This window comes from Amycolatopsis azurea DSM 43854 (genome assembly GCF_001995215.1).
Taxonomy (GTDB): Bacteria; Actinomycetota; Actinomycetes; order Mycobacteriales; family Pseudonocardiaceae; genus Amycolatopsis; species Amycolatopsis azurea.
Window position 1 is genome coordinate 1 of sequence record NZ_MUXN01000005.1, and the last position, 55,191, is coordinate 55,191.

61 protein-coding genes and 2 pseudogenes (1 of these 63 only partly in view) are annotated in these 55,191 nt (G+C 69.5%); 28 read left to right on the top strand and 35 right to left on the bottom strand.

Annotation, left to right across the window (positions count from 1 at the left end; translation table 11 throughout):
• The 4 genes and pseudogenes from B0293_RS07815 to B0293_RS07830 form a co-directional block, all read right to left on the bottom strand.
• A pseudogene (locus B0293_RS07815) lies at positions 1–830 on the bottom strand (hypothetical protein); the annotation flags it as partial.
• A gap of 105 nt (positions 831–935) precedes the next feature.
• On the bottom strand, positions 936–1,925 hold the full coding sequence (locus tag B0293_RS07820) for a Ppx/GppA phosphatase family protein (protein ID WP_005167070.1): 990 nt from the start codon (positions 1,923–1,925) through the stop codon (positions 936–938).
• Between the two features lie 81 nt (positions 1,926–2,006).
• Positions 2,007–2,696 carry a response regulator transcription factor gene (locus B0293_RS07825; protein WP_005167072.1) on the bottom strand — a complete coding sequence of 230 codons (690 nt, stop codon included), beginning with the start codon at positions 2,694–2,696 and terminating at the stop codon, positions 2,007–2,009.
• Positions 2,693–3,925: a sensor histidine kinase gene (locus tag B0293_RS07830; protein WP_005167074.1), complete on the bottom strand. Its 1,233-nt coding sequence runs from the start codon at positions 3,923–3,925 to the stop codon at positions 2,693–2,695. Before B0293_RS07830 ends, B0293_RS07825 begins: the two co-directional genes overlap by 4 nt.
• A gap of 293 nt (positions 3,926–4,218) precedes the next feature.
• On the opposite strand from B0293_RS07830, the gene B0293_RS07835 reads away from it, so the two are divergent.
• Positions 4,219–4,866: a hypothetical protein gene (locus tag B0293_RS07835; protein ID WP_005167076.1), complete on the top strand. Its 648-nt coding sequence runs from the start codon at positions 4,219–4,221 to the stop codon at positions 4,864–4,866.
• The gene (locus B0293_RS07840) at positions 4,863–5,780 is read left to right on the top strand and encodes a hypothetical protein (RefSeq protein WP_005167077.1); all 918 of its coding nucleotides are present in this window, start codon (positions 4,863–4,865) and stop codon (positions 5,778–5,780) included. Before B0293_RS07835 ends, B0293_RS07840 begins: the two co-directional genes overlap by 4 nt.
• Before the next feature lie 86 nt (positions 5,781–5,866).
• On the opposite strand, the gene B0293_RS07845 is transcribed toward B0293_RS07840, so the two are convergent.
• From B0293_RS07845 to B0293_RS07875, 7 genes are all read right to left on the bottom strand, one after another.
• The gene (locus B0293_RS07845; RefSeq protein WP_039919756.1) at positions 5,867–6,616 is read right to left on the bottom strand and encodes a phosphoglyceromutase; all 750 of its coding nucleotides are present in this window, start codon (positions 6,614–6,616) and stop codon (positions 5,867–5,869) included.
• Positions 6,617–7,052: 436 nt separating this feature from the next.
• Entirely contained in the window at positions 7,053–7,982 is a 930-nt protein-coding gene (locus B0293_RS07850) for a DUF4349 domain-containing protein (RefSeq protein ID WP_039919757.1), read from the bottom strand.
• 68 nt (positions 7,983–8,050) lie between these two features.
• Entirely contained in the window at positions 8,051–8,566 is a 516-nt protein-coding gene (locus tag B0293_RS07855; protein ID WP_005167082.1) for a type III secretion system chaperone family protein, read from the bottom strand.
• Positions 8,563–9,867 (bottom strand): D-inositol-3-phosphate glycosyltransferase, encoded by a 1,305-nt coding sequence (gene mshA, locus B0293_RS07860; protein ID WP_077241268.1) that lies wholly within the window; start codon positions 9,865–9,867, stop codon positions 8,563–8,565. Before mshA ends, B0293_RS07855 begins: the two co-directional genes overlap by 4 nt.
• Positions 9,868–9,888: 21 nt before the next feature.
• Positions 9,889–10,701 carry an alpha/beta fold hydrolase gene (locus B0293_RS07865; protein WP_005167085.1) on the bottom strand — a complete coding sequence of 271 codons (813 nt, stop codon included), beginning with the start codon at positions 10,699–10,701 and terminating at the stop codon, positions 9,889–9,891.
• 297 nt (positions 10,702–10,998) lie between these two features.
• Positions 10,999–12,177: a L,D-transpeptidase gene (locus tag B0293_RS07870; protein ID WP_005167087.1), complete on the bottom strand. Its 1,179-nt coding sequence runs from the start codon at positions 12,175–12,177 to the stop codon at positions 10,999–11,001.
• 214 nt (positions 12,178–12,391) lie between these two features.
• Positions 12,392–13,456, bottom strand: coding sequence for a UDP-N-acetylmuramate dehydrogenase (locus tag B0293_RS07875; RefSeq protein WP_005163609.1), 1,065 nt, complete (start codon positions 13,454–13,456; stop codon positions 12,392–12,394).
• Between the two features lie 26 nt (positions 13,457–13,482).
• Between B0293_RS07875 and B0293_RS07880 the strand changes: the two genes are divergently transcribed.
• The 5 genes from B0293_RS07880 to B0293_RS07900 all read left to right on the top strand — a co-directional run bounded on the left by B0293_RS07880 (position 13,483) and on the right by B0293_RS07900 (position 17,010).
• Positions 13,483–13,980 carry a DUF2505 domain-containing protein gene (locus B0293_RS07880; protein WP_005163596.1) on the top strand — a complete coding sequence of 166 codons (498 nt, stop codon included), beginning with the start codon at positions 13,483–13,485 and terminating at the stop codon, positions 13,978–13,980.
• Entirely contained in the window at positions 13,962–14,777 is an 816-nt protein-coding gene (locus tag B0293_RS07885; RefSeq protein WP_005163593.1) for a hypothetical protein, read from the top strand. The genes B0293_RS07880 and B0293_RS07885 overlap by 19 nt, the downstream gene beginning before the upstream one ends.
• 66 nt (positions 14,778–14,843) lie before the next feature.
• Positions 14,844–15,503: a DedA family protein gene (locus tag B0293_RS07890; protein WP_005163591.1), complete on the top strand. Its 660-nt coding sequence runs from the start codon at positions 14,844–14,846 to the stop codon at positions 15,501–15,503.
• Positions 15,481–16,365 carry a formyltetrahydrofolate deformylase gene (gene purU, locus B0293_RS07895; protein WP_209437331.1) on the top strand — a complete coding sequence of 295 codons (885 nt, stop codon included), beginning with the start codon at positions 15,481–15,483 and terminating at the stop codon, positions 16,363–16,365. The genes B0293_RS07890 and purU overlap by 23 nt, the downstream gene beginning before the upstream one ends.
• 15 nt (positions 16,366–16,380) lie before the next feature.
• Positions 16,381–17,010 carry a pyridoxamine 5'-phosphate oxidase family protein gene (locus B0293_RS07900; RefSeq protein ID WP_005163586.1) on the top strand — a complete coding sequence of 210 codons (630 nt, stop codon included), beginning with the start codon at positions 16,381–16,383 and terminating at the stop codon, positions 17,008–17,010.
• Between the two features lie 86 nt (positions 17,011–17,096).
• Here the strand turns inward: B0293_RS07900 and B0293_RS07905 are convergent, their stop codons facing one another.
• The 3 genes from B0293_RS07905 to B0293_RS07915 all read right to left on the bottom strand — a co-directional run bounded on the left by B0293_RS07905 (position 17,097) and on the right by B0293_RS07915 (position 19,743).
• Positions 17,097–18,095, bottom strand: coding sequence for an NADP-dependent oxidoreductase (locus B0293_RS07905; protein WP_005163584.1), 999 nt, complete (start codon positions 18,093–18,095; stop codon positions 17,097–17,099).
• Between the two features lie 100 nt (positions 18,096–18,195).
• The gene (locus tag B0293_RS07910; RefSeq protein ID WP_005163574.1) at positions 18,196–18,630 is read right to left on the bottom strand and encodes an SRPBCC family protein; all 435 of its coding nucleotides are present in this window, start codon (positions 18,628–18,630) and stop codon (positions 18,196–18,198) included.
• A 216-nt stretch (positions 18,631–18,846) separates the two neighbouring features.
• Positions 18,847–19,743, bottom strand: coding sequence for an ABC transporter substrate-binding protein (locus B0293_RS07915; protein WP_005163572.1), 897 nt, complete (start codon positions 19,741–19,743; stop codon positions 18,847–18,849).
• A gap of 173 nt (positions 19,744–19,916) precedes the next feature.
• Here B0293_RS07915 and B0293_RS07920 point away from each other — a divergent pair, with 173 nt between their 5' ends.
• On the top strand, positions 19,917–20,603 hold the full coding sequence (locus tag B0293_RS07920) for an ABC transporter permease (RefSeq protein WP_052014542.1): 687 nt from the start codon (positions 19,917–19,919) through the stop codon (positions 20,601–20,603).
• On the top strand, positions 20,600–21,316 hold the full coding sequence (locus B0293_RS07925; RefSeq protein ID WP_005163568.1) for an ABC transporter permease: 717 nt from the start codon (positions 20,600–20,602) through the stop codon (positions 21,314–21,316). The genes B0293_RS07920 and B0293_RS07925 overlap by 4 nt, the downstream gene beginning before the upstream one ends.
• Positions 21,317–21,325: 9 nt before the next feature.
• On the opposite strand, the gene B0293_RS07930 is transcribed toward B0293_RS07925, so the two are convergent.
• The 6 genes from B0293_RS07930 to B0293_RS07955 form a co-directional block, all read right to left on the bottom strand.
• Positions 21,326–22,519 carry a transporter gene (locus tag B0293_RS07930; protein ID WP_245192028.1) on the bottom strand — a complete coding sequence of 398 codons (1,194 nt, stop codon included), beginning with the start codon at positions 22,517–22,519 and terminating at the stop codon, positions 21,326–21,328.
• A gap of 100 nt (positions 22,520–22,619) precedes the next feature.
• On the bottom strand, positions 22,620–24,041 hold the full coding sequence (locus B0293_RS07935) for an aromatic amino acid lyase (RefSeq protein ID WP_005163563.1): 1,422 nt from the start codon (positions 24,039–24,041) through the stop codon (positions 22,620–22,622).
• Positions 24,038–24,592, bottom strand: a complete 555-nt coding sequence (locus tag B0293_RS07940) for a YbaK/EbsC family protein (protein ID WP_005163561.1) — start codon at positions 24,590–24,592, stop codon at positions 24,038–24,040. Before B0293_RS07940 ends, B0293_RS07935 begins: the two co-directional genes overlap by 4 nt.
• A 14-nt stretch (positions 24,593–24,606) precedes the next feature.
• Positions 24,607–24,900, bottom strand: coding sequence for a DUF2516 family protein (locus tag B0293_RS07945; RefSeq protein ID WP_005163559.1), 294 nt, complete (start codon positions 24,898–24,900; stop codon positions 24,607–24,609).
• An 84-nt stretch (positions 24,901–24,984) separates the two neighbouring features.
• Positions 24,985–25,668: a hypothetical protein gene (locus tag B0293_RS07950; protein WP_005163557.1), complete on the bottom strand. Its 684-nt coding sequence runs from the start codon at positions 25,666–25,668 to the stop codon at positions 24,985–24,987.
• On the bottom strand, positions 25,665–26,078 hold the full coding sequence (locus B0293_RS07955) for a helix-turn-helix domain-containing protein (protein ID WP_085939717.1): 414 nt from the start codon (positions 26,076–26,078) through the stop codon (positions 25,665–25,667). Before B0293_RS07955 ends, B0293_RS07950 begins: the two co-directional genes overlap by 4 nt.
• A gap of 151 nt (positions 26,079–26,229) precedes the next feature.
• Between B0293_RS07955 and B0293_RS07960 the strand changes: the two genes are divergently transcribed.
• Positions 26,230–27,360 carry a methyltransferase domain-containing protein gene (locus B0293_RS07960; protein WP_005163555.1) on the top strand — a complete coding sequence of 377 codons (1,131 nt, stop codon included), beginning with the start codon at positions 26,230–26,232 and terminating at the stop codon, positions 27,358–27,360.
• Here B0293_RS07960 and B0293_RS07965 read toward each other — a convergent pair.
• Genes B0293_RS07965 through B0293_RS07975 form a run of 3 tightly spaced genes read right to left on the bottom strand, consistent with a single transcriptional unit; the run spans position 27,325 to position 28,763 of the window.
• Complete coding sequence (locus B0293_RS07965; RefSeq protein WP_005163554.1) at positions 27,325–27,981, bottom strand: AAA family ATPase; 657 nt, start codon at positions 27,979–27,981, stop codon at positions 27,325–27,327. The two genes, B0293_RS07960 and B0293_RS07965, sit on opposite strands and share 36 nt — an antisense overlap.
• A gap of 2 nt (positions 27,982–27,983) precedes the next feature.
• On the bottom strand, positions 27,984–28,361 hold the full coding sequence (locus tag B0293_RS07970; RefSeq protein ID WP_077241269.1) for a TFIIB-type zinc ribbon-containing protein: 378 nt from the start codon (positions 28,359–28,361) through the stop codon (positions 27,984–27,986).
• A 33-nt stretch (positions 28,362–28,394) separates the two neighbouring features.
• Positions 28,395–28,763 (bottom strand): VOC family protein, encoded by a 369-nt coding sequence (locus tag B0293_RS07975; protein WP_005163549.1) that lies wholly within the window; start codon positions 28,761–28,763, stop codon positions 28,395–28,397.
• Positions 28,764–28,856: 93 nt separating this feature from the next.
• On the opposite strand from B0293_RS07975, the gene B0293_RS07980 reads away from it, so the two are divergent.
• The gene (locus B0293_RS07980) at positions 28,857–29,324 is read left to right on the top strand and encodes a CGNR zinc finger domain-containing protein (protein WP_005163545.1); all 468 of its coding nucleotides are present in this window, start codon (positions 28,857–28,859) and stop codon (positions 29,322–29,324) included.
• A gap of 267 nt (positions 29,325–29,591) precedes the next feature.
• Here the strand turns inward: B0293_RS07980 and B0293_RS07985 are convergent, their stop codons facing one another.
• Positions 29,592–30,890: a DUF445 domain-containing protein gene (locus B0293_RS07985; RefSeq protein ID WP_005163543.1), complete on the bottom strand. Its 1,299-nt coding sequence runs from the start codon at positions 30,888–30,890 to the stop codon at positions 29,592–29,594.
• A 29-nt stretch (positions 30,891–30,919) separates the two neighbouring features.
• Here B0293_RS07985 and B0293_RS07990 point away from each other — a divergent pair, with 29 nt between their 5' ends.
• Positions 30,920–32,083, top strand: coding sequence for a pyridoxal phosphate-dependent aminotransferase (locus B0293_RS07990; RefSeq protein WP_005163542.1), 1,164 nt, complete (start codon positions 30,920–30,922; stop codon positions 32,081–32,083).
• Positions 32,084–32,098: 15 nt separating this feature from the next.
• Here B0293_RS07990 and B0293_RS07995 read toward each other — a convergent pair whose 3' ends face one another.
• Entirely contained in the window at positions 32,099–32,590 is a 492-nt protein-coding gene (locus B0293_RS07995) for an RNA polymerase sigma factor (RefSeq protein WP_005163540.1), read from the bottom strand.
• Between the two features lie 383 nt (positions 32,591–32,973).
• On the opposite strand from B0293_RS07995, the gene B0293_RS08000 reads away from it, so the two are divergent.
• A complete protein-coding gene (locus B0293_RS08000) occupies positions 32,974–34,086 on the top strand; it encodes a hypothetical protein (RefSeq protein ID WP_005163538.1) in 1,113 nt (370 codons plus the stop codon).
• 444 nt (positions 34,087–34,530) lie between these two features.
• Here the strand turns inward: B0293_RS08000 and yczR are convergent, their stop codons facing one another.
• Complete coding sequence (yczR, locus tag B0293_RS08005) at positions 34,531–35,985, bottom strand: MocR-like transcription factor YczR (protein WP_005163535.1); 1,455 nt, start codon at positions 35,983–35,985, stop codon at positions 34,531–34,533.
• Positions 35,986–36,046: 61 nt separating this feature from the next.
• Here yczR and yczE point away from each other — a divergent pair, with 61 nt between their 5' ends.
• Positions 36,047–36,673, top strand: coding sequence for a membrane protein YczE (gene yczE / locus B0293_RS08010; protein ID WP_005163532.1), 627 nt, complete (start codon positions 36,047–36,049; stop codon positions 36,671–36,673).
• Positions 36,674–37,013: 340 nt separating this feature from the next.
• On the opposite strand, the gene B0293_RS08015 is transcribed toward yczE, so the two are convergent.
• Together B0293_RS08015 and B0293_RS08020 are read right to left on the bottom strand one after the other, a co-directional pair.
• Complete coding sequence (locus B0293_RS08015; RefSeq protein ID WP_005163528.1) at positions 37,014–37,538, bottom strand: Clp protease N-terminal domain-containing protein; 525 nt, start codon at positions 37,536–37,538, stop codon at positions 37,014–37,016.
• Positions 37,538–37,747 carry a sigma factor-like helix-turn-helix DNA-binding protein gene (locus B0293_RS08020; protein WP_004559389.1) on the bottom strand — a complete coding sequence of 70 codons (210 nt, stop codon included), beginning with the start codon at positions 37,745–37,747 and terminating at the stop codon, positions 37,538–37,540. The genes B0293_RS08015 and B0293_RS08020 overlap by 1 nt, the downstream gene beginning before the upstream one ends.
• A 61-nt stretch (positions 37,748–37,808) precedes the next feature.
• Here B0293_RS08020 and B0293_RS08025 point away from each other — a divergent pair, with 61 nt between their 5' ends.
• Positions 37,809–38,582 carry a protein phosphatase 2C domain-containing protein gene (locus B0293_RS08025; RefSeq protein ID WP_005163516.1) on the top strand — a complete coding sequence of 258 codons (774 nt, stop codon included), beginning with the start codon at positions 37,809–37,811 and terminating at the stop codon, positions 38,580–38,582.
• A gap of 134 nt (positions 38,583–38,716) precedes the next feature.
• Positions 38,717–39,187 (top strand): annotated as a pseudogene (locus B0293_RS08030) (DUF998 domain-containing protein); the annotation flags it as partial.
• 78 nt (positions 39,188–39,265) lie between these two features.
• Here B0293_RS08030 and B0293_RS08035 read toward each other — a convergent pair.
• Positions 39,266–40,270: a D-cysteine desulfhydrase family protein gene (locus B0293_RS08035; protein ID WP_005163512.1), complete on the bottom strand. Its 1,005-nt coding sequence runs from the start codon at positions 40,268–40,270 to the stop codon at positions 39,266–39,268.
• Between the two features lie 88 nt (positions 40,271–40,358).
• On the opposite strand from B0293_RS08035, the gene B0293_RS08040 reads away from it, so the two are divergent.
• The 7 genes from B0293_RS08040 to B0293_RS08070 all read left to right on the top strand — a co-directional run bounded on the left by B0293_RS08040 (position 40,359) and on the right by B0293_RS08070 (position 46,866).
• Positions 40,359–41,741, top strand: coding sequence for an amidase (locus B0293_RS08040; protein ID WP_005163509.1), 1,383 nt, complete (start codon positions 40,359–40,361; stop codon positions 41,739–41,741).
• A complete protein-coding gene (locus tag B0293_RS08045; RefSeq protein ID WP_005163507.1) occupies positions 41,738–42,286 on the top strand; it encodes a TetR/AcrR family transcriptional regulator in 549 nt (182 codons plus the stop codon). Before B0293_RS08040 ends, B0293_RS08045 begins: the two co-directional genes overlap by 4 nt.
• A complete protein-coding gene (locus B0293_RS08050) occupies positions 42,283–43,137 on the top strand; it encodes an oxygenase MpaB family protein (RefSeq protein ID WP_005163506.1) in 855 nt (284 codons plus the stop codon). Before B0293_RS08045 ends, B0293_RS08050 begins: the two co-directional genes overlap by 4 nt.
• A 173-nt stretch (positions 43,138–43,310) precedes the next feature.
• Positions 43,311–44,759 carry a hypothetical protein gene (locus B0293_RS08055; protein WP_052014541.1) on the top strand — a complete coding sequence of 483 codons (1,449 nt, stop codon included), beginning with the start codon at positions 43,311–43,313 and terminating at the stop codon, positions 44,757–44,759.
• Positions 44,756–45,172, top strand: coding sequence for a FixH family protein (locus tag B0293_RS08060; RefSeq protein ID WP_005163493.1), 417 nt, complete (start codon positions 44,756–44,758; stop codon positions 45,170–45,172). The genes B0293_RS08055 and B0293_RS08060 overlap by 4 nt, the downstream gene beginning before the upstream one ends.
• Before the next feature lie 19 nt (positions 45,173–45,191).
• The gene (locus tag B0293_RS08065) at positions 45,192–46,325 is read left to right on the top strand and encodes a hypothetical protein (RefSeq protein WP_005163477.1); all 1,134 of its coding nucleotides are present in this window, start codon (positions 45,192–45,194) and stop codon (positions 46,323–46,325) included.
• Positions 46,318–46,866 carry a hypothetical protein gene (locus tag B0293_RS08070; RefSeq protein ID WP_005163470.1) on the top strand — a complete coding sequence of 183 codons (549 nt, stop codon included), beginning with the start codon at positions 46,318–46,320 and terminating at the stop codon, positions 46,864–46,866. Before B0293_RS08065 ends, B0293_RS08070 begins: the two co-directional genes overlap by 8 nt.
• A 59-nt stretch (positions 46,867–46,925) precedes the next feature.
• Here the strand turns inward: B0293_RS08070 and B0293_RS08075 are convergent, their stop codons facing one another.
• Positions 46,926–47,180 carry a DUF397 domain-containing protein gene (locus B0293_RS08075; protein WP_005163467.1) on the bottom strand — a complete coding sequence of 85 codons (255 nt, stop codon included), beginning with the start codon at positions 47,178–47,180 and terminating at the stop codon, positions 46,926–46,928.
• Positions 47,181–47,530: 350 nt separating this feature from the next.
• Between B0293_RS08075 and B0293_RS08080 the strand changes: the two genes are divergently transcribed.
• Both B0293_RS08080 and B0293_RS08085 read left to right on the top strand, forming a co-directional pair.
• Positions 47,531–47,803: a hypothetical protein gene (locus B0293_RS08080; RefSeq protein ID WP_005163464.1), complete on the top strand. Its 273-nt coding sequence runs from the start codon at positions 47,531–47,533 to the stop codon at positions 47,801–47,803.
• 5 nt (positions 47,804–47,808) lie between these two features.
• On the top strand, positions 47,809–48,075 hold the full coding sequence (locus B0293_RS08085) for a hypothetical protein (RefSeq protein ID WP_005163461.1): 267 nt from the start codon (positions 47,809–47,811) through the stop codon (positions 48,073–48,075).
• 4 nt (positions 48,076–48,079) lie between these two features.
• Here B0293_RS08085 and B0293_RS08090 read toward each other — a convergent pair whose 3' ends face one another.
• The 3 genes from B0293_RS08090 to B0293_RS08100 are packed head-to-tail and all read right to left on the bottom strand — an operon-like array spanning position 48,080 to position 50,658.
• A complete protein-coding gene (locus tag B0293_RS08090) occupies positions 48,080–48,937 on the bottom strand; it encodes an SAM-dependent methyltransferase (RefSeq protein WP_005163458.1) in 858 nt (285 codons plus the stop codon).
• Between the two features lie 4 nt (positions 48,938–48,941).
• Entirely contained in the window at positions 48,942–49,772 is an 831-nt protein-coding gene (locus B0293_RS08095) for an SAM-dependent methyltransferase (protein ID WP_005163456.1), read from the bottom strand.
• 28 nt (positions 49,773–49,800) lie between these two features.
• Complete coding sequence (locus B0293_RS08100) at positions 49,801–50,658, bottom strand: helix-turn-helix domain-containing protein (RefSeq protein ID WP_005163455.1); 858 nt, start codon at positions 50,656–50,658, stop codon at positions 49,801–49,803.
• Positions 50,659–50,878: 220 nt separating this feature from the next.
• Here B0293_RS08100 and B0293_RS08105 point away from each other — a divergent pair, with 220 nt between their 5' ends.
• Complete coding sequence (locus B0293_RS08105) at positions 50,879–51,787, top strand: MBL fold metallo-hydrolase (protein WP_245192026.1); 909 nt, start codon at positions 50,879–50,881, stop codon at positions 51,785–51,787.
• Positions 51,788–51,815: 28 nt separating this feature from the next.
• On the opposite strand, the gene B0293_RS08110 is transcribed toward B0293_RS08105, so the two are convergent.
• Positions 51,816–52,742, bottom strand: a complete 927-nt coding sequence (locus B0293_RS08110) for an NADP-dependent oxidoreductase (RefSeq protein ID WP_005163451.1) — start codon at positions 52,740–52,742, stop codon at positions 51,816–51,818.
• 48 nt (positions 52,743–52,790) lie between these two features.
• Between B0293_RS08110 and B0293_RS08115 the strand changes: the two genes are divergently transcribed.
• Entirely contained in the window at positions 52,791–53,165 is a 375-nt protein-coding gene (locus B0293_RS08115) for a winged helix-turn-helix transcriptional regulator (protein ID WP_005163448.1), read from the top strand.
• Between the two features lie 237 nt (positions 53,166–53,402).
• Positions 53,403–54,842 carry an NADP-dependent phosphogluconate dehydrogenase gene (gene gndA, locus B0293_RS08120; RefSeq protein WP_005163446.1) on the top strand — a complete coding sequence of 480 codons (1,440 nt, stop codon included), beginning with the start codon at positions 53,403–53,405 and terminating at the stop codon, positions 54,840–54,842.
• 79 nt (positions 54,843–54,921) lie between these two features.
• On the opposite strand, the gene B0293_RS08125 is transcribed toward gndA, so the two are convergent.
• Positions 54,922–55,191, bottom strand: partial view of a hypothetical protein gene (locus tag B0293_RS08125; RefSeq protein ID WP_143254532.1) — the final stretch only. Its footprint extends 690 nt past the window's final position; only the last 270 of its 960 coding nucleotides appear in the window; its start codon lies beyond the right edge, outside the window; it ends in the stop codon at positions 54,922–54,924.

Here is a 55,191-nt window from a genome sequence, read left to right on the forward strand (position 1 = left end):
GCCGCCGGACGACGGCGGCGCGCCGGCTGCGCGGGCGGGGTCTGGAACGCGCCGCTGGCCATCGGGCCGGGCTGGTCCTGGACGTCGTCCGGCTCGGCGTCGAGGCCGTCGAGCCTCGCCGACAGTCCCGCGGACGGCGGTCCGGCGGGCGGTTCGGGGCGACGGCGGACAGGCGGTACCGCGCCGCGGGTCTCTTCCGGGCCCGCGGGCCGCGGACGGCCACGAGGTGGCAAGCCCTCGGAATCCGGCGGGCGCTGCTGATAGCCGGACTGCTCCTGTGGCGGCGTCGGCCGCACGAACTGACCGGACTGCTGAGGCGGCTGCGGCGGACGCTGCTGGTAACCGCTCTGCTCCTGCGGCGGAGCAGGCCGGGCGAACTGACCGGACTGTTGAGGCGGCTGCGGCGGACGCTGCTGATAGCCGCTCTGCTCCTGCGGCGGGGCGGGCGGGCGCACCGGCGGCGTCTGCCGGGTCGGGGTCGCGGCGTTCGGCGGCACCGGCATGGGCGCGGAGTCCTGCGGCGGCGGGACCGGGCGAGCGCCGGTGTCCTGCGGCGGAAGCGGACGCGCGCCGGAGTCCTGGGGGCGCGAACGGCGCGGAGGACGGTTGGGCGGCGGCGGGGTGTCGCCGGACACCCGGTCGATGATCGCCTGCGGCGCGGTGTCGCTCACCGACGGCGCGCGACGGCCACGGGTGGGCTCGGGAGCCTCGTCCTCGTCGTCGGCTGCGCGGCGTCGCCTGCGGCGCCCGCCTTCGGGCTGGGCTCCGTGCTGCGCGAGCAGCTCCGCCACGGTCTTCTGTGGCTGGCCGCTCTCTGTCTCGTCCGTCATACCGTGCTGTCCAATGCGCGCTCCAGCCGTTGCGAACCGGCACGCGACGGGGCATCGGCGGCGTCGCGCGCGCTATCCACCGTCATCCGCATTTCCGTCACCTCTTCACCGTGCCCGTTCTCTGTCGACTAAGTCCAGTCGGGCGCTGCCGCCCACAGTCTCGTCCGCACCGTTCGAATGGTCCAGCCGTCGAAGGATGACACCTTCTCGCAGCGCCCACGGACAGATCTCCAGTTCTTCCAGGGAAAGCGCCCGCATGGTGGCTTGTGCGACGAGCGCGCCGGCCACCAGCTGATGCGACCTGCTCGCGCTGACCCCCTCGAGTTGTGCCAGGTCCTGGGCGGTCATCCGGGAGATGAACGCGATGAGCTGGCGCAACGCGGTGTCGGTCAGGGTACGGCGCACATGCGGCCCGCTGGCCGACGGCGCCGCTCCGGTCAACCGGGCGAGTGACCGGAAGGTCTTCGACGTCGCCACGACACGATCGGGTTCACCCATATTGGCGACCTTCTTCGCGAGCGGGGCGAGTTGCTCTTCGAGCCACGCCGAAGTGGCGATGAGCTCAGAGCGGGTCGGCGGGTCGTGGTGGAACCGCGTCCGGGTGGTCCGGCCCGCCCCGAGGGGGAGAGACTCGGCCAGATCCGGCTCCTCGTCGCGGCCCATCGCGACCTCCAGCGAGCCGCCACCGATGTCGAGCACGAGCAGTTTTCCCGCCGACCAGCCGAACCAGCGGCGGACGGCGAGGAAGGTGAGCCGGGACTCGTCGATCCCGGAAAGCACCTTCAGTTCGACGCCGGTCTGCTCGTGGACCTTCGCCAGCACCTTCGGGGCGTTCTTGGCTTCGCGGACCGCGGAGGTGGCGAACGCCATGACCTCTTCGCAGCCGAGCCTGGCCGCCGCCGCTTTGGCCGATTCGACCGCGCGCACGAGGCTGTCCGCGCCCGCGCGGCTCAGGTCACCGGTGCGGGTGATCTGCTCCGCTAGCCGGAGGACGGCCTTTTCGGAATGCATCGGGGTCGGGTGGGCGCCACGGTGGGCGTCGACCACGAGCAGGTGGACGGTGTTGGAACCGACGTCGAGTACCCCTAGGCGCACGAGCGTCTACGGTACCCGCCCCTGCGTCAGGTCACGAAACCGTAACCGTGATCTGTATCGCAGGGGCGGGTACCGGACCTGTCACGTCTCGAACTTGTAGCCCAGCCCACGCACGGTGACCAGGTGCCGCGGCGATCCCGGATCCGGTTCGATCTTCGACCGCAGGCGCTTCACGTGGACGTCCAGCGTCTTGGTGTCGCCGACGTAGTCCGCGCCCCACACCCGGTCGATGAGCTGCCCGCGGGTGAGCACGCGGCCCACGTTGCGCAGCAGGTACTCGAGCAGGTCGAACTCCTTCAGCGGCAAGGAGACCTCCTGGCCGTCGACGGTCACCACGTGCCGCTCGACGTCCATCCGCACCGGCCCGGCGGTCAGCACCAGGGGCGCCAGATCGCCTTCGGAGCCCGGCTCGCCGCCGCGGCGCAGCACCGCCCGCACGCGCGCGATGAGCTCGCGGGCGGAGTACGGCTTGGTGACGTAGTCGTCGGCGCCGAGTTCCAGTCCGACGACCTTGTCGATCTCGCTGTCGCGCGCGGTCACCATGATCACCGGCACCGCGGAACGCTGCCGGAGCTGCTTGCAGACGTCGGTGCCGCTCATGCCGGGGAGCATGAGGTCGAGCAGGACGATGTCGGCGCCGTTGCGGTCGAACTCCTCGAGCGCCTGCTGCCCCGTCACGGCGACGGCGGCGGTGAAGCCCTCTTTGCGGAGCAAGAACGCGAGCGGGTCGGCGAACGACTCTTCGTCCTCGACGATGAGAACCCTCGTCACAGGTTTCCTCCATGGTCGGGGCTTTCTTGCCCTGTTGCCACGAGACGGGGTGTCCGCTCGGGGGTCTTCTCCGGCCGGGATACCGGCGGAGCCTGTTTCACGGTCGCGGCCGGCTCGGCACCGATGTGCGCGGGGATCCGCAGCGTGAACGTCGATCCGGTGCCCGGACGGCTCCAGAGGCCGACCGAACCACCGTGGTTGGCGGCCACGTGCTTGACGATCGCCAGCCCCAGGCCGGTGCCGCCGGTCGCCCGCGACCGCGCCTTGTCCGAGCGGAAGAACCGCTCGAAGACGCGCTGCTGCTCGTCCTCGGCGATGCCGATGCCGCGGTCGGTCACCGCGATCTCGACCTTGCCGTCCACCAGCCGCCTGCTGATCGACACCGGGCTGCCCGCCGGCGAGTACGCGACGGCGTTCTCCAGCAGGTTCGACAGCGCGGTGACCATCAGCGTCCGGTCGCCCTCGATGAGCAGCCCGCTGGCCGCGTCGGTGGTGATGGTGATCTCGGCGGATTCCGCCGACAGCGTCGTCCGGCCGAGCGCCTCGCGGACGACGGCGTCGACCTCGACGACGTTCAGGTCCGGCAGCCGCTCGGCGCCCTGCAGCCGCGACAGCGCGATCAGCTCGGTGACGAGCTGGCCGAGCCGGGTCGATTCGCGGAGGATCTTGCCGCCGAACCGGCGGACCTCCTCGACGTCCTCCGCGGCGTCGAGGACGGCCTCGGTGAGCAGCGCGATCGCGCCCACCGGCGTCTTCAGTTCGTGGCTGACGTTCGCGACGAAGTCCCGCCGGACGGCTTCGAGGCGGATCGCCTCGGAGTGGTCGACGGCCTCGACCACGGTGAACCCGTCGCCGAGCGGCCGCACCTCGCCGAGGACGGCTTCGGGCTGACGGCCTCGCGCCTCCAGCGGGGAGAGGTCGATCTCCATCGGTTCGTCGGTCTCGACCACCTGCTCGGCGGCCTTGCGGGCTCGCGGATCGGCCTGGTTGACCTTCACCAGCCCCAGCTCGTAGGCGCGGGGGTTGTGCAGGACCATGTCACCGAACTTGTTGAGGACGACGACCCCGTTGTTGCTGGATCGCACGAGACGTTCGAGCAGTTCGGCGACGGTCGGGCCGGTCGGGCGCCGCTCCTCGCGGCGGGCGCGGCCCCTCGCGATCAGGAAGCCGACGACCACACCGACGATCAGTCCGCCGATGGCCAGGGCGAGTGCAACAGGCGTGGTCACAGGGGAATCGTAAGCGCGTGGGTAGCCTTTTGGCCTAGTCCCGGCCGCGTACTCGTGATGCCTATGACACCTGGGAGCGGGCTGTTCGCCTACCGGCCAGGCGCCGTTCACACGACCGATCCCTGGCCGAGATCTCCTGGGTGAGGCGGGTCACCCGGAATGGGGACCTCCGGCGACGGCTCGTGCCCGGATCGCGACTTTCGTCGTGACTATCCGGGCAGTGATCGTCCCACTCACGGGCGAATAGCGACGTTCCCGTCACGGCTTCCGGGGAATGTTGGAAGACTGTCGCCGTGGAACTCGCCAGTGACATCTCCCTGATTCGCGGAGAAGCAGAGCTGTTCGACCGGACGGCTCATCTGTTCGTCGCGGCGACCGACATCGCGTGCGCGGCCGACGACCTCTACACCTGGGCGCTTTCCCGGCCGTCGCTGACGCGGCAGGGCGAACGGCTGATCGACGACAAGCGGATCCGCAAGCTCTACCGCCCCGGCGTCCTGCTCGACGAGCGGACCGCGCAGCATCTGCACCGCCTTTCCGGCCTCGGCGCGCAGATCCGGATCGGCACCGAGGAGATCAACGAGACGATCCTGCTCGACGAGCGGGTCGCGATCATGGCGGGTGACGAGGGCAAGGAGGTGCGCTCGTACAGCGTCATCTCGCGCCCGGAGCTGGTGCAGGGCATCCTGTCGCTGTTCGAAACCGCCTGGCTGGCGGCCACCACCCTGGAGACGTTCGACGCGCGCTTCGCCGACATCCGGCAGGAGACACCGCAGATGCTCGAGTTCCTCACCACCGGCTGCAAGGACGACAAGGCCGCGAAGAGCCTCGGCATGGGTGTGCGCACCTATCAGCGGCGGGTCTCGGAACTGCTGGTCGCGCTCGGTGTGACGTCGCGGCTCCAGGTCGACGCGCGGGCCAGGGAGCTCGGCCTCCTGTGAAGCGCTGGGCGGGATTCGTGGTGCTGCTCGCGCTCGCGGGCTGCACCGCCACGGTCTCCGGCACCGCCCGGCCCGAACCGGAAACCCCGCCCTCGAACCTCGCACTGGTGAATCCCGCGCGGACCGCGTCGGTCCTGACCGCGGTGAAGACGGCCACCGAAGCGGTGTTCTCCTACGACAGCACCGCCGCGCCCGCCTACGACAAGGCACTCGCCGACAACGTGTCACCAGCGGCGCGCGAGGAACTGACGAAGCTGTTCGCCGAGATCCGGAACTCGCCGGAACCGATCAAATTGGTCACCCGGGTGATCGTGTCGGCCGCCGTCGAGCAGACGGCGGACAAGGCACAGGTGCTGACCGTGCTCGACCAGAGCAGCACCAGGGCGGGCGCCACCACCAAGGGCATGGCGTCGGTGCTGCTCACGACGGCGCGCGAGGGCGAACGCTGGCGGATCGGCGAGATCAAGGTGAACCCGGCCGGAGCCGGGGTCCCGGCGGAGAAACCGGGCGCGGGAGACCGGGTGATCGCGCGGGTGCGGGACTCCGCCCGAGACGGTGCTCTACGCGCCGCTGAGGCCCTGCTGAACGTGAACCCGGCCGACCCCGAAGGTACTTACGCCCGCTACGAGTCCGTGTCGACCGGACAACTGCTGACCCAGTTCCAGCAGGACAAGGCGGCGCGGCTGGACCGGATCCGGACCGGGGGCGCGAAATCGGCGCTGGCGCCGAACCCCGCCGCCGCGGTGATGGAGATCGTGGACGACAAGGCGAGTGTGCTGCTGTACGCGGCGACGGACGTCACGGACGCGGCCGGGCAGGCGTCGAAGAAGTATCTGCCGCTCGTCCTGCGTCTCCAGCGCCTGCCCGAGGGCTGGAAGGCGGCCGGCATCGAGTCGGTCCAGCCCCTGCCGTAATTCTGTCGCGCGCTGACGCAATTCGTCCTCTGAACGCGGTGGTTCGAGGGCGAACTACCGCATCCAGAGGACGAAACGCGTGAGGTCTAGCGGCCCTGGTTGGCGACGGCGGCCGCGGCTTCCTTGGCGGCCTCCGGGTCCAGGTAGGTCCCGCCGGCGGTGACCGGCTTGAGGTCTTCGGTGAGGTCGTAGCGCAGCGGGATGCCGGTCGGGATGTTGAGCCCGGCGATGGCGTCGTCGGAGATGCCGTCGAGGTGCTTCACCAGCGCCCGCAGCGAGTTGCCGTGCGCGGCGACCAGCACGGTCTTGCCCGCGCGCAGGTCCGGCACGATCTCGGTCTCCCAGTACGGCAGCAGCCGTGCGACGACGTCCTTGAGGCATTCGGTCAGCGGGGCGGCGTCGCCGAGGTCGGCGTAGCGCGCGTCGCCGGACTGGCTGAACTCGTCGGCCGGGTCGATCGGGGGCGGAGGGGTGTCGTAGGAGCGGCGCCAGAGCATGAACTGCTCCTCGCCGAACTCGTCCAGGGTCTGCTTCTTGTTCTTGCCCTGGAGCGCGCCGTAGTGCCGCTCGTTGAGGCGCCAGTCGCGCTTCACCGGGATCCAGTGCCGGTCGGCGGCGTCGAGCGCCAGGTTGGCGGTCGAGATCGCGCGACGCATCAGCGACGTGTGGACGACGTCCGGCAGCAGACCGGACTCCGCGAGCAACTGCCCGCCCTTGCGCGCCTCCTGCTCGCCCTGGTCGGACAGCGGCACGTCCACCCAGCCGGTGAACAGGTTTTCGGCGTTCCAGGTGCTCTGCCCGTGACGCAGCAGCACCAGAGTCCCAAGCTCAGCCATGTGCTTCAGCCTGCCAGAGTGGACGGAAGCGCCGGTCAGAGGGCCGAGATTGCCCCGTCTTCTACGGAGAGTGCGTTACCCATGGGTAACACCTTCACCCGTCCAGAAGACAGGGTGTCAACAACTGCGAATCCCCGGAAAACAGGCTGCACTCCGTTATCCCGGTTTTCAAAGTTCACTCGAACAGAGTAACCGGTAGTCTTGTGATTACAGGTGGAGATCTGACAGGTTGGCTTAGTCCCGCGCGGCCGGATTCCACGCACTCCCCGGCTCGACGCGGGTGACGACCGCGACTCGTCTCCCCCCTGCCGAGTCGCGGCGCCCGCCGGCCCCGTTGGCATCCCCCTCGTCACCGGGTCCACCTTGGCGGGAACTTCAGCGGGGCGGCTCGAGATCGCGACTCCCCCCTCCCTCGAGCCGTCCCGCCTGTTCATCTTCAGTCCAGCGGAGGCGCGGACGGCAGTTCAGAGGCGGTCGCCATCGCCGGTTCCGCCGGACGGCGCCGCTTGCGCAGCCACCAGATCACCGCGGCCGCGGGAACGCCGAAGACCAGCAGGAAGGGCGCCATCGCGCCGATCACGGTCAGCAGGCCGCCACCGAAGGTCAGGAACGCGTCCCAGCCATTGGCCAGGCCACCGAAGAACCCGTTGCGGGATTCCTCCTCCGCCACGACCGTCTCCGCCTTCACCTGCAAGGAGATCGTCGACATGGCGACACTTCCGGCCAGGCTTTCCCGCCGCTTCTGCAGCGACTCGAGTTCGGCCTCTCGGCTCGTCAGCTCGCTCTCCACGGAGGCGATCTCCGAAACCGACGTCGCCCTCGCGAGCAGGGCGCGGATGCGCTCGACGCTCGCCCGCTGGGTGGCCAGTCGCGAGTCGATGTCGACCATCTGCTCGGTCACGTCCGTCGCGGTGACCTCGCGCCGGACCTGCTTCCCGAGCTTCCCCAGCTGGTCCAGCACGCCGTCGAGGCGTTCGGAGGGCACGACGACGTTGACCGACGCCCGCTTCTCCTGGGTGCTCTCCTGCCCGGTGTAGCCCGCGGCGCCCTGTGTGATGACGCGGACCTGCGAGATCACGTCGGCGACGTTCGGCGCGGTGAGTTCCAGGCTCGCCGTGCGGACCAGCTTGCGGTCGGTGATCCCCGGCTGCCCGGCAGGCGCCGGCGCCTTGTCCGAGCCCGTCCGGCCCGCGCTGTCGCCGCTCTCCGCGCTTCCCTTGTTCGGCGCGCCCTGATTCGGCGCGGCCTGTTTTCCATCGGCCGTCATCGGCATCGCGGCCGATTCGCCGCCGGACTCGCTCGCCGAGCAGCCCGCCAGTGCCAGCGCGACACCGACGACGGCCACCCATCTCAATCGCTTGAACATCGAAACCTTCTCCCTCCAGTGCTGCGGAGAGAGACGGAGGCGCGCTCAGCGCGGTTGCACCATCCGGGTCACGAGTCGGTCAAGGCTCCGGGTTCGTGCCCGTTCGAAGGCTCGACGAGATGTTTGAACGCCGCCAGGTTCGCCAGCGACTCTCCACGCGAGACCCGCCAGTCCCATTCGCGTTTGATCGACTCGGCGAACCCGAGTTCCAGGAGCGTGTTGAAATCGCCGTCGGCGGCTTCCAGCACCTGCCCGAGGATCTTGTCCAATTCGGCTTCGGTCACCGTGTCCAGGCCGAATTTTCCGACCAGGTAGATGTCGCCCATCGCGTCCACCGTGTAGTGCACGCCGTACAGCTTCGCGTTACGGCGCAACAGAAATCGGTAAACGTCCTCATGGGACTCATCGGGACGGCGGCAGACGAACGCTTCGACGGCGAAGGCGTGATCCCCGGCGACCAGCCAGCAATTGGTCTGGAGTTTCTTGGTACCGGGCAACGTGACGAAGTACTTTCCCTCGCCGCGCCTGTCATACTCCAGACCTGCACTGTCCAAAGAGGACCGCAGGGTCTCGTCGAGCGTCAAACCGCCACCTCCGCGCGCTGTTCGAGGGCGCGCCGGAACGCGCCGGTCGCCTGAGCGTACGTGTCCAGCAAGCGATCCGTCGTCCGGCGCCAAGAGAAGCGTCGCGCGTGGACGACGGCGTTGGCCGAGAGCTCGGCGCGCCAACCGGGCCGCAACGAGACGTTCGCGAGCGCGCCCGCCCAGTCCTTCGGATCGTGCGAAGGCACCAGCAGCCCGGAAACACCGTGCGGGACGGCGACCGGCAGCCCGCCGACCTCGGCTGCGATCACCGGCGTCCCGCAGGCCTGCGCTTCGAGCGCCACCAGCCCGAACGACTCGTTGTAACTCGGCACGGCGACGACGTCGGCGGCGCGGTAGACGTTGACCAGCGAACGGCCCGGCTGGGGCGGCATGAACCGGGTCTGCTCCTCGATCCCGAGGGAGACGGCCAGCTCGCGCAGGGCCTGCGGCTGCTCCAGCCCGGTCCCGGACGGGCCGCCGACGATCAGCACGACCAGCCGCGACGCCAGTTCCGGCCGCTCGCGCAGCATCTCGGCCGCGGCCAGCAGGAGGACGTCCGGCGCCTTCAACGGCTGGATCCGGCCCGCGAAGGCCAGCACGATCGCGTCCCGCGGCAGGCCCAGCGCCCTGCGCGCGTCCGAGCGCGAGCCCGGAGTGAAGCGGTCGAGGTCGACCCCGGGCGGGATGGCGTGCACGGCGTGCGGATCGGCGTCGTACAGCTCGATCAGCTCACGGGCCTCGACGCGGGTGTTCGCGACCAGGCAGTCCGCCTCGTCGACGACCTGCTGCTCGCCGATCACGCGGGTGCGCGGCTCGGGGGTGTCACCCTCGGCCAGCGCGGCGTTCTTGACCTTGGCCAGGGTGTGCGCGGTGTGCACCAGCGGCACGCCCCAGCGGTCGCGGGCGAGCCAGCCCGCCTGCCCGGAGAGCCAGTAGTGCGAATGGATGAGGTCGTAGTAGCCCGGCTCGTGGAACGCCTCGGCCCGCAGCACCCCGGCGGTGAACGCGCACAGCTGCGCCGGCAGCTCGTCGCGTCCCAGCGGCTCGAACGGCCCGGCCGGGATGTGCCGGACGAGCACTCCGGGCGCCAGTTCGGCGACCGGGGGCTGGTCCGAGGACGTCGCCCGCGTGAACACCTCGACCTCGACGCCCCGGCGGGCCATCTCGGTGGCCGTTTGGCTCACGTAGACGTTCATCCCGCCGGCGTCGCCGGTACCCGGCTGTTCCAGCGGAGAGGTGTGCAAGGACAGCACTGCGACGCGCCTGGGCGCGGCATCGAACCCGTGCAGAGGGATCGTCACCTGGTCAACACTCCCGAAGTCCTACTGATCGGCGAATCCGCGCAGCAGATCACCGAACTCATCCGCTGCTTCGGCGAACGGCAGATGCCCCACCTCAGGTAGCCAACGCAGAACGGCACCCGGAATCTTCCCGGCCGCGTATTCCGCCGACGTCGGATCGATCACAGCGTCCGCGAGACCATGGACGATCAGCGCCGGTTTGTCCAGATCGCGAAGAACGTCCTCGCTCCCGACGTCGCGGCGGAACAACGCGGAGCGCACCGCGGGCGGGGTCGACAGGCAGGCGCCGAGCAGCGACTGGGCGAGTGTCCCGGACACCGGGGCGGCGGTCATCCGCTCGCTGAACCGCACCAACGCCGGAATCGCGACCGCGGGATCGTCCGAAAGCACCGCCGGGATGGCCTCGCGCATGGCGGGGCCGACCTTGCCGCCGGGCCGGTTCTTGCCTATTTCCGTGATCGCGCCCACCAGCACGACCCCACCGAGCCGTGCGGAACCGTGCACGCGGAGGTAATCCGCGATGACCATGCCGCCGTAGGACCAGCCGACGACGATCGCGTCGTCACCGGCGAAGTCGAGGACCGAGGCGAGATCTTCGGCCCAGACGCGCGGGTCGTCGTACCCGGCCGAGGGCACCTCGGAGTCACCGTGTCCGCGCAGGTCCATCGCGACCAGGCGGAACCGCTCGCTCAGCGAGGGGTCCGCCAGCTGCGGCGCCCACGCCCGGGCCGACTGGGCCCAGCCGTGCACGAACACGATCGGACGGGTGTTCTCGGCGCCCTCGACCCGCAAACCGATGCGGGTCCCGCCGTAGCCGACGACCTCGGTCTTCATGCCTGCACTTTATGGGCTGTCGCGTGGTGACCCCTACCCGCCGGAAGTCCGCTATCGCCGCACTCGCCTCGCGTGCACCGAGCAGTCACAGCGGTGCGCTTGAAGGGGGAGGTCCGATGGGGACGTTGTGAAAGCCACTTTCGCAACGCTGAAGGTTGCGAAAGTGGCTTTCACAACACCTCCAGCGAGGCCAGGTACCCGCCCGCAGCGGCCGTCGACTCGCAGAGGTTCACCTGCCGTGAAGGCCTCCTTCCCTACCCTGAAGGTAGGCAAGGAGGCCTTCACGGACAGGGACGGCTACTTGATCGCCGACAGGGCCTTCCAGGACTTCCAGTCGTAGAACCAGTTCTTGACGTCCGATTTGGTCGGACTGCCCAGTTTGGACCCGGTGATCTCGACCGGGTCGCCGATCAGCGCCGAGTCGAAGTACTTCTTGGCGTCCGCTTCAAGCAGGTTCACGCAGCCGTGCGAGGTGTTGGACCGGCCGATGTTCGACGCGTTGTCCTGGTTCTCGTGGATGTACTCGCCGTTGTTCGAGATCCGGCAGGCCCACTTCTTGTTGACGTTGGTGTAGCCGTAGCGCGCGTTGTCGAACCGCGCCGTCGGCTCCTTCGTCATCACGATGAACGTGCCGTTGGGGGTGTTCCGCTGGACGTCGCCGTCGAGCCCGTTCGAGCACGGGTAGCTCGCCGACTCGGCACCGCCGCGGTAGACCTTCATCGTGTGGTCCGGGGTGTTGACCTTGACCACCTGGTTGCGGCCGATCTTGAACTTGGTGGTGACGTCGGCCTTGCCGTACGCGCCGCCGCCGAGCGCGACGCCGTAGAGCTTCGCCTCGACGTTGACCGTGATGTTGGCGGGCCAGTATTCCTTGGGCCGCCAGTCGACCTGGGTGTCCGACAGCCAGCCCCAGGAGCCTTCGACGTCCTTGTCGGTCTTGACCTTGAGCGCCTTCTCGGCGGCTGCCTTGTCCTTGACCGGGGACGCGAACTTCACGCTGATCGGCATCGCGACGCCGACCTCGGCGTCGTCGGCCGGGTTCAGCGTGGCGCGGACCTCCTTGGCGGGCTTGAGCGTGGTGAAGGAGCCCTTGAACTCGGCGGGCTTGTTGTCGCTGCCGGTGGCCTTCGCGGCGTACGTGTACGTCTTGCCGTAGCCGAGGACCTCGGAGCTGGTCCAGGTGAGGCCGTCCGCGGACAGCTCGCCCTTGACGTCCTTGCCGCCGTCGCCGGTGACCTTGACCTCGGTGAGCTTGCCGTCGGCGACCTTCACCACGATCGGGGTCACCACGGGGGCGTCCTTGGCGTCGGCGGCGGGTTCGGCGGTGATCTTGGCTACCGGCGCGGCTTCCTGCTCCCCGCCACCGCTGCTGCCCTCCGGCTTGGCGTTGCCGCCTTCTTCGCTGGAGCAGGCGGCGGCCAGCATGGCCGCACCCGCGGCGAGCGCGGCCTTGAACACCGTGCGCCGTTCGATCACCGTGTACCTCCCATGAAGATCCCCGCCCCCGCGCGAGTCATTACCCGCTCAGCGCTGGGGACCTCTCCGACGTTACCCGCGGCGACGGATCTCACCCTCGCCCCTCGGAGTGATAGACGCACGGGACCTGCCCAGGGTTGTTCACGACTTTCCGGCGGATCGCGTTTAGCCCGCTAAACGCGATCGCGTTTAGCGGGCTAAACGCGATCCGGCCCTAGAGCGAGCAGTTGATGAGCAGGGGCTCCGGGTGCAGTGAAACTCCGAAGCGGGCCTCGACGCCGTCGCGCACTTCGCGCGCCAGAGCGAGCAAGTCCTCCGTCGACGCCTTACCCCGGTTGGTGAGCGCGAGCGTGTGCTTCGTCGACAGCGAGACCCGGCCGCCGGGCCCTTCGTGGCCCTTGCCGAACCCCGCCCGCTCGATCAGCCACGCGGCGGACAGCTTCGTGCCGCCGGGCGCCGGGTACTGCGGCACGCGCACGTCCTCGCCGACGACGTCGACGATCCCGGCCAGCACCTTCGCCAGCCGAGCCTCCCCGATGATCGGATTGGTGAAGAACGAACCCGCGCTCCACGTGTCGTGGTCGTCCGCGTCCAGGACCATGCCTTTGCCGCGACGCAGCCCGAGGACCGCTTCGCGTGCTTCGGCCGCCGGGACCCGGTCGCCGATCTCGACGCCGAGCGTGCGGGCGAGTTCGGCGTAGCGGATCGGGGCCGAGAGGCCGTCTTCGGTGACCTTGAAGCGCACTGTGAGCACCACTCCCGCATCGGTCCCCTTCAGGATCGACGTGCGGTAGCCGAAGCCGAGTTCTTCGGCGGTCAGCGTGCGGGTCTCGCGGGCGGCGCGGTCGTAGAGGTCGACCGAGACCAGGGACTCGGCCACCTCGCAGCCGTACGCGCCGACGTTCTGGATCGGCGTCGCGCCGACGGAACCGGGGATCCCGGAGAGGCATTCGAGCCCGCCGACGCCGTCGGCGACCAGCTCCGCGACGAACTCGTCCCAGTTCTGTCCCGCGGCGACCTCGACGAGATCTCCGTCACGGGTCCAGCCGGTGTTGCCGACCTTCAGCACCGCGCCCTCGAAGCCGCCGTCGGAGACGACCAGGTTCGAGCCGCCGCCGAGCAGCAGGATCGGCTCGGCCGCGTCGTCGGCTTCGCGGACCGCGTCGACCAGGGCCTGCACGGTCTTCGCCTCGGCATAACGCCGCGCCGGGCCGCCGAGGCGCAGCGTGGTGTGGTCGGCGAGGGCGGCGTGCTGGGTGGGAGTTTCGGCAGTGCTCACGCCCGTGAACGGTACTGTCTGGCGCCATGGCCTCCCGTATCGAGCACCGCTCAGCGTTCTCCGCAGACCTCGCGACCACGTTCGACGCGGTCGCCGGCGAGCCGGCGCTGCGGGCGAGGCTGGAGCAGATCGGCGGCGACGACGCGGAGCTGCTGGAGTACGTCCCGGACGGGGACGGCGTGCGCTACAAGCTGCGTCAGGGCATCAGCTCGGACAAGCTCCCGTCGGCCGTGCGGACCCTGCACCGGGGCGACCTGATCGTCGAGCGCGAGCAGACCTGGAAGGCCACCGGAGCGGGATACACCGGCACGGCGACCGCGTCGGTGTCGGGCGTGCCCGGCGAAATCACCGCGAAGACGTCGCTGACCGACGAAGGCGAGCGGACGACGCTGGTGAACAGCGGCACGGTCAAGGTGCGGATCCCGTTCGTCGGCGGGAAGCTGGAGACCGTGATCGCCGAACAGGTCACCAAACTGCTGGAGCGCGAGGCGGAATTCGTCGCGAAGTGGCTGGCCGAGCGCTGAAGCCGGTCGGGGCACCGACACGCGGGACGACCAACCCGAACCGGCTGCGCCGCGTCGACCGGTGGCTCGCGAGCGACGCGGGCGTGACGCGGCTGCTGCGCCGCGCGGACGAACCGCTGGTGGTCGACCTCGGTTACGGCGCCTCACCGGTGACCACCGTGGAGATGGCGCGATGGCTGCGGTCCGTCCGCCGCGACGTCCGGGTGCTGGGCCTGGAAATCGACGCCGAACGCGTCGCCGTCGCGCAAGCGTGCGTCGACAAGCCGTGGCTGGACTTCCGCCGCGGCGGCTTCGAGCTCGCCGGGACCCGGCCGACGCTGGTGCGCGCGTTCAACGTGCTTCGGCAGTACGACGAGGCCGAGGTCCCGGGCGCCTGGTCGCTGATGCTGGACGCGATGGCGCCGGGCGGGCTCCTGGTCGAAGGGACCTGCGACGAGATCGGACGGCTGAGCACCTGGGTCGCGGTCGGGCACGACGGACCGCGCACGCTCACCCTGTCGGTCCATCTGGCCAGCCTGGAACGTCCGTCCACAGTGGCCGAACGCCTGCCCAAGGCCCTCATTCACCGCAACGTCCCCGGCGAACGGGTCCACGAACTACTGTCCGCTCTGGACGTCTGCTGGGCGACGGCGGCGCCGCACCAGAACTTCGGCGTCCGCGCCCGCTGGACGCACACCGTGCACCTGCTCACCGGACGGGGCTGGCCGGTGCTGAACCGGCCGTCGCGCTGGCGGCTCGGCGAGCTGACCGTGCCCTGGTCCGCCGTCGCGCCGAGTGACCGCGGACTGGTCCCTTAGCGGGAATTCACCGGTAGCACCCCACTCCGTCACCCCGAAGCGACCTGCGGTGATCACCATGGAGCCGTGGAACTGCTGGAGTACGTCACCGAACTGCTTCGGGGCACCCTGGGATCACCCTGGCTGTGGGTGATCGTGTTCCTCGTGTCCGGGTTGGACGCGCTCCTGCCGTTCATGCCGAGCGAGACGACGGTCATCACCGTCGCCGTCCTGATCGGCCCGGACTTCCCGCAGCTGGCGCTGCTCGCGCTGGTCTCCGCGCTCGGGGCCTGGCTTGGCGACTGCCTCGGCTACACCGTCGGCGCCGCGGCGGGCCCGCGGGCGCTCGCCCGCCTGCAACGCGGTCCGGACGGGGTCCGGCGCTACGAATGGGCGAAGATCCAGGTGCGGCGCAACGCCGTCCTGCTGATCCTCGCCGCCCGCTACCTGCCCGGCGGCCGGGTCGCGAGCGGCCTCGCCAACGGCAGTCTCGGCTACCCGCCGCGCAAGTTCGTCCTGCTCGACGCCCTCGGCGCCGGCATCTGGGCGGTGTACAGCGTCCTGATCGGGCTCATCGGCGGAGCGACCTTCGCGGACGAACCGGAGAAGGGCCTTCTGCTGTCCTTCGCGATCGGCCTGCTGCTGGTCGCGGCGATCGAGATCGGGCGTCGGGTCCGTGTCCGCATCCTGACCCGACGCCGCGCGGCGGCCGAGACCAGCGACAATGGTCTCTGTGTCGAACCCTGAACGTCGCTATGTGATCTCCTTCGGCTGCCCCGACCGCACCGGCATCATCGCCCGGATCTCGGGTTTCCTCGCCGAACACGGCGGCTGGATCGTCGAAGCGGCGTATCACACGGACCCCGACACCGGCTGGTTCTTCACCCGCCAGGTCGTCCGCGCCGACTCGCTCCCGTTCGACGCCACCGAACTCCGCACGCGCTTCGCCGAGGTCGCGAAGTCGCTTTCGGCCGAGTCGAGCTGGCAGGTCAGCGACACGGGTGAGCGACGTCGCGCCGTGATCCTCGTCTCCAAGGCCGGGCACTGCCTCTACGACCTCCTCGGCCGGGTCGCGTCCGGGGAACTGGACGTCGACGTCGCCGCCGTCATCGGCAACCACGCTTCGCTGGGCGACATCACCCGCGCCCACGGCATCCCGTTCCACCACGTCCCGTTCCCCGCCGGCGACGCCGCCGCCAAGGCGTCCGCCTTCGCCGAGGTGCGGAAACTGGTCGACGAGCACGACCCGCACGCCGTCGTCCTGGCCCGGTTCATGCAGGTCCTGCCCGCGGAACTGTGCGAAGCCTGGGCCGGGCGGGCGCTCAACATCCACCACAGCTTCCTGCCGTCGTTCGTCGGCGCGCGGCCGTACCACCAGGCCCACGCGCGCGGGGTGAAGCTCATCGGCGCGACCTGCCACTACGTCACCGCCGACCTCGACGCGGGCCCGATCGTCGACCAGGACGTCATCCGCGTCGACCACGGCGACTCGGTCGACGACATGGTCCGCAAGGGCCGCGACATCGAGAAGGTGACGCTGGCGCGCGGGCTGCGGTGGCACCTGGAGGGCCGCGTGCTGGTGCACGGTAACCGAACTGTCGTCTTCTGATGATTCACTGAGGTCATGGGGACTTCAGAGATCAAAACGATCGAGACGCTCGATGCGCTGCGTGAGCACCTGGGCCACCCGGCCGAGCGGACGCGGGGGAAGATCATCCCCTTCATCGACCAGCACGCGCGCACGCTGATCGAACACTCGCCGTTCTACCTGCTGGCGACGGCGTCGTCCGACGGCACCTGCGACGTCTCCCCGCGCGGCGACCCGGCGGGTTCGGTGAAGGTGCTCGACGACAACACCCTGGTGCTGGCGGACCGGCCGGGCAACAAGCTGCTCGACAGCCAGACCAACATCATCGAGAACCCGCACGCCGGACTGCTGTTCATCGTGCCGGGCATGAACGAGACGCTGCGGATCAACGGCCGCGCGAAACTGGTCGCCGACGCGCCGTTCTTCGACGACCTCGTGGTCAAGGGCAAGCGGCCCGCGCTGGCGATCCTGGTCGAGGTCGAAGAGCTGTACATGCACTGCGCCAAGGCTTTCCTGCGGTCCTCGCTGTGGAAGCCGGACACCTGGCCGGAGCGCTCCAGCCTGCCGACCGCGGGCCAGATCTTCCGGGACCAGATGAAGCTGGACGTCACGGCGGAGGCGCTCGACGCCGCCCTGACCGAAGGCGCCCTCACGACCCAGTACTGAGGCTGAAGGACGCTTTCTCCGCATCGGACGCGGCGAAGGGCGCTTTCCTCGCAGGGGATGCGGGGAAAGCGCCCTTCGGCCCGGGGTCAGACGCGGACGAGCATCTTGCCGGTGTTCGCCCCGTCCATCAGGTCCAGGAAAGCCTGCGGCGCGTTGCGGATACCGTCCACAATGGTCTCGGAGTACTTGAGCTCGCCGGAGGACACCAGCGGCGCGACCTCCTTGACGAACTGCGGCTGCAGCGCGAAGTGGTCGCCCACGAGCATGCCGCGCATGGTGAACCGCTTCGCGATGATCGACGCGAGGTTGCGCGGCGCCGCGGCCGGTTCGGTGTTGTTGTAGACCGAGATCATCCCGCAGATCGCCATCCGGCCGTGCAGGTTGATCGAGTCGATGGCCGCTTCGAGGTGCTCGCCGCCGACGTTGTCGAAGTACACGTCGATGCCTTCGGGCGCCGCCGCGCGCAGCTGCTCGATGACCGGGGCGTCCTTGTAGTTGAACGCCGCGTCGAAGCCCAGTTCGTCGGTCAGCCACTTGACCTTGTCGTCCGTGCCCGCGCTGCCGATGACCCGCTTCGCGCCCTTCAGCTTCGCGAGCTGCCCGACGACGGACCCGACGGCGCCCGCCGCACCGGACACGAAGACGGTGTCGCCCTCCTTGAACTCCGCGACGTCGAGCAGCCCGGCGTACGCGGTGAGCCCGGTCATGCCGAGGACGCCGAGGTATGCCGTGACCGGCGCGGCCTCGGGGTCGACCTTCACCGCGTGCTTGGCGTCGACGACGGCGTGCGAACGCCAGCCGAGGCCGTGCAGCACGATGTCGCCCGGCCGGAAACCGTCCACGGTGGACTCGAGCACTTCACCGACGGCACCGCCGTGCATGACCTTGCCGACCTCGTACGGCTCGGCGTAGGACTTCGCGCTGCTCATCCGGCCACGCATGTACGGATCCACGCTCAGCACCTGGTTGCGGACCAGGATCTGCCCGTCGCCCGGCACCGGGATCTCGACGTCGGCGATCTCGAAATTCTCCAGCGTCGGGACACCGTGCGGACGGGAGGCGAGCCGGATCTCGATTGCGTTCACGAGGTAACTCCAAAGTCTGTGGCCGAAGCGGGGCGATCGCCCCGTATCCATGCCCGGTACAACGGGCTAACCGGGGCGACCATTCCGATTGTGGTGAGCGCTACACGACCTCGGCGAGCTTGCCGAGCACTCCCTCGTAGATCCGCTTGAGCCCGCCGGGCGCGAAGGTCTTCTCGAAGAAGCCGCCGATGCCGCCCGCGCCGTCCCAGGACGTCTCGATGCGGACGAGGCTGCCCTCCGGCACCTCGTGGACGGTCCACGTGGTGACCATGCTGGAGTTCGCGTCGGTCTCGACGTAGGTGCCTTCGGACGGCTCGGTCACCGTCGCGGCGACGTCCCGCACGCGCTTCGACGTCGCTTGCAGCTTCCAGCTCGCCTTCGTGCCCGCGCCGACGCCGCCTTCGGTGACCTCGTAGTCGCGGTAGTGCTCGGTCAGCAGCTTCGGTCGGGTTTCGGCGTAGTCCGCGACGAGCGCCCTGACCTTGTCCGCCGGCGCTTCGATGGTGCGCTCCGCGATGGCCGTGACCTTTCCCATCCCACTCCCTTTCACCCGTGTTGCAAGACAGCGTCCACGATTCCACCGCCGTGCGCAGGAGGAGTGAGCGCCCCCTCGGGCGGCACCGCCTGGTGGGAAGGCGACGTTGCGAAAGCCACTTTCGCAACGTTGAAGGTTGCGAAAGTGGCTTTCGCAACACACTCCAGGCCAGGACCGAGGGAATCCCCGAGTGTCGCGACCGGCCCCAGGTACGGGCTAGATGAGGGACTTCTCCTTCAGCCAGTCCTTCGCGACGTCGCCCGGCTTCTCGCCGTCCGAGTCGACGCGCTTGTTCAGCTCACGCAGCTGCGCGGTGTCGAGGGCCTTGCTCACGGCGTTGACGGCGGCCGCGAAGTCGGCGCCGCGCTCGTCGAGGACCTTCTTGTTCACCGCGGGCACGACGTTCTCGGTCGGCACGATGGCGAGGTCGTCCTCCAGCGCCACGAACTGCGGGTCGCCGACGAGCGGGCTCACCGAGTCGACCGGGATGACGGTGACCTTGCCGGACCGCAGCTGCTCGACGCGCGGGCCCGCCTCCTGCACGGTCTGGAAAGTCGCCTTCAGCTTGTAGACGTCGGTGAAGCCCTTGAAGCAAGGAAGCCGCTCCGCGCACTCGGGCGCGCCCGCGACGACGACGTTGTCGACCTTGGACAGGTCGCTGATCTTCGCCAGCCCCTTCTCCTTGGCGAGGTCGGCCTTCACGATGTAGGTGTTCTTGTTCTCCGCCGGCGACTGCTCCAGCAGGCCGATGCCGTCGGGCTCGAACAGCTTCTTGAGCTGTTCGTGTTCGCCCGCCGCGTCCTTCGCGGCTTCCTTGCCGAATCCGGTGCTGATGGCGGCACCCTGGTACTCCGGGACGAACTGGAGCTCACCGGACTTGAGCGCCGGGTAGATCAGCTCGCGCGAACCGAGGTTCAGCTTCCGGGTGATCGGGTAGCCCTTGGCCTCCAGCGCGTTCGCGTACAGCTCGGCGAGGATCACGCTGTCGGTGAAGTTGAAGGAGGCGACCACGATCGGCGCGCCGCCCTTGCCCTGCGCGGCCGGGGCCGCCGCGTCGTCGCCACCCCCACAGGCGGTCATACCGAGGACGGCGGCGGCCAGCACCGCGCCCACTCGAACATTCCGTGTCCAGCGCACGTGCACACTCCTATGACTCGTTCAGAGGAATGAACCGTATCCCTGGGTCACGACAGAATCCACATATTGAGAGTTGCGCCCCGTGCGCTCCCAGAGAACGGAATCGGGCCGTCCGAACGGGGTAAGGTCGGCCGGTGCGAGCATCCTCCGTGTTCCCCGTATCCGCCCAGGGCGGACGGCCGCTCTTCGAGTGGCGGTGGGTGGACCGCCATCTCGACGAGATCTTCGAGCGGCTCGGCGAGCACATCACGCTCACCGCGGCGGCGCTCGCCATCGGACTCGTGGTGTCGATCGGTGTTTCCGTGGTTTCGCTGCGTCGCCGGTGGTTCTACGCCCTCGCGCTGGGCGCGGCGGGTTCGCTGTACGTCATCCCGAGCCTCGGCGCCTTCGCCGTACTGGTGCCCTTCACCGGCCTGACGTCCTTCACCACCGCGGTCATCCCGTTGGCGACGTACACGTTGCTGATCCTCATCCGCAACATCGTCACGGGTGTCGAACAGGTGCCCAAGGAAGTCCGCGAAGCCGCGATAGGCATGGGTTTCACGCGGGCGCGGTTGCTGTGGCAGGTCGAACTGCCGCTCGCGCTGCCGGTGGTGGTCGCGGGGCTGCGTGTCGCGGCGGTGACCACGATCGGCCTCGTGACGGTGACTTCCATGCTCGGCAAGGGCGGGCTCGGATACTTCATCCGCAACGGGATCCAGACCGCGACGCCGAACCCGACGTCGATCATCGTCGGCGTCGGACTTTCCGTGGTGCTCGCCGTGGCGGTGGATCTGTTGCTGTGGCTCGGTGGGCGCGCGCTCGCGCCGTGGTCGCGGAAGGCGGCGTCGCGATGAGCATCATCGACCAGACCATCGAGTGGTTCGGCGAGCCGAACCGCTGGAGCTGGACCGAACCGGCGGGCGTGCCGTACCGGACCGTCGAGCACCTGCAGTTCTCCTTGGTGGCGTTGGCGATTTCCGCCGTGCTGACGATCCCGCCCGCGCTGTGGCTCGCGCACTACCGCCGCGCCCAGTTCCTCGCGACGAGCGCGGTGAACATCGGCCGCGCGATCCCCAGCTTCGGACTGGTGATCCTGTTCTGGTTCCTGGCTTCCCGGCTCGAAGTCGACACGACGTTCTGGCCGCTGATGCTCGCGCTGGTGGCACTGGCGCTGCCGCCGTTGTTCACCAACACCTACGCGGGCGTCATCCAACTGGAGCAGGAAACCGTCGACGCCGCGCGCGGAACCGGTTACCGCGAGTGGCAGATCATGCTGCGCCTGGAGTTGCCGCTCGCGTCGCCGGTCATCCTCGCGGGTGCACGCGTCGCGTTCCTGCAACTGGTGGCCACCGTCGCGATCGGCGCGATCGTCAACGACGGCGGCGGACTCGGACGGTACATTGTGGACGGTTTCGCGCTCGGGGAACCGGGCCACGGCGAGATCCTGGCGGGCGGCATCGCCGTCGTCGTCCTGGCTTTGGTGTGCGAGGGCGTTTTCGCGCTCATCACGCGTTGGGCGACTCCGCGCGGGCTGGCGATCCAGTCCCGCGCGGAGGCCCAGGCCTGACCCCTGGTTCTAGTCGAGAATCCAGATCCAGTACTGATCACCGTCGAGGATGTGGTGCCGGCTGATGAAGTCGTTCACGGTCTGCTCCATCGCCAGGAAGACACTCTCGGCGACCGGTTTCACGGCGAAGGCCCCGCCTGCCGAGTGCCCCGGATAACGGCCCGCCCCGTCTCTCGTGCTGTTGAACGGATACGCGGCGCACTTGAGAACCGTCCCGTCCGGACCGGTACGCCAGTCCGGGCCCCACCGCGCCGCGCAATATCGCTCGGAGACCGTCTTGTTGGCTTCTTGAGCCGGCTGGTGGTTGGTTCGCGTGAGCGGATGGGTACGCAACGCCAGGATGTCGCCAAGCCACCCCGGAATGTAATGACCTACCGCGCTGCCGGGATAGGCTTCCTTGATATTGCGGCGGATCGCGTCGGCCACCAGCCGCCCGTAGTCCGCGGCAGCCGGTTCCTGAAGATCCACGAAGAACAGGGCCGGCCGTTGGAAGACGCACTTGCTTCCTCGGACGTAGTCGGCGTCGTCGCACCGCGCTTCGGCCGAGAGGACCGGCGCGTTCTCCACCACGCCGTTCTCGCCCTCGACGAACAGGGTCCGGCCCAGCTTGTACCAGGTGCGCTTCTCAGCCTGGATCTCCGGCGACTCCTTGGGATCCGGGACGTCCTGGCCGCGCATGGTGAACACCGTGTTCTCGACGGGCTGGGCCTTCCACTCCGCGATGCTCTTCGAGATCTTGGCTTCGGGCACGTCGCAGTCCGCGGTCCCGGTGGTGTACTTCGCGGCGCACGTCATGGTGGCGCCGAACCGCGTGGTGTCGGGCAGGCCGCGGAGGGAGGAGAACTGCATCCGGTGGCCGATGACGACGCGGCGTTGCCCAGGTTCCATGTTCCGGGTGACGACCACGAACACGACCGCCTCGCCGACGAGCGGACAGGCCTGCTCGGGGCACGCGTACCGCTTGTAATGCAATTGCGTGATCTGACAGGTGGAAAAACGATTCTTGAAGTACCCGTCCGCCGGATTAGGGCGACTGAGATAACATCCGTCGAAAGTGACGGGCTCGGGTATGTTCCGGTCGGTGTGCGGAAGGGGATACCCAGGCGGTGGCGACTCTTGCGGTATCGCCAAAGGTGTTGCGAGAGCAGCGGTTTGTGTCGCGCTCGCCATCGAGCCGATGAGCAGGACCAGCGTGGAGATCATGAGCGCGACGCGCCCAGGTCTTCGGTGATTCATGGGTGTCCCCATTCTCGAAAACACTGTGGACCACCAAGATTAAGGAGCGCCGACACCGGGATCGCCGTCAGAACGGCCCAAATCCCCCGGCGGTAAACGCGGCGACGAGAGCAGTCACTTCCGGCCCCAATGACCGATCCCCGGCCACCGGCGGCACCAGTTCCCGCAGCCGCTCGTAAGCGGGCCGGAGTCCCGGCGCTCCTTCCCCGGAAGCCAGCCACCGCGCCTGCGAACCCGTGATCAGCTCGCAGGCCGTGATGGCGGACATCCGCGCGCAGGCGTCGCGGAGCTGATTCCCCGCCGCCCACGCGAACGCCTGCACGTCCTCCTGTCCGGCGGAAGTGTCGACGGAGCCCAGCGTCGCGGGCGTGACCAGCCGCCGCAGCGCGTGCAGCTCCCCCACCGCGCGTTTGTGCAACGGCGTCAACCCCGCCTGCGATCCCGGATCCGCCGCCAACTGCGCGGGCAGACCGCTGAATCGCTCGTCCAGCATCCGGTGCGCCCGCTGGACGCTCACTTCGCCGAGATGCGCCAGCGCCGCCGTCGCCGCGTCCATCCGCAGCCCGAGTTCGACGGCGTGGAAACCCGTCGTGGACACGAATTCGCCGTCCAGGAACGCCGGCGAGTCGGTCGGCATCGAGCGGCGCAGGACCTCGTCCAGCTCGTCGGCGACCCGCGTCACATGGGCGATCGCGCGCGGCGCGACCCGGACGGAAACGGGCGCCTGCACGACCTGCGGCCGTTCGGCGGAACCTCGGATCAGTTCGCTCACCGCGGCCAGGACCGCCCGGAGAACCTCGTCGTCCCCCGCCAGCGAAGGACGGTAGATCGCTTGCGGCGCACCGAGAACGTCGATCGCGATCGCCGCGGCCAGCGTCTGGATTTCCACGAGCCGCCGGACCTCGGTGAGCGCGAACGCGGCGAGCGTCTCGGCCAGCGGCGAGCCCTGGATGAGGGTCGCGCCCTCCTTGAGGCCGGGTTCGTACGGCTTCGCGAGTACCTCCGACGCGGGCGTCTCGACGCCGTCCACCAGCACGGTCCCGACGCCGAGAAAGGTCTGGAAGGCGTGCGCCAGCGGGATGATCTCCCCGGCACTGCCCAGCCCCGTCCTCGGCACGGCGGGCGTGAACCCGTCGTTGAGCCGGCCGACGAGGAACGTCACCAGCTCCGGGCTCGCGCCCGCCTCCGGCGCGAGCAGATCCCGCAGGCGCACCAGCAGGAGCCAGCGCACCTCGCCGGGCGAGAGCCAGGGCGGGCCGCCGACGGCCCGGCCGATCAGCAGGTTCCGCTGGTGCGCGGCCGACGCGTCCACCGCGATCCCGGCGAGCCGCCCCATGCCGGTGTTCACGCCGTAGACGGGGCGGTCGGTCAGCGCGCCGAGGACGCGGGCGCGGTTTTCACCGAGCCCCGCCAGCAACGCGGGGTCGATCTCCAGGAAGGCCGCTTCGAACGCCGAAGCCAGCGAGAAGTCCTTTGTGGACAGCCTCACTCGACGGGACGGGCGAGGTCGTCGATCACCTCGGCACCGGGGAGCGAGGCGAGCGCCGAACCCGAGATCAGCAGCTTGCTGCCGCGGATCCCGCTCCCGATGATCAGCTCGGGCTCGTCGGCGACGCGCCGGTCGATCAGGATCGGCCACGACTCGGGCAGGCCGACGGGGGTGATGCCGCCGTACTCCATGCCGGTGATCGAGACGGCCTCGTCCATCGGGGCGAAGGACGCCTTGCGGACGTCGAGACGGCGTTTGATCACGCCGTTCACGTCGGCGCGGGTGGTGGCGAGGATCAGGGCGGCGGCGAAGCGGACCTCACCGGCGCGTTTGCCGGCGACGACGACGCAGTTCGCGGACGCGGAAAGCGGGGAGCCGTACGCCTCGCAGAAGGCGGCGGTGTCGGCCAGCTCGGCGTCGATCTCGGCGACGCCGAGGGCGTCGGGATCGGGCAGGGCGGCGAGGGCCTTGGCGACGGGCTCGGCGAGCAGGTCCGTACGCGACGGGGCGGGGACGACGGTGAGGCTTCCGGCGATGGTCCAGTCAGTCACAGGACCCACCCTAATCACCAGTTGCGGCCGCCGCGTTGCACCTCGATCAGCTTGGGGCGGACGTCGACGAGGTAGACCAGGACCGCGACCAGGGCGGGCAGCCAAAGGATCATGCCGCCGCCGTAGAACTCGAACAGGACCATCACGACGGTGGCCCCGCCGGTGATGAGCATCCAGATGGGTTTGGTCTTGCGATCGGCGGCCGAGTACGCGTCCGAGCGCTGACGCAGCGCGTGCACGAACGCGAACAGCCCCGTCAGTGCGCCGGCCCAATGGATGGCGATGAGGATCCAGGTGGCAACGAGCACGAAGCCAGCTTACGTCAAACCGGGCGAATGACCCGGGCCCCCGGCACCGAAGCGGTGCCGGGGGCCCTGGGAGTTCGCGCGGACCTACTTGTCGGTCGTCTTCGGCGCGGTGGCCGGCTTCTTGGCGGCCGCGGTGGTGCTGGTGCGGCGCGCGGCCGGGGAGGTGGTCTTCGGCGCGGTCTTGTTGGCGACCTTGCGCGAAGCCGAGCGGGTCTCGTGCGCGAGGTCGTCGCCGATCTCCTCGACCTCGTCGGCGATCTCGCCGGCGACCTCGGTCACCTTGCGGGCGGTCTTCTCGCCCACCGAGCGGGTGCCCTTGGTGACCTTGCCGAGCACGGTGTCGATGCGCTCACGGGCGTCGGTGGTCACGTCCTCGACGCGGTCCTGCGCGGTGCTCAGCGCCTCTTCGAGCTGCTCGATGGTCTTCTTGACCTGCGGCTGCGCGGCGAACTTGTCCCACGCCTGCTCACCGGACTCGGCCAGCTTGTTGTACAGCTTCAGCGCGGCCTCGGTGTACTCGTCGATGACCTTGCGCAGCTCGGCCGGGTCCAGCTTCTCGCGGAGGCCCTCGACGTCGTGCGGGAGCTCCTCGATGTTCTTGCGGGCGGCCTCGCCGCTCTCGACGACACGCTCCTTGGCCTTCGAGACGGCGTCGACGACGGCCTGGCCCGCCAGGTTGCCGGCGCCGAGCGCGGCCAGCAGCGGGGTGCGGACCTGGTCGAGGGCGGTGTGCTTGCGTTCGGTCTTGGTGGTCGTGGCCGTGGTCATGCTGTCTCCTTGGATTCGGCTGCGGGGTCTTCGGGTTTCGCGTCCGCCGCCTGCGTCGGCTTCGCGGCGGCGTTCTCGCGACGGAACGATTCGTAGACGTCGAGCAGGACCTGCTTCTGCCGTTCGGTCAGCTCGGTGTCGGCGCGGATCGCGTCGCCGACCGGGCCGCCCGTGGGCAGATCGAGGATTCCCGCTTGCACGTAGAGCGCCTCGGCCGAGATACGCAGGCCCTTGGCGATCTGCTGCAGGATCTCCGCGCTGGGTTTGCGGACCCCGCGCTCGATCTGGCTCAGGTACGGATTGGACACTCCGGCGAGTTTCGACAGCTGCCGCAAGGAGATCTTCGCGTTGCTGCGCTGCTGCCTGATGTACTCGCCGATGTCGGAAGCGATGTCCGCGACCTTCTCCATCGGTCCGCCCGATGCGGGCTGATCCCGGTTGGTGTCTGACATCGGTCACCTCCTCGCGACGTCTTCAACGCTACGCGCGAGTGCTAGCTATTGCAAGCACTCTGCTTGCAACCATCGGGTGTGTCGGTGCTCACCCGGCTACCGTGGAGGGATGTCGAACGCGACGCGGCTGCGGCGGCGCCTGGTCGGGCATCTGCTCGGCGAGGGGGTGCTGCACGACGCGCGCTGGATCACCGCGTTCCGCACCGTGCCGAGACACGTCTTCCTGCCGCGGTTCTTCGTCCCGGCGGCGAACGGCTGGGCCGCGATGGAGACCGGCGACGACAAGTGGCTCGCCCGCGTCTACTCCCCCGACGTGCTGGTCGTCCAGCTCGACGACGATTCCGGGCTCTGGGAACGGGCCCGTTATCTCGGCGCGCAGCCGGGGACGCCGACGAGTTCGTCCAGCCAGCCGACGATCATGGCGATCATGCTCGAAGAGCTCCGGGTCGCCGACGGGAACCGCGTCCTGGAGATCGGCACGGGCACCGGCTACAACGCCGCCCTGCTGTGCCAGCGGCTCGGCTCCGGGCTGGTGTACACAGTGGACATCGACCCGGATCTGGTCGACGCCGCGCGCAAGCGGCTCGCGGAAGCCGGATACGCGCCGTCGTGCGCCGCGGGCGACGGCGCCGAGGGCTTCCCGGCGGGCGTGCTCTACGACCGGGTCATCTGTACGTGCTCGGTGTCGTCGATCCCGCCCGCGTGGCTGGAACAGACGGTGCCGGGCGGGCTCATCGTCACCACGCTCAACCGGCCGATCGGCGGCGGGCTCGTCCGGATCGTCGCGGGCGAAGGGGCGACCGGCCACGGACGGGTACTGGCGCGCGACGGTCGCTTCATGCCACTGCGCGCGCACCGCTTCAAGCCGTCGAAGGTGCCGGAAGGCGACGTCGTCTGGCGGCCGACGCGGCTGCCGATAGGAGTGATCACGGAGGTCCGCAGCCGCTTCGAGTTCTTCGCCGGGCTTCAGCTCCCGGGTGTGGCTGCCCTGCGCGAAGGCGGGATCACCGCGTTGGTCCATCCGGACGGCTCATGGATACGGCACCGGCAGGCAGGCGGCGGGTTCGAAGTGGCCGAAGGCGGCCCGCGGCGACTGTGGGAAGGCGTCGAAAGCGCGTACGAGGAGTGGCTCGATCTCGGCCAGCCGTGGCGAGACCGGTTCGGGCTCAGCCTCGACGGCGAGGAGCAGGTGATCTGGCTGGATTCACCCGACGGCCGCACTTGGCCCTTGTGTCCCTGAAAGCAGGCTTCGCACCCAGGTCTCGACGTGGTCGACGGCGGCGTCCACCGGGAGGTGGGTGGTGTCGAACACCTCGACCGGCGGAGCCATCGAGGGCGCTTCCCGTTGCAGCCACTCGTTGAACTCCAGCATCTCCTCGACCCGCTCCTCGTCCCACTCGCGCCACGCGGGCCGCGCCAGCAAACGCTTGCGGAGGGCTTCGGGCTCGCTGACGAGCGCCAGGTAGTGGATGTCGGAGAAGAAGACGCGCTCGGGCAGCCGCTCGAACTCGGGCGGCGCGACGGTGCCGCAGAGCACGACCGGACGGCCGTTCTGGTGCAGCATCGCCGCCATCCGCAGCCAGGTCGAGCGGAACGCGGGATGACCGGGGACGTCGTCGCGCAACGCCCCGGTCCACAGCACGTCCTGCTCGACCACGAGCGCGAGGTCGCCGAGACGGCGCGCCAGCAGCGGCCCGACCGTCGACTTGCCCGCCCCGCTCGGCCCGGTCAGCGCGAACAACGGGAGCCGCCGGAACGGCCACCGGTGCGCGCATTCCGCGCACACCAGCAGCCCGCTCTCGACGTGTGGCCGTTCGGCGCGATCACCGCAGGCCGGGCAGATCTTGAGATCGAGGACCACGGTCAGTCGAAGAGGCCTTCGAGGAAGCCGCCCTTGCGACGCTTGCCGTGGTGGCCGTACCCGTGCGGGGAGTCCGCGTAGCCGCCGCGGTATCCCTTGGGCGAGTCGGCGTAACCGCCCCGGTAGCCCTTCGGGGAGTCGGCGTACCCGCCGCGATGCGGCCGCGGGGAGTCCGGACGGCCGTAGTGCGGCGCCGGCGCGTGCCCACCTCCCTGGTACGGCGGAGGCTGGTGCCCGCCGTAGTACGAGTTCTCGGCACCGGCGATGGCCTCCAGTTCGCCCCTGTCCAGGAAGATGCCGCGGCATCCCTGACACTGGTCGATGTGGATGCCGTTCTTGTCGACGGTCTTCATGGCGTTCTGGCACTTCGGACAAATCACGTATCAGAGATTACGCATTTTTCTCGTCCGAGGTCAGCAGGCGCACAGGCAAAACGGGTGTCCGGCCGGATCCGCGTACACCCGGAACGTCTCCGGGGAGTCGTCCAGCAGCTTCGCGCCGATGGCCAGCGCGCGCTCGTGGGCGGCCTCCATGTCGGTGACGTCGAGGTCGATGTGCGCCTGCTGCGGGTTCTCGGCGGACGGCCAAGCGGGCGGGCGGTAGTCCGGCACGCGCTGGAACGAGAACCGCGCACCGCCCTGGGGATTCCGCAGCGTCACCCAATGGCCGTCTTCGGCGACTTCGGCCGCCTTCCAGTCGAGCAGCTCGCGGTAGAACTCCGCCAGCGCGACCGGGTCCGGGCAGTCGAGGGCCACCGCGCCGAAGGTCGGTACCGCACCCATGGTCCATCCTCCAAGACGATCGAGTAACCAGTGAACCGAGTATGCGGGTTATCGGAGCCGATGACAACAGGTCTCGCCCGTACACTGTGCGAGGTGAACACCGACGCGTCCCTGGTGGTCGAGTTTCTGAACACGGTGAACGTCGAGCACGGCACCGACCTCTTGGACGATCTGGAGCCCTGGCAACGCTGGGCGCGCGATCACCGGCTGCGGGCGGACACCCCCGCGGCCGCGCGCGAAACCCGGGACGCGCTGCGGGCGGCCATCGGCGACCCGCGACTGCCCCGGCTCGGCCTGCGCGCGCCGGCGGAGATCGTCCTCGGCCCGGAAGGCCCGCTCCTCGTCGCGGAAACGGTCAGCGAAGCGGTGATGGCGGCGTCCACCCGGCTGACCGTGCTCGGCGAGTGGATCCGGCTCAAGATCTGCCCGGCGGACGACTGCCTGTGGGCGTTCTACGACGAATCGCGCAACCGGTCGAGGACGTGGTGCTCGATGCGGGCCTGCGGGAACCGGGAGAAGGCGCGGACCTGGCGGGCGCGGACGGCGGACATCTCGACCTGAGGCGGGACGCCCCGGCGGACGACTCACGTGATTGGAGGGACGACACGCGTGATCAGGTGGACGACACTTGTGATCTGGCGGGCGTCCGCACCTATCCGGACCCGAATGACCACAACTTCTGGGGTCACCCACCCCCGAGTTACCCCCAGGGGTTGTGCACAGCGTTAGGCCAAAGACGTGAAATGCTGTGGATAACCCTGGGGATGACTCCACTTCCTGTGGACAACTCCGGGTGAGGCCTCCGGAGTGTGGTATATGCGCCGAGGCTCAGAAGAGCAGCTGCGCGACCGCGTAGATGACCAGACCGGCGAGCGCGCCGACCACCGTGCCGTTGATCCGGATGAACTGGAGATCCCGGCCCACCTGGAGCTCGATCTTGCGCGAGGTCTCCTCGGCGTCCCAGCGCTCCACGGTGTCGGTGATGATCGTGGTGATCTCCTTGGAGTAGTGCGTGACCACGTAGGCCGCCGCGCCCTCCACCCAGGTGTCCACTTTGGACCGGATCTGGTCGTCGGAGACCAGCCGACCGCCCAGGGTCTCGAGTCCGGTGCGCACGCGGCGCCGCAGCTCGCTCGACGGGTCCTCGGCGGCGTTGAGCAGCATCTCCTTCGCCGTCGCCCACGCCGAGCCGATCAGCTTCTGCACCTCGTCGTGCCCCAGCATCTGGGCTTTGACCTGCTCGGCGCGCGCCATCACCTCGGGGTCGGTCTGGAGGTCCTGGGCGAACTCGCCGAGGAACTTGTCCAGCGCCAGCCGCATGGGGTGGTTGACGTCGGTCTTCACCGCCCACACGAAGGACAGGACCTCGCCGTAGACCTTGTCCGCGAGCATCTCGTCGACGAATTTCGGCGACCAGCTCGGCGCCCGGTCCGAGACCACGCGCAGCATCGTCGTGTGGTTGTCCCGCACCCATTCGTAGGCGCGGTCGCACATCAGGTCGACCAGCTTGTGGTGCGCCCCGTCGGCGAACACGCCCTCCAGGATCTTGCCGAGCGGCGGGCCCCACGGCTTGTCCACGATCCGCTTGACCACGGCCTGTTCCATGATCGCCTGGACGTCTTCGTCGCGGAGCACCTTGACCGCGGCGCGCACGACGGTCGCCAGCTCGGACGTCACGCGTTCGGCGTTCTTCGGCTGCGAAAGCCAGCCACCGAGCCGCTTCGACACCTCGACCCGGCTCAGCTTCTCGCGGATCACGGACTCGGACAGGAAGTTCGAGCCGACGAAGTCACCGAGACTGCTGCCCAGCGCGTCCTTCTTGTTCGGGATGATCGCCGTGTGCGGGATCTTGATCCGCAGCGGATGCCGGAACAGCGCGGTCACCGCGAACCAGTCGGCGAGCGCGCCGACCATCCCGGCTTCGGCGGCGGCACGGACGTAGCCGACCCAGCCCGGCCAGCCCGCGGCCTCGGCCCAGCTGGTGAGCAGGAAGATCACCGTCGCCCCGAGCAGGAACGACAGCGCGACCATCTTCATCTTGCGCAGGCCGCGGCGCTTCTCCTCCTCGGCGGCTGTTCCACCTGGCGGATCGGCTGGGGTCACCTTGGCGGGCGTCAGTTGCTCCACACCACCATTGTCCGTGAGGATGGCTGATCGTGCGCGAACCTGTCCTAGTACCCCGCCTCCAGCCCTTCACGTCGACCATCTTCACGGAGATGACGGCACTGGCCGTCCGCCACGAAGCCGTCAACCTCGGCCAGGGTTTCCCCGACACCGACGGACCCGCCGGGATGCTCGACGCCGCCAAGAACGCGCTGTTCGGAGGCGCGAACCAGTACCCACCGGGTCCGGGACGGCCGGAGTTGCGCGCGGCGATCGCGCGGCATCGCCGCCGCTACGGCATCGAGTACGACGCCGACACGGAGATCCTGGTCACCGCCGGTGCCACCGAGGCCATCACCGCGTCGCTCATCGCGCTGACGCAGGCGGGCGACGAGGTCATCGTCATCGAGCCCTACTACGACTCGTACGCGGCCGCGGTCGCCATGGCGGGGGCGGAGCGGCGGGTCGTCGGCCTGGTGGAACGCGACGGCCGGTTCGCGCTGGACATCGAGGGCCTGCGCGCCGCGGTGACCGGCCGGACCAGGGCGATCCTGATCAACTCGCCGCACAACCCGACCGGCACGGTGTTCACGCGCGCCGAACTGGAGGTCGTCGCCGCGCTCTGCGTCGAGCACGACCTGATCGCGATCACCGACGAGGTGTACGAGCACCTGGTCTTCGACGACGCCGAGCACCTGCCGCTCGCGACGTTCCCCGGCATGCGCGACCGCACGGTCTCGATCTCCAGCGCGGGCAAGACGTTCAACTGCACCGGCTGGAAGATCGGCTGGGTCTGCGCGAGCCCGGATCTGGTCGCGGCGGTGAAGGCGGCGAAGCAGTTCATCACCTTCGTCTCGGGCGGCCCGCTCCAGCCGGCCGTCGCCCACGCGCTGGACCACGAGGTGCCCTGGGCCGAGGAACTGCGCACGAGCCTGCAGGCCAAACGGGACCGGCTCGCGGCCGGTCTCGCGGAGGCCGGGTTCGCCGTCCGGCCGACCGCGGGGACGTACTTCATCTGCGCCGACGTGCGTCCGCTCGGCTTCGAGGACGCCGGGGAACTGGCCTGGCAGCTCCCCGAACGGGTGGGGGTGGCGGCCGTGCCCGTAAAGGTGTTCACCGATCACCCGGAAGAGTGGAAACATCTGCTGCGGTTCGCGTTCTGCAAGCGCAACGAGGTCATCGACGAAGCGGTCACCCGATTGCGCAAACTCCAGTGACTCGTCCGATGTCCTTCACGCCCAGCCGCCCTTTTCGAGCGCGCGTCTGAGCCGGTCGAGGCACCTTCTTCGCAGCCTGCCCACACTGGCCGGACTGATCCCCAGCTCCCCCGCGAGCTGCGCGTAGGACAGTTCCGGCCGGTGTGCGAGCAGCCACATCAGCCGCCGGTGGACGTCCGGCAGGAGATCGACCGCCGCCCAGAGCGCGCGGCCGAGTTCGGCGCGGACGACCTCGGCCTCCGGGGTCGAACCGGCGGCCGGGTTCGGCTCGGCGGCCGGGACCGGGCGCGGATTTTCACGCCTGTTCCTGGTGATCATCCGGACCGCCCGGCGCCGCGCGGTGGTCGTCAGCCAAGCCCTGAGTTTCGCTTCGTCGCGTAGCGCTCCCGGCGCGCGGAGCAGTTCCAGCCAAGCGTCCTGACAGACGTCCCTGGCGTCGGATTCGGTCAGGCGATAGGTCTTCAGCGCGCCGAGCACCGCCGCCGAAACCGCTTTCACGTCCCACATCCCGGACTCTCCTCTCCAGACGGCCCGCGACCGCCACGTCGATCACCGAACGCGACTTGGACGGCACACACCGCAGCAGGGATCCGGAAAAGGTCAGGTCATCGCGGATTTGAGTAGTTCCACCCGGACTCGGATGGCCGCCGGGCACACACCGAGAGTGATCAACTTCGGTACTCCATGCACCGGAGCCGGTTGCGTCGTTCCGCCTAACGGGCTGGATCAGCGGCGGCTGAGATGAAACACTCCCCTCCGGTGCTAAAACTGGTGCAGCCCCGGGGGAACTGCGACCTGACCGGAAGAGACCCCAAGAAAGATCGAACTCACGCGGAGAACGTGGGTTTCAGGCGCGGACGGTGGTGATTGCTGTGAGTGGTGCGGCAGTCGTGTCCCGTCACGGCCTCACCTTCCCGAAGACCGGCGCGCGAATTCTTTTCGCGGGCGGGCTCGCGCTCACGGGATGGCTTCTCGGCGCCGTCCTGTCCACTCCGGCTTCGGCCGACGAGCAGACCCCCGTGACGCCGGAGACCTCCGTGGTCCAGCCCGCGAATGAAGCGGGATCCGGGAAAACGGCTACACCGGAGGAGTCCACTTCGGACTCCAGCGCGACCGGGACCACGAAAGCCGCCGATACCACCGAAACCCCGAAGACCGAATCCCCGAAGGAAGAGCCCGCTCCCGTTTCGGCCAAGGAGCCGGCCACGGAGCCCGAGGCCGCGTCTTCCGAGAGCACCGTCGAGGAAAAGGCCGTATCGAACGCGAGTTCCGTCGAGAAGTCTTCTTCTCCGGAACCGGAAAAGAAGACTTCGAAGCCTCAGGCGTCCGGCGGTTTGCTGGGCGGCCTCCTCGGCGGCGTGCTGAACCTCGTCACGAACACGGTCGGCGGGGTCGTCGAAACCGTCGGCGGGGTCCTCGGCGGAATCAGCGAGCACGTCGTCGAACCGATCGTCAAACCGGGTCCGTGCTGCGGATCGAGCAATCCGGGGCTCCTGCCGGGCGCCGGCGACGTGCTCGACCCCGTCTTCGGCGGCGGCTCGGGCCAGTCGGCGGGCGGCTCGGTCACCATCGCCGTCCCGGCCAAGACCGCCACGACGCCCGCGTCCGAGCCGATCACGCCGGACCCGCGTCCGTTCGTCCCCGCCACGCCGCCCACCCCGGCGCCCGCGGTCCAGAACCACCGCCTCGCCGCGCTGCCCGTGCAGCTCAAGACCGACCCCAAGCCTGCTCAGGCCGGGCCCGCCGCTTCCGACACGCACGCGTCCCCGGACGGCGGCGGCTCGGGCGGCGGCGGTGGCCTGCCGAACACCCCGGCGACCCCGGTCGCGCCCACGACGAGCGCGCAGCCAGGGCACGACCACTCCGGCGGCGGCCGCGGGCCGCTCGCCGTGCTCGACTCCGGAATGCCCGCCACGCAGCTGAAGCTCATCGGAGCCGGTTGCGACCACGAAGGCGAGCGCACCGGCCGGGAAGCCGCGCTTCCGGCCACCTCCCCCGACTGACCTGACCGGGTCGCCGGGGAGAACCACGTCCAAACCAAGATCAACTTCGGGTTTCGACGTCCTCTGAAGTCCTCGGCCTGAGTCCGCTTTCGCCTGCCCTCGTTCAGGTATCCCCCTGTCTTCCCGAACGGCCGACCGCGCCCGGCCGGTTCGGATCCCGGTCCCGGCGCCGCGCTGCCCCGGCGGCGCCGGGACCAGCACCGGGTGGACTCCGGGGGCTTCTGCTCACCGCGCCGAGCAGGAGCCGGCCAAGCTCGAAGTCCACCTGAACCGCGGGCGGTTCCCGGCACGTCGAGGGGCTGTGCCGGGTAACCGCCGCGGTGCCCGTCCCGAGATTTCGGTCTCGGGGCGGGCCGGATAGCCGGTGCGCTGGTCGTGCGGCGCCGATGCCCTCCCTGGAGCATCGGCCGCCCCGCCGGCGCACCGGCTATTTCCGTTTCCGGGTCAGGTGACCTGGACGGTGACCGGGGCGGCCGTGGCGGGGGTCGCGGCGACCGAAGCGGCGGCCGCGCCCAGCCGTCGCACGGCCTCGAACAGCCTGTCGGCCGGGAGCGAGTACGGCAGGCGCAGCCAGCGCTCCAGTCCACCGTGGACACCGAACCGCGAACCCGGCGCCACCTGCACTCCGTGTCCCGCCGCCGCGACGGCCAGGCGTGTGCTCATCGGCTCCGGCAGGCGGCACCACAGCGAAAGCCCGCCGGGCGGCACGGTGAACGTCCACTCCGGGCAGTACCAGTTCAGCGCCCCGGTCAGCGCGTCGCGCAGGGCCAGCGTCTCCTCTCGACGGTGCGCCAGCGCGGCCCCGCCGTCGTCCAGCAGTTCGGCGAGGACGAGTTGCTCGAAGACCGGCGATCCCAGGTCGACGGCGAACCGGGCCGCGATCAGCCTGCCGACGACGTCCTCGGAAGCGCGGATCCAGCCGAGCCGCAGTCCGGCCCAATGCGACTTCGACGCCGAACCGATCGTGATGCCGAGGTCGCCCGCGAACGCGCCCAGCGGCGGCGGCCCGTCGGCCGGATCGCCCTCGAGGTCCAGTTCGACCAGGGTCTCGTCGATGATCGCGGGCGTCCGCGCGCGGCTCAGCGCGGCCGCGAGCCGCTCCCGGTCGGCCGCGTCCATGCGCAGGCCCGTCGGGTTCTGGAAGTCCGCGACGAAGTACGCGAGCCTCGGCGCGGACTGCCGCAGCGCGGCCTCGATTCCGACGACGTCCCAGCCGGTGGCCGGGTCGAGCGGCACCGGCACCGGAATGGCGTGTGCGGCGCCGATGGCTTCGAGCGCGTTCGGATACGTCGGCTGCTCGACCAGCACGCGGTCGCCGGGGCCGGCCAGCATGCGCAGGACCTGTACGAACGCGTGGTGGGCGCCGTTGGTGATCATCACCTGGTCGGCGTTGGTCGGCAGGCCGCGTTCGGTGTAGCGGCGAGCGATCCGCTCACGCAGGATCCGCAGGCCGCGCACGTGATAGCCGTTCTCGCCGAGGTGGTCCACCAGCGCCTTGCGCGCGGCGTCCACGGCCGGGACCAGACCGGGGATCGCGGGCGGGCAGGCCTGGGCGAGGTCGATGAGGTCCTCCCCGGACGGCAGGATCGTCTCCCGGCCCCTGCCCCCGGGAGACGCGATCCAGGACCCGGCCCCGCGACGGCTGGCGACCAGCCCGTCGGCCCGCAGTTTGTCCAGCGCGGCGCCGATCAGCGTGCGGCTGACTTCGAGGGCGTCGGCCAGCTCGCGTTCGGCGGGGAGTTTCGTGCCGAGCGGGAGCCTTCCGTCGAGGACGAGCAGCTCGACCGCCGCCGCGAGATCCGCGGCACCGTGTCGAGAACCACTCTGCCGCCAACTCCCCAGCAAAATGGCCAATTTCGAGCCTGAAACGCGTCCAGTCAGCGGGATCAGCGGTTCCATAAGACCAATTGTTCCAGATTGGTCATGGTCAAGGTAGCCACTTACCCCTGATGGTGCATCCGTGGCACTCAAACTCGACCTCAAACCCGTCGGCATCTCCCACGACACCACCCGCCGTTCGATCCAGCTCGTCGGCGGGCTCGCCCTCTACGGCGGCAGCATGGCCATGCTGACCAGGTCGGGGCTCGGCCTCGACCCGTGGGACGTGCTGCACGAGGGCCTGATGAAGCTCACCGGCCTGTCGTTCGGCACGGTCACCGCGATCGCTTCGGTCCTGGTGCTCCTGCTGTGGATCCCCCTGCGGCAGCGGCCCGGGATCGGCACGCTCGCCAACATCGTGGTCATCTCGCTGACCGTCGACCTGGTCCGGCTGTTCCTGCCCGAGCAGGACGTCCTCGGCTGGCAGATCCTCAACCTGGTCGCCGGTGTCGTGCTCAACGGCCTCGCCGCCGCGATCTACGTCGGGGCGCGGCTCGGCCCGGGCCCCCGCGACGGGCTGATGACCGGTTTCGCGGCCCGGACGGGCAAGTCGATCCGCCTCGTCCGGACCCTCATCGAGATCACCGTCCTGACCGCCGGCTGGCTGCTGGGCGGCACCGTCGGTGTCGGCACGGTCCTCTACGCGCTGGCCATCGGACCGCTGACGCAGGCCTTCCTGCCGTACGTCGTGTGGCGTGAGCGGGCCTGACGGGTCGCCGCCGGGATGGTCGGGCATGTCGCGAAAGCTGTGTGTGGAGGATTTGGGACGGTGAACGTCCTGGATCCTCCACGCTCGGTCTCGTTGATGAGGGATTCGCGACGCTGAACGCCCTAAATCCTTCATCAACGGGGGAGGATTCCGGCCGTTGAACGTCCGGAATCCTCCCCCGTGACGTCGTCTGCCACCGGTCGTGACCGGCGCGATCTTGATCAACGGAGGATCGGGGACGTGGAGTGTCCCGGATCCTCCGTTGATCAAGCTCCGAAGCTGGGCGACACCGAGCGACGATGCGGGAGTGACGAACCCCCACCATCCCGCGGTCCGACGGTCAGCTGGCCTCGCGTTGCTCCACCAGGCGCCGTACGGCCAGGTAGTCGATCCCCCGCTGCGCGAGGACGTCGGCGGCCACCCCGGGAAGCGCCGTCAGCGCGAGCAGGAGGTGCTCGCCTTCGATGCGCTTGCTGCCGACTTCGATGGCTTCGCGAAGGCTCTTCTCCAGTACCTTCTTCGCGTCCTGCGTGAAGGGCCGGTGCCCGCGCCCGCCGCGCTGTCCCCCGGTCAGCGCGCCGGGCCCGTGCGTCTGCTCGACCCGCTCGACGATGTGCTCGACGTCGATGCCGAATCCGCTCAGGGCTTCGACGTCGGCGTCGCTCATCCCGCCCCGGCGGCGGACGCGGCGGAGGTCGTCGGCCAGTTCGTCCGCCGGGCAGCCCAGGGTGGTGAGCACGCCGGCGTGCCGGGCGAGGGACGTCAGCAGGTGCAGCGGGTCGACGTTCGCGGACCCCTCGTCCGAAGCGACCCGCTGCGCCCCCATGACGACCTCGCGGAGTTCGGTGGTGAACCGTTCGAACATCAGTGCCTCCCGTACTTCTTGTGCACCGCTTGCCTGCTGACCCCCAGCTCGGCCGCGATCTCCTGCCAGGACCAGCCGTGCACCCGCGCGCTGCGGACCTGCACGGCCTCGAGTTGTTCCAACAGCCGGCGCAAGGCGGCGACGGCGCGCAATCCCACCCGGGGATCGCGGTCGCCGGCTCGCGCGGCCAGATCTGTCGCTTCGGTCATGACGTCAACCTACGTTGACATCTCGCCCGCGTCAACCTCAGTTGACAGTTAGGGTCTGGCCATGGTCGAAATCGCAGTGGCGGAAAGGGACGGAGTAGGCGCGGACGGAGCATCGCGCCCGACCGAAGACCACGTCGCCGTACTCGGCAACGCCGTGGTGGTGCTCGACGGGGCGACCGCGCCGCGACCGGATCTGCCGTCCGGCGGCTGGTACGCGAGCCTGCTCGTGCGCAGCCTGTCGCGGGCGCTGACCGCGGAACCCGAGGCGGATCTCGCGGTCCTGCTGGCCGGGTCGATCGCCGACGTCGCGGGTCGTGAAGGTCTCGAACCGGGACGATCACCGTCGAGCACGGTCGCGATCGCGCGCTGGACAGACGACACCGTCGACGCGCTGGTGCTCGCCGACAGTCCCATCATCGCCTTCGGCCCCTCCGGCGCGGACCCGCTTACGGACGACAGGCTGGTTTCGCTCCGTGACAGCGGGCAGCTTCGCACAGGGGCCGACGTCCGCGCGAAACGCAACGCGCCGGACGGCTTCTGGGTCGCCGAAGCGGAACCGAAGGCGGCCGACGAGGCCGTCCGCCGCAGCTGGCCGCGTTCGGAGGTCGAAGCCCTGCTGCTGGCGACGGACGGGGTCGCGATCGGGGTCGACGAGTACGGCCTGTTCGGCTGGCCGGAGGTGCTCGCCCTCAGCCGCGAGCGTGGTCCGGACGCGGTCCTCGACGCGGTGCGCACGGCGGAGAAACAGGACCCGGACGGCGCCCGCTGGCCCCGCGCGAAAAGGCACGATGACCAGCTACTGGTACTGGTCGAGCTAGGGGTAGCCCCAGGGTAGAACCGGGGGCTTCCCGGATCGGAAATCCACGCCCGCGCGAGCAGGCTGGACGCATGACGTTTCCCGGGGAGAGATCGCGGGCCAAGCCTTGGCTCATCGCGTCGGTCGCGGCGATCGGCTGGGCGCTGGTCACCATGGTGGTGCTGCACCTGATCAGCTCACGCGATCCGGTGTTCGACACGTTGTCCAGCTACGCCTACGTCGACCGCGGCACGGGCATGCTCGGGGCCAGCGTGCTTTCCCTGTCGATCGGCTCGCTGACCGCGCTCGGCGCGCTGGCCGCGGCGGGCATCCCGCTCAGCCGCACCACGAAACTGCTGTTCGTGCTGTGGTCACTCGGACTGGCGGCGGCCGCGATCTTCCCGGCGAGCTACCCCGAATACCCGGACCCGGTCAGCGGCGAGATCCACCTGTACGCGTGCCTCATCGCGTTCCTCAGCCTGCCCGCCGCCGGGTTCACCCTGCGCGACAACCTGCGCGGCACCCCCGCGGCCCGGCAGATCGGCCGCCTGGCTTGGGGCAGCGCGGCCAGCCTGATCGTCTTCGGGCTCAGTTTCATCTTCGTGCGCCTGGCCGACATCCCGTTCTTCAAGACGCTGACCGACATCATGCCCGTCGGTGTCACGCAACGGCTTTCACTGGTGGTGCACGTGATCCTGATCGCCGGGATGCTGAAAGTCGCGTCAGCGGCTCACCGCGTCGGTGAACTCAGGGGCGTAACCGTAGAGACCGGGCAGTCCTCCCGTGTGCAGGAAGACAACGTGCTCGTCGGCCGCGAACTGGCCTTCGGCGGCCCACTCGACCAGCGCGGCACCCACCTTGCCGGTGTACACGGGATCGAGCGCGATCCCTTCCGTGCGGCCGAAAAGCCGTATCGCGTCCCACGTCGCGGCGGTCGGGATCCCGTAGCCGGGGCCGATCGCGCGGTCGTCGATGTGCAGACCGTCGAGTGACGGCGGCTCGGTTCCCAGCAGCACGGAGGCCGCGATGGTGAGATCGGCCAGGTTGTCCAGGGCTTCGTCGACCGGATGACTGACGCAGGCGATGTCCAGTGTCAGCCAGTCGAGGTCCGCCGTCCCGACGACGAGCCCGGCGGACGTCCCGCCGCTGGCGTGCGGCGCGACCAGCCTCGCTTTCGTGACTCCCCGCTCGGCGAGTTGCCCGGCGATCTCGCGCGCGGCCACCACGTAGCCGAGCGCGCCGACGCCGTCGGACCCGCCGACCGGGAACGTGGCCACCTTGCGGCCCTCGGCCGCGGCCTCGGTGATCAGCCGGTCGTAGGTCCTGCCGGTCTCCTCGCCGTCACGGCAGACGTGCACGTTCGCGCCGAAGAGATGGTCGAGGGAGACGTTGCCGGACCGTTCGTACGCGTCGCCGTCGCGAGGGACCTTCGCCGTGAGCACCAGTTCGCAGCGCAACCCGAGCTTCGCGCAGGCGGCGGCGGTCTGGCGGCCGTGGTTGGTCTGCAGCGCGCCGAAGGTGATCACCGTGTCGGCGCCGTTCTCGATCGCCGCGCCGAGCAGGAATTCGAGTTTGCGCAGCTTGCTGCCGCCCACGCCGAGCGGATGCACGTCGTCGCGTTTGAGCAGCAGGTTCGGCAGACCGAGGGCCTCGCCCAGCCGGGGCGCCGGATGCAGGGGCGTCGGATGGCCACCGAGGTCGACGCGGGGGAAGCGATCCAGGTTCATGCAGGTCACGTAACCACACCGAAGACGCGCGATCGAGGTTACCCGGTGGTATCGTTCGTTTGAACGAACGAGAGAGGCAGGGGGAGCCATGACCACGTCGAAACCGGAGCTCGCCTTCACGGGCCTGGCCGAACAGGCCGCGATGCTCGCCACCGGAGCCACGACGTCGGTCGAGCTCACGCGCTTGGCGCTCGAGAAGGCCGAGGCCAGCCAGCCGACTCTCAACGCCTTCAAAAGCCTTCGCGCCGAAGAGGCCCTTCGCGAGGCCGAGGAGGCCGACCGGCGGCTGGCCGCCGGAGAGACCGCTCCCCTGCTCGGCGTCCCCACCGCGATCAAGGACGACCTCGACGTCACCGGGATGCCGACGGCGTTCGGCTGCGAAGGCGACTTCTCGGTCGCGACAACGGATTCCCCGCCCGTCACCGCTCTCCGCGAGGCGGGCGCGGTGCTCATCGGCAAGACCAACACCCCGGAACTCGGCCAATGGCCGTTCACCGAAGGCCCCGCGTTCGGCGCGACCCGCAATCCGTGGGACACCGAGCGCACCCCGGGCGGTTCCTCGGGCGGCGCGGCGGCGGCCATCGCGTCGGGGGTGATCGCCGCCGCGCTGGGATCCGACGGGGCGGGGTCGATCCGGATCCCGGCCGCGTGGACCGATCTGGTCGGGATCAAACCGCAGCGCGGCCGCGTCCCGACCGAACGCGAACTCTTCCACGGCCTGACCGTGGTCGGCCCGCTCGCGCGCACCGTCGCCGACGCGGCCCTGCTGCTCGACGTCGCGGCGGGCACCGGGACCGCGTTCCAGTCGGCCGCGCGCCGCGAACCGGGCCGGATGCGGATCGGCCTGTCCACCAGGATCCCTTTCACCGCCACGAAAACCCGGCTCGACCCGCATGCGCACGCGGCCGTCGTCCGGCTCGCGGAGCGGTTCGCCGAACTCGGCCACGAGATCGTCGAGATCGAACCCGACTACCGGCTGATCGGCCTCACCTTCCTGCCGCGTTCGCTCGTCGGCGTGCGTGACTGGTCCCGTCGCGTCCCGGACCAGGCCCGGCTCGACCCGCGCACGCGGGCCAACGCGCGGCAGGGCTCGGCGCTGGCCGGACCGGCGCTGCGGCTGGCCAGGGCCACGGAACCGTTGCTGCAACGGCAGATCGGCTCCGTGTTCGGCCGCGTGGACGTCGTGCTGACGCCGACCACCGCGACCCCGCCGCCGCGGATCGGCACCTTCGACAAGCTCTCCGGCTGGCAGACCGACCAGGCCATGATCGCCGCTTGCCCCTACGCTTGGCCGTGGAACGTGCTGGGCTGGCCGGGGGTCAACGTCCCCGCCGGGCTGAGCCCGGAAGGCCTGCCGCTCGGCGGCCAGCTGCTCGGCCCCTCGCATGCGGAGGAACGGCTGATCTCGCTGGCCGCGCAACTGGAAGAGGTCGAACGGTGGCAGGACCGCAAGCCCGAGACCGGTTGGTGAACACCCGCGAGACGATCCTCCACGCCGCGCTCAAGGTGGTCGGGGAACAGGGCGTCGGAGGGCTGACCAACCGCCGGATCGCGACCGCGGCCGGCGTCTCGCTCGGCACGCTGACCTATCACTTCCCCAGCCAGACCGCGTTGCTGCGCGAGGCGATGCTGCTGTTCGTCGAGGAGGAGACCACGAAGCTGACCGGCTTCGTGGACGCCTACCGCGAGCAGGGGTTGAGTGTCGAGCAGGCCGCGTCGGTGGTCGAGCAGGTCATCTCGCAGCTACCGTTCGGCACCGACGAACTCGGCGCGCACGAGCTGTACCTCCAGGCCGCGCGCGACCCCGGCCTGCAGGACGCGGCCGCGCGGTGTTTCGCCGCCTACGACGAGCTCGCGCTGGTGATCCTGAAGACGCTCGGCGTGCCGTCGCCGGAACGGCTGACCGGTCCGGTCGTGGCGATCATCGCCGGACTGCAGTTGCGCAGGCTGGCCACCGGCGACGATGGCGTCGGGGTGGCGCAGTCGTTGATGATGCTCGTCCGCGGCGCGTCATGAGCGGTCCGCTGATCGTCAAGGGGACGGCGGCGTGGCGGTACTTCGGCGACTTCCGGGCCGGGCTGCTGGCGGGTCAGGTGCTGGTCTTGCAGGTCGCGCATCCGGTCGTCGCGGCCGGGGTGCGGGATCATTCGGACTACGTCGAGGATCCGTGGACGCGGCTGATGCGCACGGCCGCGTCGCTGTCCATCTACATCTACGGTGGCCCCGAAGGCGCGCGCTACGAGGCGAACCGGTTGCGCGCGCTGCATCGCGGGTTCACCGGGGTCGACGCCGAAGGCCGCCGGTACAGCGCGCTGAACCCGCGCGCGTACGCCTGGGTGCACGCCACGCTCGTCATGGTTCCCGTTGACACGCAACGGTTCTACGGCAAGCCGATGACCGCGTCCGAACTGGACGAGTACTACGCGCAGATGTGCGACGTCGGCCGTCTTCTCGGGCTCCGCGAACAGGACATGCCGCCGACGTGGCCGGAATTCGAGCGGTACTACGCGGAAACGATCGACGGCTTCGGTCCGAACGGGACGATCTCGACGCTGTTCGAGACGATCCGGACGGTGAAGAAACCCTGGCGATGGCTGCCCGACGAACAGTGGGTGCGGCTCCAGCGGTGGCAGCATCGGGGGCAGATGTTCGTCATCCGCGGCACTCTTCCGCCCGCGCTGCGTGAACGCCTCGGTCTACAGTGGACAGAACAGGACCAGCGCCGGTTCGACCGCTTCCGGGCCGTGGTGCGGCTGGCCGGCGGGCTGGTGCCGACGACGTTGCGCTCGTCTCTCGTGCGCCGGATCGGCAGGCTGAACGTCTGGTTCCGGGCGCATCCGCGCGCTTACCGCTTCCTGGGCGGCTGAAGGACGCTTTCCCAGCATAAGACGAGGCGAAGGGCGCTTTCACCGCATCCCTTGCGGGGAAAGTCCCCTTCAGCCCCCGACCGGAGTAAGGGAGACGGTCCCCTGTACGGGGGACCCAGGTTCACCCGGCGCCGTGACGCTTTCCCCGGCCTCCGTCGTTAACTTCAGGCAGGATGGGGAAATCACCGAGGGGGCGGCGCGCGGCGCCGTTGGTCATCGCCCGCGTACTCGTGCTCTGTGCGCTGGCTTCCTTGCTGTGGGGCGGCACGGCCCGGGCGGACGGCGTGTCGAGCGGGGCGGACGTCCAGGTCGCGCAGACGCTCGGCACCCGGGACCTCACGATCGTGCTGCGACGGATGGACATCGCGCCCGGGCCGCTGCACGTCGACGTCGTCACGCACGCCGGAAGCGCACCGGGCACACTGAAACTGCGCGCGTCGACAGCCGGGAACACGTTTTCCGAAGCCACGGTCCAGCTGGACGGGAAACCCGGCGCCCATCCGGCGCTGCTGAAGGTCGACCAGCCCGGGCCGTGGGAGCTCGGCCTCGACGACGGGACGGACACCGCGTCGATCCCGTTCCTCGTCCCGGCCAGGGTCATCCCTCCTTGGGAGAAGGCCACCTTCGGCGGTTTCGTCGCCGCGGGCGTGTTCCTGGTGATCGGTCTCGTGGTCGCGCTGCGCGTCCGGAGACCACAGCTCGCGCTGATCCCGGCAGGCGGGATGGTCGCCGCGCTCGCGGTCGCGGTCACCGGCGCGATGCTCTCGGCGTCGACACCGGCACCACCCGCGCCGGGCGCGGCACTGGACCCGACGATCGACAACGTCCAGGACCCGTACGCGAACGCGCAGATGTCCACTGTGGACTTCTCGCGGCCGCCGGTGAACCTGGCGGTGAAGGCGCCGAACGCGCGATCGGGCGGCCTCGCCGAGGTCCGGCTCGCCTTCTCCGACGGCGCGACCGGACGCCCTGTCGACGATCTTCTGGTGCACGACAACGCCTTGGTGCATCTCGTCGTCATCTCGCCGACGGGCAGGCTCTGGCATCTGCATCCGGTGCGCGTCGCCCCCGGCGACTACCGCGTGAAGTTCACGCCGCCCGAGGCGGGGACCTACGCCGTCGCCGCCGAGGTCGCCCGGCGAGGTGGTGGGGTGCAGTTGGTCCGCGCCACGATGGATGTCGCGACAGGCAACGACTCCCCCGCCGAGCCCGTGCCGACGGGCGCCGGCCGGAAGGTCGTGAACGGGAACCCGGTCGACGTCGAGGTCAAGCCGGGGACACCGACCACGATCACCGCGCGGTTCGGCAAAGCCGATCTCCAACCCTGGCTGGGCATGCTCGGCCACCTGATCGTCGTCGGCCCGATAACCGGCGACAGCCGGGTCGGCGCGGATGCCGCTGCCGCGCCGACCTGGGCCCATGTGCACTCGATGATCCCGCAATCGCCCGGTATGCCGGGAAAGCCCGATGAGACCGTCGCCGCGTACGGCCCCGACGTCCCGTTCACCTACACCTTCGCCGCCCCCGGCAAGTACCGGATCTGGTTGCAGGCCGAACGCGACTACACGGTGCTGACCGTGCCCATGCAGCTCGAAGTCCCGCCGGAAGGGGCGCCGCAATGACCACCAAGACGTCCATAGTGGACAGACGTAAGCCCGTCCTGCTCATTTCCGTCGTCGCCGTGCTCGTGGCGGCGATCGTGGCCTGGCTGGTGTGGCCGAGCGGCGGCGGGGAACAGGTGCAGAGCTCGACCCAGGGCCCGTACACCGTGCGGCTTTCGGTCGAGGATCCGCACCAGGGCGGCAATGTCTTCGCCCTGACCGTCAGCGGCGCCACGCCGGACGTCGTCACCGTCGAACCGGTGATGCCGCAGATGGGGCACGCGCTCGCCCCGTCGCCCGCGATCGCCCAGGCGCCGGGCCGGTTCCGCACCGGCGACGTCCTGTTGCCGATGTCGGGGCAGTGGGAGATCACCGTTTCACTGCGCGGGCCGTCCGGCTCCACGCAGCACGTTTTTCCTTTGCTGGTCAAGTAGGAGAGGGAGGTCAGGGGGTATGGATCTCACCGCGGGAGGGGCGAGGGTCGCCTCGGTGGCACGAAGCGAACGCGCCGGGCTCGTACCGGCGGGCACGGTACTGGCCGGATCGGTGATCTCACTGATCGGGCTGACCTGGGACATCCAGTGGCACGGCGACGTCGGACCGGACACGTTCTTCACGCTGCCGCATCTGTTCCTGTATTCGGGCAGCGCGATCTCCGGGCTCGCGAGTCTCGTGGTCGTGCTGATGACCACGGCCGCGCGGCGGGCGGGCCGCCAGGTCGACGCGAGCGTCGGCGGCCGGGCGATCAACGTCTTCGGCAAGCTTTTCGCCGCACCGGCCGGCTATCTGGTGACCGGGACCGGCGCGGCGATGTTCCTGTTGTACGGCCTGTGGGACCAGTGGTGGCACGGGCTGTACGGCTTCGACGCGGTGATCGACTCGCCGCCGCACATCGGGCTGCTGCTGTCGATCACGCTGAGCATCATCGGCACGGTCATGGTGTTCGCGGCCGCGCGGGAGCACCGCTGGGGCACCCTCGGCGTGGTCGGCAGCCTCGGCGTGCTGATCGCGTTCAGCACGGTCACCGTGCTGGGGCTCCAGCAGATCGACGTCGACCTGGTCGACGTGATCTCCGTGGGCATCGCGCTGCTTTCGGTGCTGCTGGTCTCGGCGGGCGCCGGGTTCTGGGGACGGCCGGGCGGCGCGGTCCGGGTCGCCGCGTCGCTGGCGGTCATCCAGGCGATCACCTGGTGGTTCTCGCCGTGGGCGGCGGAGGCGTACGCGAGCGCCGTCGGGTTGCCGATGCGGGACTACATCGACGGCGTGCCCGCGATGCCCGCGATGATGCCGATGGCGTTGCTGCCGATCGCGGCCGTGCTCGAAGCGGTCTACCTGCTTTCGCGGCGTGGCCTCTCCGCCGGCCGGGTTTCGGTGCTGGCCGGCGGGATCGGCGGGTTCCTGGTCGGCGCGAGCATGCCGATCCAGAACGTGATCGTGTACGGGGCCTCGCACGTCGAGTGGGCGCTCGTGTTCGGGACCGCCGCCGCCGGCGCGGTGTTCGGGCTGCTCGGCGGGTTCGCCGGGTGGCGGTTCGGCGGGATGCTGAGGCTGCTGGCCCCGGCGAAGGGGGACGACGCGCATGCGTAAGACACTGCTGGCCTTGGCGGCGGCGATCGGGTTGCTGTTCGCGACCACGCCCGCGGCGAACGCCTACGAACCGGTGAACATCGTCCACACCGAGCGGGTGCAGGTCGGCCCGTACGGGATGACGGTCGGCTTCAGCACGTGGCCGTTGCGCGCCATGCAATCGCTGGACTTCACGTTCATCCCGGACGACGGGATCGCCGGGAAGTCGGGGACGCTCGCGTTCGTCAATCCGGAGACCGGGCGGCTGGGCCGCGCGCAGCCGCTGGCGAAGCATCCGCGGAAGCTGGAGGTGTGGGGACTGGACATCCGGGCCTTGCAGACGCAGGGCGCGTGGACGTTCCGGTTCGAGATCGACGGTCCCGCGGGCAAGGGCACGGGGGAACTCCGCGATCTGACGGTGCTCGAACAGCCGGGACCGCCGATGGCGGTGAGCTGGTCGATCAGCCTGATCCCGCTGATCGTCCTGGCCGTCCTGATCACCATCGCCTGGAGGCGCACCAAATCCAGGCTCCGCGGGAACGGGCTCCCGGCGACGGTGTGACTCGAAGTGACCGAAGATCGGATGGCTCGCGTGTCCCGGCAGGGCACGCGAGCCTTTCGTCAGGGGCTCAAATCGAACTGTCCGGCCTTGACCGCCTGGAGGAAGGCGTTCCACTCACCGGAATCGAAGACGAAGACGGGACTCTTCGCCAGTTTGGTGTCACGGACCCCGACCAGGCCTTCGTGGGCGAGGTTGACCTCGACACAGTTACCTCCGTTGGGCTCGCTCGCGAAGGACTTCTCCCACGCGGAGTCGTCGAACAGCGACACGGCCGTGGTCGGATCGTAATCCGCCGCCGATGGATAATCGGCCATTGGTCGTACCTCCGAACGTCGGTCGGGGGTGCGAGACGCGACCTGCGCGAACCGTCACGGCCCCAGCTTCTCCTTGCCTCAACGGGACTATCCCGCACGGCCAAGTGGGTGATCAACTCCGCCCACTCTCGACATGAAGATTATTCCAGGAGTAGGATTAATCGCAGCGGCCGGGGCTCGGTTGTTGGTGATTCGCCCGCAGTATGCGAGAACCTCGGCGACAGCCGTCACCGGGGCGCTCACCAGGGAGTTCGCCCGTTCCAGCTGGTCACCGACGGCAGGTGACCGGCCGGGACACGATCCCCGGGGCGCACGACCACCCACCGCCGACCTCGTGGGGGAGGATCAGCGTGATCATTCAGGACACGATGCCTGCGACGGTACTCGCCGTCGGCAGGCTCATGGCCGGGACGGCGGGCGAAAGCCGCCGCTCCGCGCACCTTTTCGACCTGCACTCCGGGGGCTCGCACCCCGAGTTCCTGCACGCCCGTTGCGGCGCGGCGATGCCTTACGACCACCTGGAATGGATCCCCGTCGGTTCGGGGATGCCGTGTGAGCGTTGTCTCGGTCTCGCCGGTTCGGTCGACCAGACGCGGTTGCCGCGCCCGAGCCGGGGAGTGTGACCGTCATGGCCGTCCGCCTCACCACGCTGCTGTTCCGCCGTGAGGACGAACGCCTGGCATCGACGAAGCGCCGCAACATCGGGCTCGAACTGCGTCAGCGGTTCGGGTTCAGCCTCATCCAGGCCCCGCTGCGCAAGCAGCCACCATGGAACTCCGAAGTCGATTTCCCGCTCCCGCGCGGCACGCACCGGGACCTGATCAGAACCGGCCGGCCGCTCGAAGGTCACTTCGAGCTGACGCCCTTGATCGGGCATCTGACCGGCCGGGCCTGAGGGTTCAGGGCTTGCGGCCCAGGCCGCCGAGCCCGCCGGTGAAGGTCGGGTCGTCCGCGAACCGGTCGCTCGCGCGGGAAGCCGCCTCGTCCAGATGCCAGGTGGCCATCCAGTCGATCCCCGGCTCCACCAGCTCCAGGCCGTCGAAGAACGCGGTGAACTCCGCTCGGGACCGGAGGTGGAACGGCGCGGAGGTCTTCTTGTAGAGCTCCTGGACGTTCTCCCGGTTGTCGCCTTCCTTGCGGGTGACGCCGTCCTCGGTCAGATGCGAGGACAGGAAGTACGAGCCCGGCGGCAAGAAGTCGAGATAGCGCTGGACGATCTCGTGGACGGGCACGTCCGGGCCGAGGAAGTACAGCAGGCCGACGAGGACCAGCCCGATCGGCTGGCGGGGGTCGAGCACCCCGGTTTCGAGGGCGCGCTTCCAGATGTCGGCGGGATCCCGCACGTCACCCTGCAGGACCGCGTGCCGCCCGAGCAGGCCTTCCCGTTCCAGCAGCAGCTGCGAATGCGCGACGGCGACCGGCTCGATGTCGACGTAGACGACGCGGCTGTCCGGGTTGACCGCGCTCGCGATCTGGTGGACGTTGCCGACGGTGGGCACGCCGGAGCCGATGTCGAGGAACTGCGTGATCCCCTGGCGGGCCAGGTATCCCACGCCGCGGCCGAGGAAGTCGCGCCCGACCCGGGCGAAGGTCTTGACCTCCGGGAACTGCTTGAGCACCTGCGAGCCGAACTCGCGGTCGATGGCCCAGTTGGCGGAACCGCCGAGAAACCAGTCGTACACCCTGGCCACGTTGGGTCGTTCGAGGTCGACACCTTCGGGAGCTTCGGGGTCTCGGGGGTCCTGCTGCGTCGTCATGCCGTCACACCTCGTCGGAAACCGGTTTGCGGGCGACCCCGCCGATGGCGCAGTTAAGCGCAGGAGAGCGGGGGTCGTCCAGCCGCCATGCGCCGACCGGGACCAGACCGGGCGCCGCGAGGTCGAAATCGCCGAAGAAGCCGCGGATCTCTTCCTTGTCGCGAAAGGACGCGGGTGTGCTGGACTGCTCGTACTGCTTCACGACGCGCTTGATCTGTTCGAGTTCGTCGCCTTCCACATCGGACATCGTGACGTGGGAAAGAACGTAGAAGGAGCCCTCGGGCAGGAGTCTCCGGTACCTCGCGATGACGGCGGCGAGCTCGGGGCCCGGTACGAAGTGCAGGACCGCGACGGTGAGCAAGGCCACCGGCCGGGCCGGGTCGAGCACGCCGGTGTCGAAGGCGCGTTCCCAGACGTCGTCGGCGTCGCGCAGGTCGCCGCCGATCACCGCGTGCCTGGCGGGATCCCCGCCTCTTTCCAGCAGGATCCTGCCGTGTGCGACGGCGACCGGTTCGTTGTCGACGTATACGCAGCGGCTGTCTTCGTCGACCTCTCCGGCGATCTCGTGGACGTTGCCGACAGTGGGCACGCCGGAGCCGAGATCGAGGAACTGGTTCACGCCGTGCTCGGCGCAATACCGCACCGCACGGCCGAGGAAGGCCCGGTTGGCCCTGGCGAGGGAGCGGATGAGCGGGAAGGCCTTGACCAGTTGCTCGCCGAATTCCCTGTCCACCGCCCAGTTCGCGGTTCCCCCGAGTGCCCAGTCGTAGATCCGGGCGGCGTTGGGCCGCTCGAGATCGACACCCTCGGGCAGGAACTGCGGATCCACGTCCATGACCCTACCGAAGGGACGTCGTCGATCTTCAGGATTGCATCTGATTGCGGTACAGCTCGGCGAGTTCCTTGAGGAACTGCCGGGTTTCCTGGCGTTCCAGCGCGGCGCCGCGCAGCCTGTCCCAGGAGTCGACGAAGATGTTGAAGTCCTTGACGTCGTCGAGGTACAACCCGCCCGCGGAATGCTCGATGTAGACGAAATCCCTGGTGCGATCGGGAAAACGCATGATGGTGAAGTCGTTGGGCACCGCGGCGAGGCGGGCGCCGAACGGCAGGACGTGCACATACACGCGCGGATGCTTGTCCAGCGCCAGCAGATGCTCGACCTGGTCGAGCATCACCGCCGGGGCGGAACCGCCGGGAGCGCGGCGCAGGGCGCCTTCGCTGATGATGAACCGGTAGTAGGGCGGCTGCTGTTGTTCGAAGACGGCCTTGCGGTCCAGCCGGTTGCGGACCAACGAGGTGACGTCGGTGGCGCCGGCTTCGGTGAACTGCTTGAGCATGTAGTGCTCGGACTGCAACGGGCCGGGGATGCGCTCGCCGTGCCAGGTGAGGATCTCCGCGGCCGCGGGTTCGAGGTCGGTGAAGGTGCGGAACCAGTGCGGTACCACGGATCGATAGCCGGACCAGTGGCCGCGCTGCCCGGCCGCGGCGCGGGCCAGGTTCATCAGCGTGTCGGCCTCGTCGCCGTTGATCCCGAACGCGTTCAGCATCGATCGCACATCCCCGAGTTTGACCCCGACGGCACCGGACTCGATCTTGTTGACCTTGCCCTGGGTGCAGCCGAGAACCTCGGCGACCTGCTGCTGTGTCATCCGCGCGGCGTTGCGGGCATGCCGGAGCTCGTTCCCGAGCTGCTTCCGGCGCGAGGTGACGGTGCTGGCCATCAGCCTTGCTCTCCCGGACCACATAGCCAGGACCGCGGCTTCCCGCCGTCCTGCGCGCGAATACTCGAACCCACCCAGGGTACTTCACCTTGCGGGGTTCGATGATGACATTCCGCAGCGTTCCAGGAAACGGCCGAAAACACCAGTCACCTGGTACGTCACCCTGGTGGCGGAACGATCTCGTCACATTCCGGGCATGTCCACCGGGCATAGTGACCAGGTGGACCAATCCCCCTTCGCCCGGCAAGTCTCCGACGATGTCTTCGGGTACGTGCAACCCGACGGTTCCTGGTGGATCAACAACTGCGGCTTCGTCGCCGCGGGCGACCACACCGTGGTCATCGACACCTGTTCCACCGAACGGCGCACGCGCGCCCTGCTGGAGACCGCGTCGTCGACCGGCGGGGCGCCGGTGACGACCGTGGTCAACACGCATCACCACGGCGACCACACGAACGGCAACTACCTGGCGGCGGGCGCGACGATCGTCGGGCACCGGAAGACGCGCGAGGTGATGGTCGCGACCGGGATCAACACCTACGAGAACTCGTTCACGGGAAGCGACTGGGGGCATCTGGAGCTGCGGCCGCCCGAGGTGGTGTTCGACGACCGGCTGACCGTGCACGCCGGCGACGTCCGGCTGGAGCTGATCCACCCCGGGCACGCCGCGCACACCACCAACGACGTGCTGGTCTGGCTGCCGGAGCGGCGGGTGCTGTTCGTCGGCGACCTGATCTTCAACGGGGGCAGCCCGTTCGCGCTGATGGGCTCCCCCGCGGGCTGGCGGAAGGCCCTGGACCTGGTCCGCGAGCTGGAGCCGGAGACGATCGTGCCGGGCCACGGCCCGGTGTGCGGGCCCGAGGCGATCGACGTCGTCGACGGGTACCTGGGCTTCCTGCAGAAACTCGCGTCGCACGGCAAGGCCGCGGGCCTGACGCCTCTTCAGGCCGCGCGCGAAGCGGACCTCGGGCCTTACGACGCACTGTCCGAACAGGAACGACTGCCCGCGAACCTGCACCGGGCCTATGCCGAACTGGACGGCCTGGAGTGGGGCGCGCCGATCGATCTGGGGGCCGCGATAGCGGACATGGTCACCTTCAACGGCGCCCCGATCCGCTGCTTCTCCTGACGCGCTCCACTCAGGACATTCGGGATGCTCAGACAGTCAGGACGAGCTTGCCCCGGAGATGGCCGCCGTCGAGCAGCCGATGCGCGTCGGCGACGCGCTCGAACGGGAACGTCTCCTGTACGTGGACGCGGAGCTTGCCCTGGTCGACGAGGTCGGCGAGACCTCGCAGGGCGACCGGGTCGGGGTCGACCGCGATGCCGCTGAAGCGCTTGCCTGCCGTCTCGTACCTGGCGATGAGCTCCGCATCCTCCTCGGCGACCGCCGTCACCAGGTGGCCTCCCGGGCGGAGCACTTCGAGCGAGCGCTCGACGGTGTCGCCGCCGATCGTGTCGAGTACGACGTCGATGTCGCGGACCGCCTCGGTGAAGTCGACCGCTGTGTAGTCGATCACTTCGTCGGCGCCGAACCCCTCGACGAACTCCCGTTTGCTCTCACTGGCGGTCGCGATCACGTGCGCGCCGAACGCTTTCGCGAGCTGGATGGCGACGTGACCGACCCCGCCACCGCCGCCGTGGATCAGGACGCGGTCGCCTTCGGTCACGCCGCCGAGGTCGACGAGGCCTTGCCACGCCGTCAGCCCGACGATCGGCAGCGCCGCCGCCTCGACGTGCGAGAGCGACGCCGGCTTGCGCACCAGGTGCAACGCGGGCGCCGACACGACCTCGGCGTAGGCGTTCGCCGCCCGCGGGAACAGCGGCATCCCGAACACCTCGTCGCCGGGCCTGAACCGCCAGGTCCGCGCCGCTTCGACCACGCCGCTGACGTCCCAGCCGAGGACGAACGGCGGCTGTCCGATCAGCGGGAACTCTCCGGCGCGCAGGCGCGCTTCCAGCGGGTTGAGGCCGATCGCCTTGACGCGGACGAGGACTTCGGTGGGCAGGGGCCTGGGCTCGGGCGCGTCCACGACGATGAGCACTTCGGGACCGCCGAGCGCCTGCTGGGTGATGATTCGCATGGCTTCAAGCTAGGTTTCCGAAAGGAACCGGCAGGTACCTTGGGTGCCGTGAGCGGTTCCGGTGATCTCTTCCTCGCCGACTGTCCGGCGCGGCTGGCGGTCGAGCTGATCGCCGACAAGTGGACGGTGGTCGTGCTCGCCGGGCTCAGCGAGGGCCCGGTGCGCCACGGCGAACTGGTCGCGCTGATCGGCGGCATCTCCCGCAAGGTGCTCACCCAGACGCTCCGGCGGCTCGAAGCGCACGGACTCGTCCGCCGCCACGCCTACGCCGAGGCGCCACCCCGCGTCGAATACGAACTCACTCCGCTCGGAGCGACGCTGATCGACCCGATCCAGGCGCTGACCGAGTGGGCGAAAGCGAACGGCGACGCCGTCCTCGACGCCCTCGACACCGCCCCCGAAAAGCCCGCCGACCGCGGCTGAACACCCCACCCGCCGCGCTCGAAACCCCTCGCCCGCGCGCCTGAACCCCCCGCCCATCCCTGGGGGACGGCCCCGCACCCAGCGTACCGGCGCCCCCTGTCGGCCAGGGGTGGCCGAGCCGAGTTGTCCACAGGCCGGCCAGGTTGTGGACAACTCGGCGTTGATCCCTTCTCGCCCCGGCGCCGTATCCCTCAACGGGGATAGGCTCGGCACGGGAATCGAAGCGGAAGGGTGCGGATGAGCAAGAAGGCGAGCATCGGGGTCACCGGCCTGGCGGTCATGGGCCGCAACCTGGCCAGGAACCTGGCGAGGCACGGGCACACGGTGGCCCTGCACAACCGCTCCGAGCAGCGGACGAAGGAACTGGTCGAGCAGTTCGGCGACGAAGGCGACTTCATCCCGGCGTATTCGGCGCAGGAGTTCATCGACGCGCTGGAGCGGCCGCGCCAGGTCGTGATCATGGTCAAGGCCGGTGCGCCGACGGACGCCGTGATCGACGAGTTCGTCCCGCTGCTGGAGAAGGGCGACGTGATCGTCGACGCGGGCAACGCGCACTTCGCGGACACCCGGCGCCGCGAGGCCGCGCTGCGCGAGAAGGGCATCCACTTCGTCGGCACCGGGGTGTCCGGCGGCGAGGAGGGCGCGCTGCACGGGCCGAGCATCATGCCGGGCGGCTCCAAGGAGTCGTACGAGTCGCTCGGGCCCCTGTTCGAGGACATCTCGGCGAAGGTCGACGGCGAACCGTGCTGCACGCACGTGGGCGCGGACGGCGCCGGGCATTTCGTGAAGATGGTGCACAACGGCATCGAGTACGCCGACATGCAGTTGATCGCCGAATCGTTCGACCTGCTGCGCGGCGCGGGCGGCTACTCCCCCGCCGAGATCGCCGGCATCTTCCAGAACTGGAACTCCGGACGGCTGGACTCGTACCTGATCGAGATCACCTCGCAGGTGCTGGCCCACACCGACGCCGCTTCCGGCAAGCCGTTCGTCGACATCGTGGCGGACCAGGCGGAGCAGAAGGGCACCGGCCGCTGGACCGTCCAAATCGGACTGGACCTGGGGGTGCCGATCAGCGGGATCGCCGAAGCCGTCTTCGCGCGTTCGCTGTCCGGTTCGTCGAACCTGCGTGAGGCCTCACGCGGTCTCGGTGGTCCTTCGCGCGCTCCGCTCACCGGGTCCGCTTTGGACACCTTCGCGGACGACGTGGAGCAGGCGCTGTACGCGTCGAAGGTGGTGGCGTACGCCCAGGGCTTCAACCAGATCCAGGCGGGCGGCGCCGAATACGGCTGGGACATCGACCTCGGCAAGGTCGCGTCCATCTGGCGCGGCGGCTGCATCATCCGCGCGAAGTTCCTGAACGACATCACGGCCGCGTACGCCGACGAGCCCGCCCTGCCGACGCTCCTGACTTCCGGCGGCTTCCGCAAGGCCGTCGAAGACGCCCAGGACTCCTGGCGTTCGGTGATCTCCACCGCGGTGCGGCTCGGCATCCCGACCCCGGGCTTCTCGACCGCGCTGGCCTACTACGACGGCCTGCGCGCCGAGCGGCTCCCCGCCGCGCTGGTGCAGGGGCAGCGTGACTACTTCGGTGCCCACACGTACCGCCGGGTCGACCGGGAAGGTTCGTTTCACACCGCTTGGGCGGCCGACGGCCGTCCCGAGTCCTCCGCCTGAGAGCTGAAGGGGACTTTCCCCGCATAAGACGCAACGAAGGGGCCCTTCACCGCATGGCATGCGGTGAAGGGCCCCTTCGTCAACTTGCGATCCGAACGTTCGGCCGGGTCCGAGCCGCGGCCGCGGCATGTGCGGCCCGCAGCTCTTCGACCACCTTGTCCGGCTCTGTCCGCAGCCTCGACGGCAAGGTCTGGAGCACCAAGACGCCGGCCGCCGCGTATCGCCCGTTCCTTGCCAAGGTCCGGTCGAATCCGTTCACGACCTGGAGATGGAACGACAGTGAGTCGACCTCCCACGCCAGCCCGACATCGTCGAACCAGGCGTCCGGTTTCGCCACGAACCGTCCCTC

What these genes read in the sequence shown, in the direction of transcription:
- B0293_RS07950 (WP_005163557.1), bottom strand. Translation starts at nt 25,668, where the DNA reads ATGACCACGGCCACGACCACCAAGACCGAACGCAAGCACACCGCCCTC.
- B0293_RS08055 (WP_052014541.1), top strand. Translation starts at nt 43,311, where the DNA reads ATGGGGAAATCACCGAGGGGGCGGCGCGCGGCGCCGTTGGTCATCGCC.
- B0293_RS08025 (WP_005163516.1), top strand. Translation starts at nt 37,809, where the DNA reads ATGGTCGAAATCGCAGTGGCGGAAAGGGACGGAGTAGGCGCGGACGGA.
- B0293_RS08090 (WP_005163458.1), bottom strand. Translation starts at nt 48,937, where the DNA reads ATGACGACGCAGCAGGACCCCCGAGACCCCGAAGCTCCCGAAGGTGTC.
- B0293_RS07900 (WP_005163586.1), top strand. Translation starts at nt 16,381, where the DNA reads ATGGGGACTTCAGAGATCAAAACGATCGAGACGCTCGATGCGCTGCGT.
- B0293_RS08070 (WP_005163470.1), top strand. Translation starts at nt 46,318, where the DNA reads ATGCGTAAGACACTGCTGGCCTTGGCGGCGGCGATCGGGTTGCTGTTC.
- B0293_RS08100 (WP_005163455.1), bottom strand. Translation starts at nt 50,658, where the DNA reads ATGGCCAGCACCGTCACCTCGCGCCGGAAGCAGCTCGGGAACGAGCTC.
- B0293_RS08065 (WP_005163477.1), top strand. Translation starts at nt 45,192, where the DNA reads ATGGATCTCACCGCGGGAGGGGCGAGGGTCGCCTCGGTGGCACGAAGC.
- B0293_RS07955 (WP_085939717.1), bottom strand. Translation starts at nt 26,078, where the DNA reads ATGGAGAAGGTCGCGGACATCGCTTCCGACATCGGCGAGTACATCAGG.
- B0293_RS07960 (WP_005163555.1), top strand. Translation starts at nt 26,230, where the DNA reads ATGTCGAACGCGACGCGGCTGCGGCGGCGCCTGGTCGGGCATCTGCTC.
- B0293_RS07910 (WP_005163574.1), bottom strand. Translation starts at nt 18,630, where the DNA reads ATGGGAAAGGTCACGGCCATCGCGGAGCGCACCATCGAAGCGCCGGCG.
- B0293_RS08035 (WP_005163512.1), bottom strand. Translation starts at nt 40,270, where the DNA reads ATGAACCTGGATCGCTTCCCCCGCGTCGACCTCGGTGGCCATCCGACG.
- B0293_RS07850 (WP_039919757.1), bottom strand. Translation starts at nt 7,982, where the DNA reads ATGTTCAAGCGATTGAGATGGGTGGCCGTCGTCGGTGTCGCGCTGGCA.
- B0293_RS08060 (WP_005163493.1), top strand. Translation starts at nt 44,756, where the DNA reads ATGACCACCAAGACGTCCATAGTGGACAGACGTAAGCCCGTCCTGCTC.
- B0293_RS08050 (WP_005163506.1), top strand. Translation starts at nt 42,283, where the DNA reads ATGAGCGGTCCGCTGATCGTCAAGGGGACGGCGGCGTGGCGGTACTTC.
- B0293_RS07845 (WP_039919756.1), bottom strand. Translation starts at nt 6,616, where the DNA reads ATGGCTGAGCTTGGGACTCTGGTGCTGCTGCGTCACGGGCAGAGCACC.
- B0293_RS08095 (WP_005163456.1), bottom strand. Translation starts at nt 49,772, where the DNA reads ATGGACGTGGATCCGCAGTTCCTGCCCGAGGGTGTCGATCTCGAGCGG.
- B0293_RS08075 (WP_005163467.1), bottom strand. Translation starts at nt 47,180, where the DNA reads ATGGCCGATTATCCATCGGCGGCGGATTACGATCCGACCACGGCCGTG.
- yczR (WP_005163535.1), bottom strand. Translation starts at nt 35,985, where the DNA reads ATGGAACCGCTGATCCCGCTGACTGGACGCGTTTCAGGCTCGAAATTG.
- purU (WP_209437331.1), top strand. Translation starts at nt 15,481, where the DNA reads ATGGTCTCTGTGTCGAACCCTGAACGTCGCTATGTGATCTCCTTCGGC.
- B0293_RS07880 (WP_005163596.1), top strand. Translation starts at nt 13,483, where the DNA reads ATGGCCTCCCGTATCGAGCACCGCTCAGCGTTCTCCGCAGACCTCGCG.
- B0293_RS07930 (WP_245192028.1), bottom strand. Translation starts at nt 22,519, where the DNA reads ATGATCTCCACGCTGGTCCTGCTCATCGGCTCGATGGCGAGCGCGACA.
- B0293_RS07925 (WP_005163568.1), top strand. Translation starts at nt 20,600, where the DNA reads ATGAGCATCATCGACCAGACCATCGAGTGGTTCGGCGAGCCGAACCGC.
- gndA (WP_005163446.1), top strand. Translation starts at nt 53,403, where the DNA reads ATGAGCAAGAAGGCGAGCATCGGGGTCACCGGCCTGGCGGTCATGGGC.
- B0293_RS08110 (WP_005163451.1), bottom strand. Translation starts at nt 52,742, where the DNA reads ATGCGAATCATCACCCAGCAGGCGCTCGGCGGTCCCGAAGTGCTCATC.
- B0293_RS08020 (WP_004559389.1), bottom strand. Translation starts at nt 37,747, where the DNA reads ATGACCGAAGCGACAGATCTGGCCGCGCGAGCCGGCGACCGCGATCCC.
- B0293_RS07865 (WP_005167085.1), bottom strand. Translation starts at nt 10,701, where the DNA reads ATGAAGACCGAGGTCGTCGGCTACGGCGGGACCCGCATCGGTTTGCGG.
- B0293_RS07975 (WP_005163549.1), bottom strand. Translation starts at nt 28,763, where the DNA reads ATGGGTGCGGTACCGACCTTCGGCGCGGTGGCCCTCGACTGCCCGGAC.
- B0293_RS07995 (WP_005163540.1), bottom strand. Translation starts at nt 32,590, where the DNA reads ATGTGGGACGTGAAAGCGGTTTCGGCGGCGGTGCTCGGCGCGCTGAAG.
- B0293_RS08085 (WP_005163461.1), top strand. Translation starts at nt 47,809, where the DNA reads ATGGCCGTCCGCCTCACCACGCTGCTGTTCCGCCGTGAGGACGAACGC.
- B0293_RS08040 (WP_005163509.1), top strand. Translation starts at nt 40,359, where the DNA reads ATGACCACGTCGAAACCGGAGCTCGCCTTCACGGGCCTGGCCGAACAG.
- B0293_RS08015 (WP_005163528.1), bottom strand. Translation starts at nt 37,538, where the DNA reads ATGTTCGAACGGTTCACCACCGAACTCCGCGAGGTCGTCATGGGGGCG.